At 74.7% G+C, this 47,759-nt stretch carries 53 protein-coding genes; 22 read left to right on the top strand and 31 right to left on the bottom strand.

What is annotated here, in order from left to right; genetic code table 11:
- Positions 1-90 precede the first annotated feature (90 nt).
- The 5 genes from ABD994_RS24705 to ABD994_RS24685 all read right to left on the bottom strand — a co-directional run bounded on the left by ABD994_RS24705 (position 91) and on the right by ABD994_RS24685 (position 4,286).
- Entirely contained in the window at positions 91-480 is a 390-nt protein-coding gene (locus ABD994_RS24705; protein ID WP_345421776.1) for a DUF6542 domain-containing protein, read from the bottom strand.
- 14 nt (positions 481-494) lie between these two features.
- Entirely contained in the window at positions 495-761 is a 267-nt protein-coding gene (gene tatA, locus ABD994_RS24700) for a Sec-independent protein translocase subunit TatA (protein WP_345421774.1), read from the bottom strand.
- Positions 746-1,555, bottom strand: a complete 810-nt coding sequence (locus tag ABD994_RS24695) for a type 1 glutamine amidotransferase (RefSeq protein ID WP_345421771.1) — start codon at positions 1,553-1,555, stop codon at positions 746-748. The genes tatA and ABD994_RS24695 overlap by 16 nt, the downstream gene beginning before the upstream one ends.
- The gene (locus ABD994_RS24690) at positions 1,552-2,913 is read right to left on the bottom strand and encodes a MurT ligase domain-containing protein (RefSeq protein ID WP_345421768.1); all 1,362 of its coding nucleotides are present in this window, start codon (positions 2,911-2,913) and stop codon (positions 1,552-1,554) included. The genes ABD994_RS24695 and ABD994_RS24690 overlap by 4 nt, the downstream gene beginning before the upstream one ends.
- Before the next feature lie 113 nt (positions 2,914-3,026).
- A complete protein-coding gene (locus tag ABD994_RS24685; protein ID WP_345421765.1) occupies positions 3,027-4,286 on the bottom strand; it encodes a HAMP domain-containing sensor histidine kinase in 1,260 nt (419 codons plus the stop codon).
- Positions 4,287-4,329: 43 nt separating this feature from the next.
- Between ABD994_RS24685 and ABD994_RS24680 the strand changes: the two genes are divergently transcribed.
- Both ABD994_RS24680 and ABD994_RS24675 read left to right on the top strand, forming a co-directional pair.
- The gene (locus tag ABD994_RS24680; RefSeq protein WP_345421762.1) at positions 4,330-5,013 is read left to right on the top strand and encodes a response regulator transcription factor; all 684 of its coding nucleotides are present in this window, start codon (positions 4,330-4,332) and stop codon (positions 5,011-5,013) included.
- A 36-nt stretch (positions 5,014-5,049) separates the two neighbouring features.
- The gene (locus ABD994_RS24675; RefSeq protein ID WP_345421759.1) at positions 5,050-5,829 is read left to right on the top strand and encodes a hypothetical protein; all 780 of its coding nucleotides are present in this window, start codon (positions 5,050-5,052) and stop codon (positions 5,827-5,829) included.
- A gap of 18 nt (positions 5,830-5,847) precedes the next feature.
- On the opposite strand, the gene ftsW is transcribed toward ABD994_RS24675, so the two are convergent.
- Complete coding sequence (gene ftsW, locus ABD994_RS24670) at positions 5,848-7,080, bottom strand: putative lipid II flippase FtsW (RefSeq protein ID WP_345421756.1); 1,233 nt, start codon at positions 7,078-7,080, stop codon at positions 5,848-5,850.
- A gap of 192 nt (positions 7,081-7,272) precedes the next feature.
- On the opposite strand from ftsW, the gene ABD994_RS24665 reads away from it, so the two are divergent.
- On the top strand, positions 7,273-8,685 hold the full coding sequence (locus tag ABD994_RS24665) for an FtsW/RodA/SpoVE family cell cycle protein (RefSeq protein WP_345421753.1): 1,413 nt from the start codon (positions 7,273-7,275) through the stop codon (positions 8,683-8,685).
- Here the strand turns inward: ABD994_RS24665 and ABD994_RS24660 are convergent.
- The gene (locus ABD994_RS24660) at positions 8,682-9,674 is read right to left on the bottom strand and encodes a LacI family DNA-binding transcriptional regulator (RefSeq protein WP_345421750.1); all 993 of its coding nucleotides are present in this window, start codon (positions 9,672-9,674) and stop codon (positions 8,682-8,684) included. The genes ABD994_RS24665 and ABD994_RS24660 overlap by 4 nt on opposite strands.
- Before the next feature lie 225 nt (positions 9,675-9,899).
- Between ABD994_RS24660 and ABD994_RS24655 the strand changes: the two genes are divergently transcribed.
- Genes ABD994_RS24655 through ABD994_RS24640 form a run of 4 tightly spaced genes read left to right on the top strand, consistent with a single transcriptional unit; the run spans position 9,900 to position 14,276 of the window.
- Complete coding sequence (locus tag ABD994_RS24655) at positions 9,900-11,285, top strand: ABC transporter substrate-binding protein (protein WP_345421747.1); 1,386 nt, start codon at positions 9,900-9,902, stop codon at positions 11,283-11,285.
- A gap of 52 nt (positions 11,286-11,337) precedes the next feature.
- A complete protein-coding gene (locus tag ABD994_RS24650; RefSeq protein ID WP_425550120.1) occupies positions 11,338-12,282 on the top strand; it encodes a carbohydrate ABC transporter permease in 945 nt (314 codons plus the stop codon).
- On the top strand, positions 12,282-13,166 hold the full coding sequence (locus ABD994_RS24645; RefSeq protein ID WP_345421744.1) for a carbohydrate ABC transporter permease: 885 nt from the start codon (positions 12,282-12,284) through the stop codon (positions 13,164-13,166). Before ABD994_RS24650 ends, ABD994_RS24645 begins: the two co-directional genes overlap by 1 nt.
- Before the next feature lie 18 nt (positions 13,167-13,184).
- Positions 13,185-14,276 (top strand): ABC transporter ATP-binding protein, encoded by a 1,092-nt coding sequence (locus tag ABD994_RS24640; protein ID WP_345421741.1) that lies wholly within the window; start codon positions 13,185-13,187, stop codon positions 14,274-14,276.
- Here ABD994_RS24640 and ABD994_RS24635 read toward each other — a convergent pair.
- The gene (locus tag ABD994_RS24635) at positions 14,273-15,445 is read right to left on the bottom strand and encodes an FAD-dependent monooxygenase (RefSeq protein ID WP_345421740.1); all 1,173 of its coding nucleotides are present in this window, start codon (positions 15,443-15,445) and stop codon (positions 14,273-14,275) included. The genes ABD994_RS24640 and ABD994_RS24635 overlap by 4 nt on opposite strands.
- Before the next feature lie 75 nt (positions 15,446-15,520).
- Here ABD994_RS24635 and ABD994_RS24630 point away from each other — a divergent pair, with 75 nt between their 5' ends.
- The 3 genes from ABD994_RS24630 (at position 15,521) to ABD994_RS24620 (ending at position 18,094) form a co-directional block, all read left to right on the top strand.
- Positions 15,521-16,420 (top strand): GntR family transcriptional regulator, encoded by a 900-nt coding sequence (locus ABD994_RS24630; protein ID WP_345421738.1) that lies wholly within the window; start codon positions 15,521-15,523, stop codon positions 16,418-16,420.
- The gene (locus ABD994_RS24625; protein WP_345421735.1) at positions 16,417-16,713 is read left to right on the top strand and encodes a Dabb family protein; all 297 of its coding nucleotides are present in this window, start codon (positions 16,417-16,419) and stop codon (positions 16,711-16,713) included. The genes ABD994_RS24630 and ABD994_RS24625 overlap by 4 nt, the downstream gene beginning before the upstream one ends.
- Before the next feature lie 214 nt (positions 16,714-16,927).
- Positions 16,928-18,094 carry a macrolide family glycosyltransferase gene (locus tag ABD994_RS24620; protein ID WP_345421732.1) on the top strand — a complete coding sequence of 389 codons (1,167 nt, stop codon included), beginning with the start codon at positions 16,928-16,930 and terminating at the stop codon, positions 18,092-18,094.
- Positions 18,095-18,100: 6 nt separating this feature from the next.
- Here ABD994_RS24620 and ABD994_RS24615 read toward each other — a convergent pair whose 3' ends face one another.
- From ABD994_RS24615 to ABD994_RS24600, 4 genes are all read right to left on the bottom strand, one after another.
- Positions 18,101-18,487 carry a VOC family protein gene (locus ABD994_RS24615; RefSeq protein ID WP_345421729.1) on the bottom strand — a complete coding sequence of 129 codons (387 nt, stop codon included), beginning with the start codon at positions 18,485-18,487 and terminating at the stop codon, positions 18,101-18,103.
- A 99-nt stretch (positions 18,488-18,586) separates the two neighbouring features.
- Positions 18,587-19,561, bottom strand: a complete 975-nt coding sequence (locus ABD994_RS24610) for an aldo/keto reductase (protein ID WP_345421726.1) — start codon at positions 19,559-19,561, stop codon at positions 18,587-18,589.
- A gap of 34 nt (positions 19,562-19,595) precedes the next feature.
- Positions 19,596-20,024: a CBS domain-containing protein gene (locus ABD994_RS24605; protein WP_345421724.1), complete on the bottom strand. Its 429-nt coding sequence runs from the start codon at positions 20,022-20,024 to the stop codon at positions 19,596-19,598.
- 75 nt (positions 20,025-20,099) lie between these two features.
- The gene (locus tag ABD994_RS24600) at positions 20,100-21,203 is read right to left on the bottom strand and encodes an MFS transporter (RefSeq protein ID WP_345421722.1); all 1,104 of its coding nucleotides are present in this window, start codon (positions 21,201-21,203) and stop codon (positions 20,100-20,102) included.
- 160 nt (positions 21,204-21,363) lie between these two features.
- On the opposite strand from ABD994_RS24600, the gene ABD994_RS24595 reads away from it, so the two are divergent.
- From ABD994_RS24595 to ABD994_RS24585, 3 genes are all read left to right on the top strand, one after another.
- A complete protein-coding gene (locus ABD994_RS24595) occupies positions 21,364-22,005 on the top strand; it encodes a class I SAM-dependent DNA methyltransferase (protein WP_345421720.1) in 642 nt (213 codons plus the stop codon).
- A 17-nt stretch (positions 22,006-22,022) separates the two neighbouring features.
- On the top strand, positions 22,023-24,002 hold the full coding sequence (locus tag ABD994_RS24590) for an acetoacetate--CoA ligase (RefSeq protein WP_345421717.1): 1,980 nt from the start codon (positions 22,023-22,025) through the stop codon (positions 24,000-24,002).
- 138 nt (positions 24,003-24,140) lie between these two features.
- A complete protein-coding gene (locus ABD994_RS24585) occupies positions 24,141-25,019 on the top strand; it encodes a hypothetical protein (RefSeq protein WP_345421714.1) in 879 nt (292 codons plus the stop codon).
- Here the strand turns inward: ABD994_RS24585 and ABD994_RS24580 are convergent.
- The 11 genes from ABD994_RS24580 to ABD994_RS24530 all read right to left on the bottom strand — a co-directional run bounded on the left by ABD994_RS24580 (position 25,016) and on the right by ABD994_RS24530 (position 33,655).
- A complete protein-coding gene (locus ABD994_RS24580) occupies positions 25,016-25,639 on the bottom strand; it encodes a hypothetical protein (RefSeq protein WP_345421711.1) in 624 nt (207 codons plus the stop codon). The genes ABD994_RS24585 and ABD994_RS24580 overlap by 4 nt on opposite strands.
- A gap of 264 nt (positions 25,640-25,903) precedes the next feature.
- On the bottom strand, positions 25,904-26,557 hold the full coding sequence (locus ABD994_RS24575) for a CoA transferase subunit B (RefSeq protein ID WP_345421708.1): 654 nt from the start codon (positions 26,555-26,557) through the stop codon (positions 25,904-25,906).
- Positions 26,554-27,345: a CoA transferase subunit A gene (locus tag ABD994_RS24570; protein ID WP_345421705.1), complete on the bottom strand. Its 792-nt coding sequence runs from the start codon at positions 27,343-27,345 to the stop codon at positions 26,554-26,556. Before ABD994_RS24570 ends, ABD994_RS24575 begins: the two co-directional genes overlap by 4 nt.
- Entirely contained in the window at positions 27,342-28,106 is a 765-nt protein-coding gene (pcaD, locus tag ABD994_RS24565; protein WP_345421702.1) for a 3-oxoadipate enol-lactonase, read from the bottom strand. Before pcaD ends, ABD994_RS24570 begins: the two co-directional genes overlap by 4 nt.
- 51 nt (positions 28,107-28,157) lie before the next feature.
- Positions 28,158-28,439: a muconolactone Delta-isomerase gene (gene catC, locus ABD994_RS24560; RefSeq protein WP_345421699.1), complete on the bottom strand. Its 282-nt coding sequence runs from the start codon at positions 28,437-28,439 to the stop codon at positions 28,158-28,160.
- Positions 28,440-28,452: 13 nt separating this feature from the next.
- Positions 28,453-29,553 carry a mandelate racemase/muconate lactonizing enzyme family protein gene (locus ABD994_RS24555; RefSeq protein ID WP_345421696.1) on the bottom strand — a complete coding sequence of 367 codons (1,101 nt, stop codon included), beginning with the start codon at positions 29,551-29,553 and terminating at the stop codon, positions 28,453-28,455.
- Positions 29,550-30,491, bottom strand: coding sequence for a LysR family transcriptional regulator (locus ABD994_RS24550; protein WP_345421692.1), 942 nt, complete (start codon positions 30,489-30,491; stop codon positions 29,550-29,552). The genes ABD994_RS24555 and ABD994_RS24550 overlap by 4 nt, the downstream gene beginning before the upstream one ends.
- Complete coding sequence (locus ABD994_RS24545; protein ID WP_345421689.1) at positions 30,491-31,363, bottom strand: dioxygenase family protein; 873 nt, start codon at positions 31,361-31,363, stop codon at positions 30,491-30,493. Before ABD994_RS24545 ends, ABD994_RS24550 begins: the two co-directional genes overlap by 1 nt.
- Complete coding sequence (locus ABD994_RS24540) at positions 31,360-32,577, bottom strand: FAD-dependent monooxygenase (RefSeq protein WP_345421686.1); 1,218 nt, start codon at positions 32,575-32,577, stop codon at positions 31,360-31,362. Before ABD994_RS24540 ends, ABD994_RS24545 begins: the two co-directional genes overlap by 4 nt.
- Positions 32,574-33,299, bottom strand: a complete 726-nt coding sequence (locus ABD994_RS24535; RefSeq protein WP_345421683.1) for an alpha/beta fold hydrolase — start codon at positions 33,297-33,299, stop codon at positions 32,574-32,576. Before ABD994_RS24535 ends, ABD994_RS24540 begins: the two co-directional genes overlap by 4 nt.
- Positions 33,300-33,445: 146 nt before the next feature.
- Complete coding sequence (locus tag ABD994_RS24530) at positions 33,446-33,655, bottom strand: hypothetical protein (RefSeq protein WP_345421680.1); 210 nt, start codon at positions 33,653-33,655, stop codon at positions 33,446-33,448.
- 7 nt (positions 33,656-33,662) lie between these two features.
- On the opposite strand from ABD994_RS24530, the gene ABD994_RS24525 reads away from it, so the two are divergent.
- The gene (locus ABD994_RS24525) at positions 33,663-34,646 is read left to right on the top strand and encodes a methionine synthase (protein ID WP_345421677.1); all 984 of its coding nucleotides are present in this window, start codon (positions 33,663-33,665) and stop codon (positions 34,644-34,646) included.
- On the opposite strand, the gene ABD994_RS24520 is transcribed toward ABD994_RS24525, so the two are convergent.
- Entirely contained in the window at positions 34,627-35,214 is a 588-nt protein-coding gene (locus ABD994_RS24520; protein WP_345421674.1) for a TetR/AcrR family transcriptional regulator, read from the bottom strand. The genes ABD994_RS24525 and ABD994_RS24520 overlap by 20 nt on opposite strands.
- A gap of 101 nt (positions 35,215-35,315) precedes the next feature.
- Between ABD994_RS24520 and ABD994_RS24515 the strand changes: the two genes are divergently transcribed.
- Entirely contained in the window at positions 35,316-35,801 is a 486-nt protein-coding gene (locus ABD994_RS24515) for a flavin reductase family protein (protein WP_345421671.1), read from the top strand.
- A complete protein-coding gene (locus ABD994_RS24510) occupies positions 35,798-37,003 on the top strand; it encodes a CaiB/BaiF CoA transferase family protein (protein ID WP_345421666.1) in 1,206 nt (401 codons plus the stop codon). Before ABD994_RS24515 ends, ABD994_RS24510 begins: the two co-directional genes overlap by 4 nt.
- Positions 37,004-37,016: 13 nt before the next feature.
- On the opposite strand, the gene ABD994_RS24505 is transcribed toward ABD994_RS24510, so the two are convergent.
- On the bottom strand, positions 37,017-37,451 hold the full coding sequence (locus tag ABD994_RS24505) for an SRPBCC family protein (RefSeq protein WP_345421663.1): 435 nt from the start codon (positions 37,449-37,451) through the stop codon (positions 37,017-37,019).
- 57 nt (positions 37,452-37,508) lie between these two features.
- Here ABD994_RS24505 and ABD994_RS24500 point away from each other — a divergent pair, with 57 nt between their 5' ends.
- Together ABD994_RS24500 and ABD994_RS24495 are read left to right on the top strand one after the other, a co-directional pair.
- A complete protein-coding gene (locus ABD994_RS24500; protein WP_345421660.1) occupies positions 37,509-37,886 on the top strand; it encodes a DUF3253 domain-containing protein in 378 nt (125 codons plus the stop codon).
- Between the two features lie 21 nt (positions 37,887-37,907).
- Positions 37,908-38,978: an alpha/beta hydrolase gene (locus ABD994_RS24495; RefSeq protein WP_345421657.1), complete on the top strand. Its 1,071-nt coding sequence runs from the start codon at positions 37,908-37,910 to the stop codon at positions 38,976-38,978.
- A 39-nt stretch (positions 38,979-39,017) separates the two neighbouring features.
- On the opposite strand, the gene ABD994_RS24490 is transcribed toward ABD994_RS24495, so the two are convergent.
- Positions 39,018-40,010, bottom strand: a complete 993-nt coding sequence (locus tag ABD994_RS24490) for an aldo/keto reductase (RefSeq protein WP_345421654.1) — start codon at positions 40,008-40,010, stop codon at positions 39,018-39,020.
- 78 nt (positions 40,011-40,088) lie between these two features.
- On the opposite strand from ABD994_RS24490, the gene ABD994_RS24485 reads away from it, so the two are divergent.
- A complete protein-coding gene (locus ABD994_RS24485; protein WP_345421651.1) occupies positions 40,089-40,550 on the top strand; it encodes a hypothetical protein in 462 nt (153 codons plus the stop codon).
- Here ABD994_RS24485 and ABD994_RS24480 read toward each other — a convergent pair whose 3' ends face one another.
- Complete coding sequence (locus ABD994_RS24480) at positions 40,551-40,997, bottom strand: cupin domain-containing protein (RefSeq protein ID WP_345421648.1); 447 nt, start codon at positions 40,995-40,997, stop codon at positions 40,551-40,553.
- 13 nt (positions 40,998-41,010) lie between these two features.
- On the bottom strand, positions 41,011-41,472 hold the full coding sequence (locus ABD994_RS24475) for a hypothetical protein (RefSeq protein ID WP_345421644.1): 462 nt from the start codon (positions 41,470-41,472) through the stop codon (positions 41,011-41,013).
- A 23-nt stretch (positions 41,473-41,495) separates the two neighbouring features.
- Between ABD994_RS24475 and ABD994_RS24470 the strand changes: the two genes are divergently transcribed.
- Positions 41,496-42,029 carry a MarR family winged helix-turn-helix transcriptional regulator gene (locus ABD994_RS24470; RefSeq protein WP_345421641.1) on the top strand — a complete coding sequence of 178 codons (534 nt, stop codon included), beginning with the start codon at positions 41,496-41,498 and terminating at the stop codon, positions 42,027-42,029.
- Here the strand turns inward: ABD994_RS24470 and ABD994_RS24465 are convergent.
- From ABD994_RS24465 to ABD994_RS24455, 3 genes are all read right to left on the bottom strand, one after another.
- Positions 42,005-43,648, bottom strand: a complete 1,644-nt coding sequence (locus ABD994_RS24465; RefSeq protein ID WP_345421638.1) for an FAD-binding dehydrogenase — start codon at positions 43,646-43,648, stop codon at positions 42,005-42,007. The two genes, ABD994_RS24470 and ABD994_RS24465, sit on opposite strands and share 25 nt — an antisense overlap.
- Before the next feature lie 22 nt (positions 43,649-43,670).
- A complete protein-coding gene (locus ABD994_RS24460) occupies positions 43,671-44,054 on the bottom strand; it encodes a transglycosylase family protein (RefSeq protein ID WP_345421635.1) in 384 nt (127 codons plus the stop codon).
- A gap of 182 nt (positions 44,055-44,236) precedes the next feature.
- Positions 44,237-45,121: an SAM-dependent methyltransferase gene (locus tag ABD994_RS24455; RefSeq protein ID WP_345421632.1), complete on the bottom strand. Its 885-nt coding sequence runs from the start codon at positions 45,119-45,121 to the stop codon at positions 44,237-44,239.
- A 329-nt stretch (positions 45,122-45,450) separates the two neighbouring features.
- On the opposite strand from ABD994_RS24455, the gene ABD994_RS24450 reads away from it, so the two are divergent.
- Both ABD994_RS24450 and ABD994_RS24445 read left to right on the top strand, forming a co-directional pair.
- On the top strand, positions 45,451-46,596 hold the full coding sequence (locus tag ABD994_RS24450; protein WP_345421628.1) for a glycosyltransferase family 4 protein: 1,146 nt from the start codon (positions 45,451-45,453) through the stop codon (positions 46,594-46,596).
- A 135-nt stretch (positions 46,597-46,731) separates the two neighbouring features.
- A complete protein-coding gene (locus ABD994_RS24445) occupies positions 46,732-47,622 on the top strand; it encodes a GNAT family N-acetyltransferase (RefSeq protein ID WP_345421625.1) in 891 nt (296 codons plus the stop codon).
- Positions 47,623-47,759: the final 137 nt, after the last annotated feature.

Raw genomic sequence — 47,759 nt, 5'->3', positions numbered from 1 at the left:
GGGGTGGCGGCGCCCCCAGCGGCCCGCCGCGGCCCTCCGGGGCGGGGCCCGCGGGGCGCATCCGGAAGCCCCCGGGCCGGTCCCGCGCCGTCACCGGGCACCCCGGGGGGACCGGCGGCGCCGGCGCGCGAGCGCGAGCAGCAGGCAGGCCGCCGTCGCGGCGAGCATCCACCAGAACAGGCGGGCCAGCGGGGCGAGGACGGTGAGGAGGAACAGCGTGCTGCTCGCGGTCCGGCCGGCGAGCACCGCGGCCAGCACGATCCCGAGCGCCGCCGTCACCGCGGGGGCGAGCCCCGCGACGGCCGCCGACCGGGGCCGCACCATCGCGACCGCGAGCAGGCACACCGCCAGGTAGGCGAGGGGGAAGGCCACGCCGAGCAGGCCCGCGCGGTCCTCCAGGAGGCGGGCGAGCAGGCCGGTCGCCACGACCGCCACGACGCCGACGACGGGCCAGGAGAAGCCGGGGCCGACCGCGAACACGTCCGGTCGTGCGCTCAGGAGGACCTCGACGGCCGTGAGGCGTCCGCCGGGTCGGCGGGAGCGGTGGTGTCGGTGCCGGCCGCGGGGGCGGCCGGGGCGCGGTGGTCCGCCGGCTCGAGGCCGCCGTCCGGCGGGCGCTGGGCGGCCGCCATCTCGGCCCGGAAGATGCGCAGTGACTGCCCGAGGCCGCGCGCGGCGTCGGGCAGCTTCTTGGCGCCGAACAGCAGCACCAGGACACCGATGATGATCAGCCAGTGGGTGGGGCTCAGCGCGCCGGACACGGCGACGTCCCTTCGGGTCGGTGGGTCCCGGTTCCCCGGCCGTCCCCGTGGGGCACGCGGGTGCGGCGCAGGGCGGCGAGGTCGGGGACCCGGTCGGGGTCGAGATCGGGCAGGGCGTGGCCGACGACCCGGGCGAGCAGGTGGTCGGCGAGGGCGGGGTTGCGGGCGAGGACGGGGCCGTGGAGGTAGGTCGCGACCACCCCCGGCCGGGCCCGGACCACGTCGTCCGGGAGCGGGGCGGGGGACACCGCTCCCTCGGCGGTGCCGGCGGGGTCGTTGCCGTGGCCGTGCTCGACCTCGCCCAGTGGCGCGACGTCGGCGCCGAGGACCGTCGCGCCGCCGTGGTTGACGAAGCCGGTGAGCACGCCGACGCCGGGCAGTCGGCAGCGGACGAGCGTCTCGCCGACGGCGCGGCCGGGAGCGGCCCAGGTGGTGAGGTCGAGGGCGCCGAGGCCCGGGTGCTCGTGGCCGTCGCGGTCGGTCATGCTGCGGCCCAGGAGCTGCAGGCCCGCGCAGACCCCGAGGGTGACCGCCGTCGTGGTCATCGCGGTCGGCAGCCACGGGTGGCGGGCGAGCCAGCGCGCGGCGAAGTACTGGGCGGTGTCCTCGCCGCCGCCGAGCAGGTAGAGGTCGCAGCCGCGGGGCGGGGCGTCGTCGGCGGTCACGGTGACGACCTCGGCCGGGATGCCGCGCCACTGCAGGCGCCGGGCGAGGACGACCGCGTTGCCGGCGTCGGAGTAGGTCCCGAGGACGTCGGGCAGCAGCAGCCCGATCGACACCGCGGGCGCGCTCACGCGGCACCCGCCCGCTCGGCCCGCGCGAGCTCCGCCCGCAGCGCCGAGAACGCGGTGTAGGTGGCCAGGACGTCCACCTCCCCGGCGGGCAGCCGCGCCAGGGCCGCGAGGGGATCGGCCCCGGTGAGGTGGTCGACGCCGCCGTAGCTCAGCCGCACCCCGAGGTCGGCGGCGCGGTCACCGGCGACGGCGACGGGCCGTCCCTCGAGCGGTGCGACGTCCAGGTCCCAGAGCCACGAGACGTCGCGGCCGTCGGCCTCGCGGTCGTTGACGACGACGAGCACCGGGCGCCCGGGGTCGAGCAGGTCGAGGGCGGCGAGCCAGCCCGCCGGGTTCTTGACGAGCACGAGCCGCACCCGGTGGCGCCCGATCCGGCTGAGGCGGTAGCGCCCGGCCACCTCGCGCACCGTCGCCACGCCCGCGGCCGCCCGCTCGGGGTCGACGCCCAGCGTCACGGCCGTGGCGAGCGCGACCACCGCGTTGGCGACGTTGACCCGGCCGGGCAGGCCGGTCCGCACCGGCACCGTCGCCTCCTCGCCGGCCTCCCCGGCGACCGCGCGGTGGGCCAGGGCGCGCATCGGGGCGCGGTGCTCCCACCACCACGCGGGCCGCGGCCGGGCCAGCCCGCACGGGGCGCACGACCACCCGACCCGCGTCGGGGTCGCGACGGCGAGACCGCCGCCGGCCGCGGACACCTCGGCGCCGCCGTCCTCCCGGGCCAGGAGCTCCCCGCACCGCGGGCAGGACGCGGTGTCGCGGCACCACCCCGCGCCGGCGGCCACCCACACCGGGGAGCGGGCGGTGCCGGCGGCCCAGACGGTGAGCGGGTCGTCGGCGTTGGCCACGGTCGTCGTCGTGGGGTGCGCGTCGAGGACCCGGCGCACGTCCGCCGCGGTGCGCCGGACCTCCGAGACGCGGTCGAGCTGGTCGCGGGTGAGGTTGAGCAGCACGACCGCCGCGGGCCGGGTCGCGCCGGCGACCTCGGCGAGGTGCAGCTCGTCGACCTCCAGCACCGCCCACGGCGCGTGCCGCCGGGCCGCCAGGGCCGTCACCGCCCCGTCGGCCATGTTCGAGCCGCTGGCGTTGTGGGCCACCGCACCCGCGCCGGCCAGGGCCCCCGCGAGCAGGTGGCTGGTGGTGGTCTTGCCGTTCGTGCCCGAGACCAGCACGACCGTCCGGCCCCGGGCGAGCCAGGCCAGCGCCCCCGGGTCCAGCGCCAGCGCGACCCGCCCGACGATCACCGACCCGCCGCCCAGCCCGGTGAGCCGGGACAACCCACCGGCGACGCGGCCGGCGGCCACCGCCGCGCGGGACCACCCGCCCCGCCCGCCGTCCGAGGCCGTCCTCGGCTGGCGCACCCAGCGCGGGAGCGGGATCCCGCGTCGTCCCCGACCTCGCGGCCCCGACCGGGTCGGGGCGGCCCACGTGTCCTGCACCCCCTCCATGAACCACGCCGCGTGCTAACGGATGGCTAAGCGGGGTCCGGCGAGGATGCGGGCAGCAGCAGCGTGAACGTCGTGGGCTCCGGGGTGCGCAGCCGCAGCCGCCCGCCCTCGGCCTCGGCGAGGCGCCGGGCCAGGGCGAGACCGATGCCGTGACCGCCCCCGGGAGCGTCGGCGGTCTCCCCGCGCCGCCCGAACAGGGCGGCCTCCGGCAGGGTGAGCGCGCCCTCATCGGCCACGTCGACGGCGACGGCGGTGCCCGCCCGGCGCACCGTGACCTCGACCGTCCCGGTCCCGTGGGTCGCGGCGTTCTCGAGCAGCACCGCGAGGATCTGGCGCAGGGCCGCCGGGGACACGCCCGCGCGCAGCCCGGTCTCCTCGCACACGACCTCGGCGTGGCCGTCGACCACGTCGCGGACGACGGCCGCGACGTCCACCGGGGCCGCGGCCGGGCGGTGCCCGCGGGCCAGCCGGAGCAGGTCCTCCACGGTGCGGTCCAGCCGGTCGGTGGTCGCGAGCGCGCCGGCGAGACCGTCCCCGTCCCGTCGGGACGCGAGGTCCTCGAGCTGCAGGCGCAGCGCCGCGAGGGGCGTCCGCAGCTGGTGGGAGGCCTCGGCGGAGAACGCGCGCTCCCGCGCCACCAGCTCGGAGAGCCGGGCCGCGGTCGCCGCCTGCGCCTGCCCGAGGGCGTCGATCTCGGGGATGCCGGTGGTGCGCGCCCGCACCGTGAAGTCGCCGTCGCCGAGGCGCTCGGCCGCCGCGACGAGCTCCTCGAGCGGCGCGGCCATGCGGCGGGCCGACCGGCGGGCGACCGCCCACGTCGCCAGCACCGCGGCCGCCGCGAGCGCGACCATGACCGCCACCGTCAGCGCGGACTCCTCGCGGGCGCGGGTGTCCGGGCGGGACGCACGGAGCACACCGGTCTGGCGGTCGTCGGCGACGACCGGCACGGCGACGAGGAAGTCGCCGCCGGCCGTGCCCTGCTCGACCCCGCCGGTCAGCGCCCGCGCCAGCCCGCCGTCCAGGCGCGACGGCCCGTCCCCCGCGACGCGGTCGCCGCGCAGGTCGTAGACGCCCAGCGTGGTCTCCGGGCCGATCGGGCCGATCACCGTGGCCGGGCTCCCGGGACCGACGACCGTCGCGGCCGCCGCGGCCTGGGCGTCACCCTCGAGGTCGGCGCGCTCGGACGTCACGTAGTACCGGCCGGCGCCCACGGCGAACGGGACGGCGAAGACCGCGATCGCCAGCACGGCGGCGACCACGACGAGACGGACGATCCGAGAGCGCACGGCGACCAGCGGGGTGAGGAGGGAGGGTCCTACCGTGGCACGGATGGCGACGCTGCTGCTCGTCGAGGACGACCGCACGATCGGATCGCTCGTCGGCCACCGCCTGCGCGACGAGGGCCACGACGTCACCTGGGTCCTCACCGGCGCGGAGGCCCTCGATGCCGCGTTGCGGACGAGCCCGGAGCTCGTGCTGCTGGACCTCGGCCTGCCCGATCTCGACGGCATCGAGGTCTGCCGCCGGCTGCGCGTCTTCCTGCCCGAGGCCGTCCTCGTCGTGGTGACCGCCAGGGACGAGGAGATGGACGTCGTCGAGGGCCTCGAGGCGGGCGCGGACGACTACCTGACCAAGCCCCTGCGGTTCACCGAGCTCGTCGCGCGCGTCCGGGCCCACCTGCGCCGTGTCGAAGGGCGCGACGGCTCGGGTGCCCGGCTGGTGGTCGGCGGCCTCACGATGGACCTCGCCGCCCGGCGCGCCGAGCTCGACGGGCACGACCTCGTCCTGCGGGCCAAGGAGTTCGACCTGCTCGCCCGCCTCGCGCAGGAGCCCGGCGTCGTCGTGCGCCGGGAGGCGCTGATGTCCGACGTGTGGGACGAGCACTGGTCGGGGTCCACCAAGACCCTCGACGTCCACATCGTCGCCCTGCGCCGCAAGCTGGTGGCCCTCTCGGAGCGCGCGCCGGTGATCGAGACGGTGCGGGGTCACGGGTACCGCCTCGAGCCCGCTTGACCGCGGGCACACGCCGGCCGCCCTCTCATCCCCGGCGTGGGGAGACGCCCGTTCGCCGTCGTGGCGGTGCTGGCTGTGCTGGCGCTCGCCGGCTGCGCGTCCGGTCCGGCGGGCCCCCCGGCGCCGGTGGCCGCGGCGTCCTGCCCGTGGACCGCGCCCCCGGTCGACGATCCGGCCCACCCCGCCGACGTGTGCGGGGTGGCGTCGGTCGACCTCGCCGCCCCGCTCGCCCGGCACGCCGACCTGCTCCCGGTGACCGTCGAGCTCTCCACCGACCGCGCCCTGACCTGCGTCGCGGGCACGCCGGGCTGCGCGGTGGAGGACGACCGCCGCTTCGTGGCCGCCCCCGCCCCGGACCCCCGGGCCGACCCCTCCCGGACCCGCGCGCTGCTCACGATCGACTGGGCCGACGACCAGGTCCGGCTGCACGTGCCGCCGCACTGCCACCTGCGCGGTGGGCCGGCGGCGACCGTCCAGGACTGCGCGGCGGTGCCGCGTGACGGCGTCCGGTTCGCGGTCACGAGCGTCCCCGGCGCGTCGACCCCGTGGCGCTTCCACGTCGCGCTGGCCCTGCCGGGCGACCCCGGCGGCGCTCCGGTGGCCCCGGTCGACCACGGCTGGGACCTGTCGCTGGACCCGGCCGCCGCGACGCTGCGGCTCACCGGGGACGGCACCGGCACCCCGGCGCTCGCCCTGCTCACCGTCGGCGGCGTGCGCTGCGCCGTCCGCGGGGCGGCACCGCCGACCTCGGTCGGGGCACCCCCCGCGCCCGCTCCCCACGACGACTGCACGGCCGACGTCCCGGCCAACCCCTGACGCCCTCCGGTGACCGGCTCACCGCCGGCGGCCCCGCAGCCACCGTCGCCCCGGCGACCGTCCCGCCAGCGCGGCGCGCGCCGCGGGCTCGCGCCGCGCCGCGGCGGCCAGGATCCCCAGGCAGGCGAGCGTGACCACGACCGAGCTGCCGCCCGAGGACAGCAGCGGCAGCGTGATGCCGGTGACCGGCAGCAGGCCCAGGACGTACCCCACGTTGATCATGGCCTGGGACACGAGGAACGCGGTCAGGGTGGCCACCACGATCCGGGTCCACGGGTCGTCCGAGCGGCTCGCGATGCGCAGCCCGGCGTAGCCGAGCACCCCGTAGAGCGCGAGCACGGCCACGGAGCCGACCATGCCCAGCTGCTCGCCGAGCACCGCGAACACGAAGTCGTTGGACGCGTTGGGCAGGTAGTTCCACTGCGCGGTGCCCTGCCCCAGACCGGTGCCCAGGAGCCCGCCGTCGCCGAGGGAGTAGAGCGCCTCGCGGGCCTGGTAGCCGGGCCCGAGCGGGTCGACGGTGTCCGGCGACAGGAACGACGTCAGCCGCTGCATCCGGTAGCTCGCGCCCACCGCGAGCACCGCCACCGAGGCCACCGCTCCCGCCCCGAGCCCGGCGATCAGGCGCATCGGCACCGGGGCGAACCACAGCAGCGAGAAGAGGATCACGACGATGCCGATCGCCGAGCCCAGGTCGGGCTGCAGCACCACGAGCCCCGCGACCAGCAGCGCCACCGGGACCAGGGGCAGCAGGGCTCGCCAGTGCTCGGCGGCGCGGCGGCGGGCGACGAGCACGTGGGCGCCCCAGAGCACCAGCGCGAGCTTGGCCGGCTCCGAGGGCTGCAGCGAGACGCCGGCCAGGACGAACCACTTGCGGGCGCCCGCCACCGACGAGCCCAGGCCCGGGACCAGCACCGCGGCGAGACCCACCAGGCACGCCAGCAGCAGCCACGGGCTCCACGCCCGCCACCGCTCCGGCGCCACCCGCATCGCGCCGGCGAAGGCGATCGCCCCCAGGGCGCAGTAGACGACCTGGTGCTCGAAGACGCCGTACGGGTTCCCCGTCGCCGTCAGGGAGTCGATCGACGACGCCGAGAGCACGATGACCAGCCCGAGCCCGGTCAGCACCGCGGACAGCCCGACGACGAGGTGGAACGACGTCAGCGGCCGGGCGAGCACGCCGCGCACCGCCCGGCGGAGGGCGAGCAGCCGGCGGCCCACCGCGCCGACGCTCTCGGAGGTGACACTCACCCGATCAGGCTGGCACCGGCCCGGTCCCGTCCCCGGCCGTCGCGGGCTGCGCGTCCCGGCCGCTTGCGGGCTCCCGAGGGCGCTACCGGACCTTCCGGGCACGGCCCGCAGGCCCGTGACCAGCGCGGACGGTTAAGGGAGGGCAAATCCACGCTCACGGCCCCGACACCGCGCCCCGCCGAGCCTGGCCCGGTGACGGACCGCGTCGGGACATCCGCGGCCGCGGCGCGCGGCCAGGAGCTCGTCCTGCTCGTGGCGGCCGCCGCGATCACCACGGCGGCCCTGGCCGAGGTGGAGCTCGACCAGCAGCACGCCCTCACCGCCGTGCTCGGCTACCTCGGCCTGGCCTACCTCGTGGCGCTCGGGTGCGCCCACCTGGCGGTCCGCCGCTGGGCGTCCCACGCCGACCCCCTGCTGCTGCCGTGCGCGGCGCTGCTGACCGGGCTCGGGCTGGTGATGATCCACCGGCTCGACCTGGCGGCGGCCGCGGCCGCCGCCGCGCATGGCGACCCCGCCCCGGCGCCGGACGCGGTCCGCCAGCTGGCGTGGGTCGCGGGCTCCGTGGTGCTGCTGGTGGTCGTGGTGTGGCGCCTGCGGGAGCACCGGGTGCTGGCCCGCTACGGCTACCTGACGGGGCTGGCCGGGCTCGTGCTACTCGTGCTGCCGGGCCTGCTGCCGGCGAGCATCTCGGAGGTCAACGGGGCGAAGCTGTGGATCCGCGTGGGCCCGGTGTCGTTGCAACCCGGGGAGTTCGCCAAGCTCGCGGTGATCGTCTTCGCGGCCGCCCTGCTGGTCGAGAAGCGTGAGCTGTTCACCACGGTGGGACGGCGCGTCGCCCACATGGAGCTGCCGCGGCCCCGGGACCTCGCGCCGTTGCTGATCGCCTGGCTGACCGCGGTCGGCGTGCTCGCCCTCGAGAAGGAGCTCGGCGCCTCGCTGCTGTTCTTCGGGGTCGTCCTGGCGATGATCTACGTCGCGACCGGGCGGGTCTCGTGGGTCCTGCTCGGGCTCGGGTTCTTCGCCGTCAGCAGCGTCGTGGCCTACCACCTGTTCGCCCACGTCCAGGTGCGGGTCCACGTGTGGAGCGACCCGTTCGCGGACTTCGCGGACACCGGCTACCAGCTCTCGCAGGGCCTGTTCGGGCTGGCGACGGGCGGGCTGGGCGGGAGCGGCCTGGGCGCCGGCAGGCCGGACCTCGTGCCGCTTGCCGACACCGACTTCATCGTCGCCGGTCTCGGCGAGGAGCTCGGGCTGCTGGGCCTGGGCGCGGTGCTCGTGGTGTACCTGCTGCTGATCAGCCGCGGCCTGCGCGCCGCGCTGGCCGCCCGCGACCCGTTCACCACCCTGCTCGCCGCCGGGCTGTCCTGCTCGCTTGCCCTGCAGGTGTTCATCGTCGTCGGTGGGGTCACCGACCTCATCCCCGAGACCGGGCTGACCGCTCCCTTCCTGTCCTACGGCGGGTCGTCGCTGCTGGCCAACTACATCCTGGTCGCGCTCCTGCTGCGCATCTCCCACGCGACGCGGCGCCCGCCCGAGCCGCGGCCGGCCCGCCCGGCCGTCCCCCTCGCCCGCGCGGCCACGCAGGTGGGGCTCCACCCGGTCTAGCAGCCGCACGACTCGCGGACGACCAGCCGCGGGGCGAGCCGGCGCGTCGTCGGCGGCGCCTCCGGCTCGGCGATCCGCGCGAGCAGCAGCCGCACCGCCGTCGCGGCGATCTCGTCGAACGGCTGGGCCACGACCGTCAGCCGCGGGGAGAACAGGTCGGCCCAGGCGAAGTCGTCGAACGCGGCGAGGGCGACGTCGCAGGGCACCACCAGCCCGGCGTCGCGCAGCGCCTGCATGACGCCGATGGTCATGCTGTTGTTGCCGACGACGATCGCGGTCGGCGGGTCGTCGAGCGCGAGCAGGCGGTGCGCGGCCCGGCGGGCGGGCAGGGTGGCCGACTCGCCGCCCACCTCGAGGGCCGGGTCGACGGGCAGCCCGCGGGCACGCAGGGCGTCGCGGTGCCCGTCGCGGCGCTCGCCGGTGGTGGCGAGCCCGTCGAGCCCGGCGACCAGCCCGATCCGCGTGTGCCCGTGGTCGGCCAGGTGCCCGGTCAGCGCCGCCGTGGCCTCCCGGTTCTCCGAGCCCACCTGGTCGTGGCCGGCGTCGATGAGCCGGTCGAGGAGCACCGTGGGCACGCCGTGCTGCGCGAGGTAGGCGAGGGCGGCCTGAGGGCGGGCGGAGGGGGCGAGCACGACGCCGTCGACGCGGTGGTGGTGCAGCCGGGTGACGACGGTCAGCTCGTAGTCCGGGTCCTCGTGCGGGTCGACCAGCAGCAGCGTGTAGCCCGCCGCGGCGGCCGCCGACTCCGCGGCGGAGAGCAGCTCGCCGAAGTACGGGTTGGAGATCGCGGAGAGGACCAGGCCCATCGTCGTGGTGCGCGCGGTCGCGAGGGAGCGGGCGACGGTGTTCGGGGTGTAGTGCGTCGCCGCGATCGCGGAGAGCACCAGCTCACGGGTGCGGGCCCGCACCGGGCGCGTGCCGTTGAGGACGTGCGAGACCGTCGCGGTGGAGACACCGGCGACGCGCGCGACATCGGCCATCGTGACCATGTGCGGCCTCCGTCCTCCGGCGGCTCCGCATCGGCGATCGGCCGCCCCTCCGGGCAAGTTGTACCCGGTGCGCGGTCCGTGCGCTCGCAGGTTCATCTGACGCGGTTAAGCGCTTGCTTCTCACGGAGCGGAGCTTTACGGTCACGCCACCGTCAGTGGCGCAGGTCACGGTCGCGGCGGCGCGGGATCCGGGCACGGAGCGGCGACACGGGGCGGGGAGGCGCGATGCGCGGCGCGGCGCGGCGGCGGTGGCAGCGACGGGGCCGGGCCCCGGCGGTCCTCGGGGCGGTCCTCGCGAGCCTGGCCCTGCTGGCCGGCTGCTCGGGTGCCGGCGCGCTCGGCTCGGCCGAGGGCGTCGAGACCGTCACCGTGGCGATCGTGTCCAACCCGCAGATGGAGGACGCGATCTCGCTCGCGCCCGAGTTCGAGAGGGAGAACCCGGGCATCCGGCTGCGGTTCGTCTCGCTCTCGGAGAACGAGGCCCGCGCCAAGATCACGGCGTCGGTGGCCACCGGCGGCGGCGAGTTCGACGTCGTCATGGTCTCGAACTACGAGACCCCGCAGTGGGCGCAGAACGGGTGGCTCACCAACCTCGAGCCCTACATGGCCGGGACGCCGGGCTACGACCGCGCCGACTTCATCCCGACGGTGCGCGACTCGTTGTCGTTCCAGGGCGCCATGTACTCGGTGCCGTTCTACGGCGAGTCGTCGTTCCTCATGTACCGCAAGGACCTCTTCGAGCAGGCCGGCATCCAGATGCCCGCCCAGCCGACGTGGCCGCAGATCGCCGAGTTCGCGGCGCGCCTCGACCAGGGCGAGGGCCGCCAGCGCGGCATCTGCCTGCGCGGCAAGCCGGGCTGGGGCGAGGTGATGGCCCCGCTCGACACCGTCATCAACACCTTCGGCGGCCGCTGGTACGACCCGCAGTGGCGGGCCCAGCTCACCTCGCCCGAGGTGCGCAACGCCGTCCAGTTCTACGTCGACCTCGTCCGCCAGCACGGCCAGCCCGGCGCCTCGCAGTCCGGCTTCTCCGAGTGCGCGACGCAGTTCGGCCAGGGCCAGGTGGCCATGTGGTACGACGCGACGTCGGCCGCGGGCACCGTCGAGGACCCGACGGAGTCGACGGTCGCCGGCCGCATCGGCTACGCGCCGGCGCCCGTCGTCGCCACCCCGTCGTCCGGCTGGCTGTACACCTGGTCGCTCGGCATCCCCCAGACCTCCCCGCGCAAGGACGCCGCGTGGCGGTTCATGTCCTGGATGACGAGCAAGCAGTACATCCAGCGCGCCGGCAACGACCCCGGCATCGGGTGGACGTCGGTGCCGCCGGGGTCGCGCCAGTCGACCTACCAGATCCCGCAGTACCAGCAGGTGGCGAACGCGTACGCGCCGCTGATCCTTCAGGGGCTGCAGCGGGCCAACCAGGAGCAGCCGACGGTGCAGCCGGTGCCGTACCAGGGCGTGCAGTTCGTCCGCATCCCCGAGTTCCAGGACCTGGGCACCCGCGTCAGCCAGCAGATCAGCGCGGCCATCGCCGGGCAGATCACGGTCGACGAGGCCCTGGAGCAGTCGCAGAACTACGCGGAGACGGTGGGGGAGAGCTACCAGCGATGACCACCAGCGACACGAAGCAGTCAGCTCAGCACGCCGATAGGGGAGCTGGCGCATGACGACGACGACGGAACGTCCCACCGCCGCACCGGAGAACACCGGCGGCGCAGCGATGATCGACCGGGCGGAGGGGTGGCGGCGCCGCGGCCCGCTGCTCCCGGCGCTGGTCTTCACGATCATCGTCACGCAGATCCCGTTCATCCTGACGCTCTACTACTCGCTGCAGTCCTGGAACCTGGTCCGGCCCGGGTCGCAGGAGTTCGTCTGGTTCTCGAACTACGGCGACGTCTTCACCGACAGCCAGTTCCGGACGGTCGCGCTCAACACCGTGATCATGACGCTCGGCTCGGTACTGATCGCCGTGGTGCTCGGCCTGCTGCTGGCGCTGCTGCTCAACCGGCAGTTCGTCGGGCGCGGCGTGGTGCGCACGCTGCTCATCACGCCGTTCCTCATCACGCCGGTCGCGGCGGCGCTGTTGTGGAAGACGGTGCTGCTCGACCCGACGCTGGGTCTGATCAACTTCGTGCTGACGCCGTTCGGCGGGTCGGGCACGGAGTGGATCAGCCAGTACCCGCTGGCCTCGGTGATGGCCGCGCTGATCTGGCAGTGGACGCCGTTCATGATGCTGCTGCTGCTCGCGGGCCTGCAGAGCATGCCGACCGACCAGCTGGAGGCGGCCCGGGTCGACGGGGCGAGCGCCTGGTCGACGTTCCGGGAGCTGACGCTGCCGCACCTGCGCCGGTTCATCGAGCTGGGCGTCGTGCTCGGCACGATCTACCTGGTCAACATCTTCGACCAGGTCTACATGATGACCCAGGGCGGACCGGGCGTGGCCAGCGCGAACCTGCCGTTCTACATCTACCAGCGGGCGTTCCTGGGCTTCGACATCGGGCAGTCGGCGGCGATGGGCGTGGTCGTCGTGATCCTGACGCTGATCGCGGCGAACTTCGCCCTGCGCCTGATCTTCAAGTCGTTCAGTGGAGAGCAGGAGGCGGCCTGATGGCGGTCACGACGGACACCGAGGAACGGGCGCCGGAGACCGCCGGGGGCGCGACCGAGCCGCGTCGCCAGAAGCGCAGCGCCGCCAACGTCTGGCTGGGCGTCATCGCCTGGATCGTGGGGATCGCGTTCTTCTTCCCGGTCTTCTGGATGGTGCTGACCTCGTTCAAGCAGGAGACCGACGCCTACACCACGACGCCGAAGATCATCTTCGAGCCGACGCTGGAGCAGTACGAGGGCGTCTTCTCCGCCGGCGTCGGGCCGTACCTGGTCAACTCCGTGATCGCCACGGTGTTCTCCACCCTGTTCGTGCTGCTGCTGGGGATCCCGGCCGCGTTCGCGGTCTCGCTGCGCCCGGTGAAGAAGACGCAGGACGTCCTGTTCTTCTTCATCTCCACCAAGATGCTGCCGGTCGTCGCGGTCATCGTGCCGATCTACGTCGTGGTCAACCAGATCGGCATGCTCGACAACATCTGGACCCTGGTCATCCTCTACACCGGGATGAACCTGCCGATCGCGGTGTGGATGATGCGGTCGTTCTTCCTGGAGGTCCCCGGCGAGCTGCTCGAGCAGGCGAGCATCGACGGCGCCCCGCTGTGGCGCACGCTGCGCGAGATCGTGCTGCCGATCATCTCGCCGGGCATCTTCGCCACGGCGCTGATCTGCGTGATCTTCGCGTGGAACGAGTTCTTCTTCGCGGTCAACCTGACCGCGGCCAACGCCGGCACCATGCCGGTCTTCCTGGTCGGGTTCATCACCTCGGAGGGCCTCTACTGGGCCCAGCTCTCCGCGGCGGCGACCCTGGCCGCGCTGCCGGTGATCATCGCCGGGTGGGTGGCGCAGAACAAACTGGTGCAGGGCCTGTCGTTCGGCGCGGTCAAGTAGGCAAGGGGAGTCGCAGAGATGGCTGAAGTGGTGTTCGACAAGGCCTCGCGCATCTACACCCCCGGTGCGAAGCCGGCCGTCGACAGCCTGGACCTGACCATCGCCGACGGCGACCTCGTCGTGCTCGTCGGCCCGTCGGGCTCGGGGAAGTCGACGGCGCTGCGGATGCTGGCCGGGCTGGAGCCGATCGACGCGGGCTCGGTGCGCATCGACGGGCGCGACGTCGTCGACGTCCCGTCGAAGGACCGCGACATCGCGATGGTGTTCCAAAACTACGCGCTCTACCCGTCGAAGACGGTCGCGGAGAACATGGCCTTCCCGCTGAAGATGCGCGGGATGGAGAAGGAGGAGCGGGGCCGGCGCGTCCGCCAGGCCGCCGACATGCTCGGGCTCACCGAGTACCTCGACCGCAAGCCCAAGGCGCTCTCCGGCGGCCAGCGCCAGCGCGTCGCGATGGGGCGGGCGATCGTCCGCGAGCCCCAGGTGTTCCTCATGGACGAGCCGCTGTCCAACCTCGACGCCAAGATGCGCGTGCAGACCCGCGCGCAGATCGCCGAGATGCAGAACCGCCTCGAGGTGTCGACGGTCTACGTCACCCACGACCAGGTCGAGGCGATGACGATGGGCGACAAGGTCGCGGTGCTCGCCGACGGCCAGCTCCAGCAGTACGCGACGCCGCCGGAGCTCTACGACCGCCCGATCAACTCCTTCGTCGCCGGCTTCATCGGCTCGCCGGCGATGAACCTGCTGGAGCTGCCCCGCTCGGCCAGCGGGGTCACGCTCGGCGGGGTCGAGATCCCGCTGCCCCGCGACGTCTCGGACGCCGCGGGCTCGCGGGACCGGCTGACCGTGGGCATCCGCCCCGAGGACTGGGTGCTCGAGAGCACCGACGCGGACGCCGGCTCGGTGGTCAAGGCCGTCGTGGACGTCGTCGAGGAGCTCGGCAGCGAGTCCTACCTCTACGCCCACCTCGCCGACGACACGTCGACCTCGATCGTCGTGCGTGGCCCGGGCCGGGTGCAGGTGCGCTTCGGCGACCCGATCGCCGTGCGCCCGAACCCGGACGCGCTGCACGTCTTCGACGTCGAGACGGGCCGGCGGCTGCCCTAGACGTACTCGGGCAGGTCGATGGCGGTGGCCGCCGACGCCACCCAGTGCGCATCGAAGCCCTCGACGGCCTCCTGCGCGCCGGTGAGCTCGCGGGTCCGCTCGGCGTTGACCAGTGCCAACTGCTGGTTGGCGTCGACGAACGAGCGCATCCGCGCCTCGTAGGCCGCGAACGCGGCGGCGTGGTCGCCGGCGGCGCGGTCGAGCTCGCCGGCGAGCACGTAGGCGCCGACCATCGCGAGGCTCGTGCCCTGACCGGAGACGGCCGTGGCGCAGTAGGCGGCGTCGCCGACCAGCGCGACCCGTCCGCGGGACCACGACGTCATCCGGATCTGCGTCATGGGCGTCAGGTAGAAGTCGTCGGCGCCGGCCATGCCCGCGAGGATCTCGGGGATGCACCAGCCGCCGCCGGCGAACGCCTCGGTGACCAGGCGGCGCTGCCCGGCGAGGTCGCGGTGGTGGTACGTGACGGGGCGGCCGGGCGGGTCCGCCCAGCCCATCACTGCCCGGACCTCGGCGTTCTGCCGCGCGGTGTACAGCCCGACCATCGCGTCCGGCCGCTGGAGGAACACCTGCCAGCGGTCGAGGCCGAAGGTGTTGGGCAGGGTGAACACGGCGATGTGCTGGCCCAGCGGGTAGAGCCGGCCGGCCCCGTCGCCGTCCTCGTCCGGGCCGAACGCGAGGCGCCGCACCCCGGAGAACTGGCCGTCGGCACCGACGACGAGGTCGACGTCGCGGCGGGCGCCGCTCGCGAGCTCGACGCGGACCCGCTCGCCGGTGTCGTCGAGCGCGACGACCCGGTCGCCGTAGAGGTGCTCGACGTCCTCGGTCGCGCGTCCGAGGACGTCGACGAGGTCGTCGCGCAGGATCTCCACGTCCGGGCCGTCGACCGGGCCGCCGGTGAGCGTCAGGTCGGTGGTGCTCATCAGCTCGGTGCCGTCCTCGTCGACGACGGACATGCCCCGCATGTCGGTGCGCGCGGCGCGCAGCTCGTCGGCGATGCCCATGCGTTCGGCGACCGTGAGCGCCGGCCCGCGGACATCGACCGCCTGGCCGCCGCGTCGCGGGGCCGGCGCGGCCTCCACGACCACGGGGACGAACCCGTGCCGGCGCAGCCAGTACGCGGTCGTCGCCCCCGCCACCCCGCCGCCGGACACCAGGACCTCGGTCATCGTCTCTCCTCGCCCTGTCTCGATACGGTGTACGAGCAGGAACGGTGCCGGTCAGGGCGACGCGGGGAGGGAGCTGTGCCGGGACAGTCAGCACAGGGCGAGCTGCCGTCGGACCGCGTGGTCGCCGCGCTGCGCGCGCGCATCGTCGACGGCGGGCTCGCGCCGGGCGACCGGGTGCCCTCGACGCGCGCCCTGGCCGTCGAGCACGGGGTGGCGCTGTCGACCGCGGCCCGGGCGCTGACGCTGCTGCGCGACGCCGGCTGGGTGCGCACCGTCCCGCGGGTCGGGTCGGTCGTCGCCGACCCCCGGGGCGGCGAGCCGGTGCGGCCCCGGCGGGGCGGCACGCCGACGCGCGAGGACGTCGCGGCCGTCGCGGTCGAGCTCGCCGATGTCGACGGGCTCGTGACGCTGTCGATGCGGCGGGTCGCGGCGGCGTTCGGGGTGCCGACCATGTCGCTGTACCGGATCGTGCGCGGCAAGGACGACCTCGTCGTCGGGATGATCGACACCGTGTTCGCGTCGGCTGCGCTGCCGGCGGGCACCGGCCCCGCGCGGGCGCGGCTCGAGGCGCTCGCGCGGCGCCAGTGGCGCCTGCACCGGCGCCACCCGTGGCTCGCCCGCGCCCTGTCGCTGAGCCGACCCCAGGCCTCGCCCGCGTTGCTGCGGTTCGCCGAGGCGGAGCTCGCGGCGCTGGAGGCCGTCGTCGACGACCCGATCACCCGCTTCGACCTGCACATCGCGATCACGAGCTTCGTGCGCGGCATGGCGGTCGAGCTCGCCGCCGAGCTCGACGCGGAGGCCGACACCGGGATCGACGCCGACACCTGGGCCGGCCAGGACACGACGCTGCACGAGCACCTCCGCCGCCACGGCGGGCCCGCGCTGCGCCGTGTCGGCGACTACCCCTTCGACCTGCAGCGCATCTTCGACACGGGGCTGCGCGCGCTGCTCGACGGCGTCACCATCTCCTCGTGATCCGCAACGTGGTGGTGGGCCGGGTGCGCGCGGGCGTCCCGGCCGAGCAGGTGGAGGCGGCGATCCAGGCCCTGCGCGACCTGACCGTCGAGGGCGTCGCGTTCCGCCTCGTCGGCGGGCAGGACCGCGGCCTGCGCGACGGCAACGCGCACTTCGCGCTGACCGCCGACTTCGTCGACGACGAGGCCTACCGGGTCTACGACGCCGATCCGGAGCACAACCGCATCCGCCGCGAGCTCTTCGCCCCGATCTCGGAGTCGATCGAACGCATCCAGTTCGCCCTGCCCGACTGAGGTGATGTCAGCGGTGCGGCCCCGCTGACGTCCAGTGTCCGTAGCGCCACTCCGTCGCGTCGGGAAATCGGTCGCCCGCGCGACGTGTCGGCCCTAGCGTGCCCGCCGTGCTCCTGGTCCAGCTCCACCTCTGACGAGCCCGTGACGGCGCCGCCGGACCCCGTCCGGCGGTGCTGACCGCTGCCCTCGTCCACCCCGCTCACGGAGCACCCCCATGGCCCACGTCCTCGTGGTCGGCGCCGGCGCGCACGGCCACACCCGCCCCCACCTGCCCGTCGTCGCGGAGCTCGTCGCCCGCGGCCACCGGGTCACCTACGCGATCCCGGCCCCCTTCGCCGCGATGGTCGCGGCGACCGGCGCGACGCCGCTGGTCCACACGTCCGTCCTGCCCGACCAGGACCGCGGCGAGCAGTGGCCGACCGACCCCGTCGCGGGCACCGCGCTCTTCGTCGACGAGGCGCAGCACGCGCTGCCGCAGATCGCCGACGCGCTGGCCGGCGACGTCCCCGACGTCGCGCTGCACGACATCGGCGGCTACCCGGCGATCGTCCTGGCCCGGCGCTGGGGCATCCCGGTCGTCCAGCTCTCGCCCGCGCTCGTGGCCTGGGACGGTTACGAGACCGACCTCGCCGACGACCTCGCCTTCCGCGACACCCCGGGCTACCGGGCCTACCTCGACCGCTTCGCGTCCTGGTTGCGAGGGTTCGGGATCGACGACGACCCCGAGCGGTTCGTCGGACGGCCGCGACGCTCGATCGTCGAGATCCCGCGGGTGCTGCAGCCCTGCGCGGGCCGCGTCGACCCGGACGTCTACACGTTCGTCGGGCCCGACCTGGCCCGGCGGGCGGCCGAGGAGGACTGGCCCGCGCCGGAGCGGCCGCTGGTCCTCGTGTCGTTCGGCTCCGCGTACCACGACCACCCCGCCCTCTTCCGCGCCTGCGCGGACGCGTTCGCGCCGCTGGGGTGGGAGGTCGTGCTGGCCGTGGGCCCGCACGTGGATCCCGCGGCGCTGGGGGAGCTGCCGGCGCACGTCACCGCCCACCGGTGGGTGCCGCAGCTCGGGGTGCTCGGCCGGGCGAGCGCGTTCGTCACCCACGCCGGGATGGGCGGCTGCGCCGAGGGGCTCTGGCACGGCGTCCCGATGATCGCGATCCCGCAGGCGGTCGACCAGTTCGGCAACGCCGCGATGCTCGAGGCCGCGGGGGTGGCCCGGGCGGTCTCTGCCGAGGACGCGACGCCGGAGGTGCTGCGCGAGGCGCTGCTGGCGGTGACGTCGTCGGCGGAGGTCGGTCACCGCCTGGCGGAGGAACGGGCGGTCCTGCGGAACGCGGGCGGTGCGTCCGCGGCCGCCGACCTGGTCGAGGCGGAGCTCCGGCGGTGAGACCCGCTACGGCACCTGGACGACGGCGAGGTGGTTGCCGTCGGGGTCGCGCATCATGAACAGCGTCGGGGCGCCCGGGCCCTCCATCACGTCGTCGACGTCGACGCCGGCCTCGCGCAGGCGCGCGTGCTCGGCCCGCACGTCGGGCGTCTCGACGCCGATGCCCCCGCCGCCCGGCTGCCCGCCCATCGGCGGGTTGAGCGCGAGCCGGGCCGTCGAGCCCGGCGGGGCGACCTCGACCCAGCGGTTCTCGCCGTTCTCCCCGAATCGGGTGTCGCCCCGCAGCTCCCACCCGAGCTTGTCGGTGTAGAAGGCGATGGCGGCGTCCTGGTCGGCCACGCTGAACATGGCGACGCCGAGGTTCGTGACGGTGGTGGCGGTGGACGCGGTCATCGGGACTCCTCCGGAGGACGGACAGAACCCGACGTAGCGTAGTGGGATCAGGTGATCCTTCGCCAGGACTACGTCGGGTGTCCGTCCGGCTCCGTCGCGCTACGCCACGCCCTCCGGGGAGGCGCCGGTGACCTGGACGCCGTCGGCGGTGATCTTCTCGATCTCGGCGAGGTCGTCGCTGCTCAGTCGCACGTCGACCGCGGCGAGCGAGCGCTCGATGTTCTTGTCCGAGCGGGCGCCGACGATCGCGACGTCGATGCCGTCCTGGGCGAGCACCCACGCGATGGCGAGCTGCGAGACCTCGCAGCCCTTGTCGGCAGCGAACTCCTCGAGCCGCTCGACGACCGCGAGGTTCTGCCGGAACTTCTCGCCCCGGAACGCCGACGCCTGCGAGCGCCAGTCGGAGTCCTCGAACGTCGTGTTCTCGTCCATCGTCCCGGTGAGCAGGCCCGAGCCCAGCGGGCTGTAGACGAGCGTGCCGATGTCGTGCTGGCGCACGTAGGGCAGCACGCCGTCCTCGATGTGGCGGCGGAACAGGTGGTACGGCGGCTGGAGGGTCTCCACCGGACGTCGACGGTCGAACGCCGCCATCTGGTCCTGGTCGAAGTTCGACACCCCGACATGGCGGATCTTGCCCTCGTCGACGAGCTCCTGCAGGTAGCCCGCGGTGTCCTCGAACGGCGTCTGCTCGTCGGGCCAGTGGATCTGGTAGAGGTCGATGTGGTCGATCTTCATCGCCGTGAGCGACGACTCGACCCCCGAGCGCAGGTACTCGCGCCGGGAGTCGCGCGGCCGGTCGGTGCCGGGGTTGATGCCGCCCTTGGTGGCGATCACGACGGAGTCGCGGTCGCGGTCGAGCTCGGAACGCAGCGCGTTGGCCAGCACCTCCTCGGACTGCCCGAACCCGTACGCCTGGGCGGTGTCGAAGAAGTTCACACCCAGGTCCAGCGCGTGGCGGATGGCCCTCTGCGCCTGGTCGGCGTCGTACGAACCCCACTCGCCCGAGACCTGCCAGGTGCCGAACGCGATCCGCGACACCTGCAGCTCGGTCTTGCCCAGCCTCGTCATCTCCATGCGGGCCGCGTACCCGCGGTCCGGGGCGGTCGAACTAGCCCGAGATGTAGGCCTCCAGCTGGTCGCGGTGCTCCTCGAGCTGGTCGATCCGGCTCTTGACGACGTCGCCGATGCTGACGATCCCCGTCAGCTTCCCGTCGCCGTCCACCACGGGGACATGCCGGATGCGCCGCTCGGTCATGGTCCGGCTGAGCGCCTGGACGTCCTCGTGCGCGCGGCAGGTGGCGACGACCGTCGTCATGATGTCCGCGACCGGTGCGGCGAGGAGGTCGGCGCCGCGCTCGTGGAGGTGCCGCACCACGTCGCGCTCGGAGACGATGCCGGCCAGCCGGTCGCCCTCGCAGACGACGGCGGCCCCGACGTTGCGCTCGGCCAGCACCGCCAGCAGGTCGGTGATCGGGGCCTCGGGAGGGACCGTCAGCACCGAGGTCCCCTTGCGAGCGAGCACGTCCGCGATGCGCATGGCCGTTCCCTTCGTCGGGTTCACAGCTGCGACGAATATGGCAGGGACCGTCCGGGTTCGACCAGACCCGCAGGGTCACCGTCGGCCCACGAACGGGCCCAGGATCAGCAGCGGGACGGCGAGCGCGGCGAGGAGCACCGGCAGGGAGACGGCCACCGAGCCGGCGCCGACCACGGCCAGGACGCCGAGCGCGACGGCCTCGGCGCCGAGCCCCGACACCGAGGTCACCGTGGCGCGGGCCTCGCCGTCGACGGCATCCTGCACCCGGGTCTCGACCACCACGAGCACCAGCTGGAGCACGCCCCAGCCGAGCGCGATCGCGGCGAAGCCGGGTCCGAGCGGCAGCAGGGCCCCGGCGCCCACCGCGACCGCCGCGCCCGCGAGGAGACCGCCGACCACCGCGCCGCGGGCCCGGGCGACCCGGCCGGCGAGCGCCACGCACGCCGTCTCCGCGACGCCCACCCCGGCCAGCACGAGAGCGGTCGTCGCGGGCGCGGCTCCCCGGTCGGCGGCGAGCAGGGGGAGGTACTCGTCGAACGCCATGAGCCCGGTGAGCAGGGCGGTGACCAGGACCGCACGCCGCAGCAGGGCGGTGCGGGACACCTCGGCGAGGCCGTCCTGCAGGGTGGTCCACCAGTCCGTGAGGGTGTCGCGGACCGACGACCGCGGGGGTCGGGGGCGCGGCTCCTCCGGCAGCGTCAGCGCCAGCGCGGCGCCGGCGAGGCAGGCGCCGGTGCCGACGAGCCCGGGCAGCACGTAGCCCCCGGCCTCGACGAGCGGGGCGGCGAGCAGCGTCGCGACGAGCGTGGAGGCGAGGTAGCCGGACCGGGCGCGACCCATGAGCGTCGCGTACCGGTCGGTGGCGTCCCGGGCGGCCAGGGCGTCGTAGACGAGGGCCTCGAGCGTGCCCGAGCCGAGGGCGATGCCGATGCCCCACACCACGAACCCGACCGCGAAGGCCGGCGCCGACGGGGCCAGCACCCAGAGCGCGAAGGCGGCGCCCGACAGGACGCCCGACAGCGCGAGCATCCGGCGCCGCGACGTCACGTCCGCCCAGGCGCCGGAGGGCACCTCGAGGACGAGCGTCGTCACCGACCAGAGGGCGAACAGCGCCGAGATCGCGGCGTCGGAGAGGCCGTGGTCGGCGAAGAGCAGGGCGTAGAGCGGGTAGAGCGGCACGCATTGGCCGAGCGCCTCGACGGCGACGACCCGGGTACCGAACCCGCGCGGGACCCGAGGATCAGGCGATCAATGTCGACGGAACGCGTTCTGCACGTGCTCAGCCTAGGTGAGCAGTTGCGGCCCTTATAGGGTCGTTTTCTACTCACGTGGGAGGGCCATGAGCGAGCACTCGACCCCGACCGGCGGCAGCACCTACATCGAGCGGGCGTACGGGCTGCACGGCCCCGACGACGCGCGGGCGCTCTACGACGAGTGGGCGAAGGACTACGACCACGACCTCGCCGACGCCAGCCAGGGCTACGTCGCCCCCGGTCTCGCCGCCGACACCGTGGTGCGGGAGGCGGGGCCCGACGTCACCGTGCTGGACGCGGGCTGCGGGACTGGCCTGGTCGGCGCGGAGCTCGCGCGCCGCGGCGTGCGGGTGATCGACGGCGTCGACGTCTCGCCCGGCATGCTCGAGCAGGCCCGGGCCACCGGCGCCTACCGCTCCCTGGAGCCGGTCGACCTCACCCGGGCGCTGCCGATGGACGGCGACGCCTACGACGTCGTCGTCTGCGTCGGCACGCTGACCCACGGACACGTCGGGCCGGCGGCGCTCGCGGAGTTCGTGCGCGTCACCCGTCCCGAGGGCTGGGTCGTCGCCACGGTGCTGGACGACGTCTGGGAGTCCGGCGGGTTCCGCGCCGAGGTCGACCGTCTCGTCGACGCGGGTGCGGCCCAGCTCGTCTCGGCCGACCTCACGCCCTACCGCGCCGGCGTCGGGGTGGAGGCGCGGATGCTGGTGCTCACGGCCCGCTGACAGATAGAACGGGGGGCATGACCGACGACGCCCCCGAGATCCTCTGGCGACCCGACGAGACGACGGTGCAGCAGGCGCGGATCACCGCGTTCGCGGAGCGGGCGGCGCGCGAGCACGGCGTCACCGTGGACACCTACGAGCAGTTGTGGCGCTGGTCGACCGAGGACCTGCCGGCCTTCTGGGGCACCATCGTCGACCACCTCGGGGTGCGCTTCCACGAGCAGCCCCGCGAGGTCCTCGGGTCGGCGGAGATGCCGGGCGCGAGCTGGTTCCCGGGCGCGACGCTGAACTACGCCGAGCACGCCCTGTGGCCCCGCGAGGGCGGCGGGGACGACGACGTCGCGATCGTCGCGGTGCGCGAGGACGGCCGGCGGGTGACGCGGACGTTCGGCGAGCTGCGCGCCGACGTCGGGCGCGCGCGGGCGGGGCTCCTCGAGCTCGGCGTCGGCTTCGGCGACCGCGTCGTCGCGCTCGCGCCCAACACCGTCGAGACCCTCGTCGCGTTCCTCGCCGCCGCCTCGCTGGGCGCGATGTGGTCGTCCTGCTCGCCGGACTTCGGGCCGCGCGCAGTGGTCGACCGCTTCGCGCAGATCGAGCCGTCGGTGCTGGTGGTGGTCGACGGCTACCTCTACAACGGCAAGTCCTACGACATCCGGGGCACGGTGGCCGAGCTGCGCGAGCAGCTGCCGACGCTGCGGGCGACCGTCGCCATCGACTACGTCACCGAGGGCGCCTGGGACGGGCAGGACGACGTCGTCGGCTGGGCGGCGTTCACCGACCACGACGGCGCGGAGCCTGCGGTCGACCCGGTGTCGTTCGACCACCCGCTGTGGATCCTCTACTCGTCGGGCACGACGGGCCTGCCCAAGGGCATCGTGCACTCGCATGGCGGCATCGTCGTCGAGCACCTCAAATCGCTGGCCCTGCAGCACGACCTGGGTCCCGAGGACCGTTTCACGTGGTTCACCACCACCGGCTGGATGATGTGGAACCTGCTCATCTCGGGCCTGCTGGTGGGCTCGACGGTGGTCGCGTTCGACGGCAGCCCGGGCCACCCCGACCTCGACGTGCTCTGGAAAATGGCCGCCGACGAGGGCGTGACGGTGTTCGGGACGTCGGCGTCGTTCGTGCAGTCCTGCCTCAAGGCCGGGCTGGTGCCGAAGGACGGGTTCGACCTCTCGGCCGTCCGCAGCATCGGCTCCACCGGGTCGCCGCTCTCGCCCGAGGGCTTCGACTGGATCCGCGACGCCGTCGGTGCCGACATCCAGATCGCCTCGGTCTCCGGCGGCACCGACGTGTGCGCCGCGTTCGTCGGCGTCTCGCCGTGGGTGCCGGTGTGGCGTGGGGAGATCTCCTGCCGGGCGCTGGGGGCCGCGGTCGAGGCGTTCGACCCGCAGGGCGAGCCGGTGGTGGACGAGGTCGGCGAGCTGGTCATCACCCGGCCCATGCCGTCGATGCCGGTGATGCTGTGGAACGACCCCGAGGGCAGCCGCATGCGCGAGTCCTACTTCGAGGACTTCCCCGGCACCTGGCGCCACGGCGACTGGATCCGCATCACCCCGCGCGGCTCGCTGGTGATCCGCGGGCGCAGCGACTCGACGCTCAACCGCGGCGGTGTGCGGATGGGCACCGCGGAGTTCTACGAGGTCGTCGAGTCGTTCGACGAGGTGCTCGACTCGCTGGTCATCGACACCTCGGGCCTCGAGGGCGCCCGCGACGGCGGCGAGCTGCTGTGCTTCCTGGTGCTCGCCGAGGGCGTCACCTTCGAGTCGGTGGAGGGCGACCTCAAGAAGGCCCTGCGCAGCCAGCTCTCCCCGCGCCACGTGCCCGACCGGTTCCTCGTCGTCGACGACATCCCGCGCACGCTCAACGGCAAGAAGTCCGAGGTGCCGGTCAAGCGCATCCTCGCCGGCACCCCGGTGGAGAAGGCCGTCAGCAAGGACGCCCTGCGCAACCCGGAGGCGCTCGAGACGGTGGTGGCGCGGGCACGCGATTGACCGGCTGTCCGGGTCCCCGTGGTGCGGTCCGGCCGGTAGGGCAAGGTCGACGGCGCCGGGGCGACAGCCGCCCGTCGGCGCCACGGGGAGGCCATGGACCGATCATGCGCACGACGGCCGCTCTACATTTTGCTTCTCGTGCTCCTGCTGGCCATCGTGGTGTCGGACTGGCCGACCGGCGTCCTCTCCGACTTCTGGGCCGGCCACGCAATGCTGACGAACATCGTCTCTTCGCTCGTCTTCGTGGTGCTCGGCGCGACTCTCGTGGAGCGCTGGCTCTCTCGTCAGGAGAACCGGCGTGCCGAGATCATCACGGCGACGGCGCTCGGCGCCATGGCCAACGTGCCCTGCGCCTACCAGAACGCCTTGTGGTTCCTGCTCAACGGCCAGGCCGTGCACGTCGACGTCGACTTCCGTGTCACTGACGCCGAGCAAGCCGTCGTGGCCGGCATCCTCGCCTCGCACGGCTTCGACGTCGTCGCGCAGACCGACGTGGCGCGAGGTGGGGCGGTGCCGCCAGAGGATGTCGCACGGCTGGCCGTCCTCCTGCAGGACCGCCAGTGGGTCCTCACCGCCCACGACCTTCTCCTGCGCACCAACCAGACCGCCAGGCTGATCCTCGCACGGTGGGCCCAGCTGATGATCGCCTCGAAGGAGACCACGCGGTCACTCAGGCAGGTCACCGACCTGATCGACGACATTGACGAGATACGGATGTCGATGAACCCGATCAACAAGCACGACCGGCTCGCGACCCACGCCGACCGGGAGCTGTTCGTGCGCCGGTGGCGCGCGGGCTTCGTCAACGCCGCCGTGCTCTATGAGGACTTCGGGCTCACCGTGGGCTGGCAGGACTTCACCCGGTGGTCGCCCGAGCTGACCCAGCCCGAGGACCGGGCGCTGATGGAGGCCCGGGGCCTCGGTCGGCGAGCGCGCAGCGCGACGGGTCGCGTGTACACCACTGACGCTCCCCCGGACCTCACGCTGCCCGCCACGCCGGAGCAGCCCACGGGCTAGGCGCGGACGGGGACGACCTCGGAGAGCGTGACGGTCGCCCCGAGGACGTCTCCGGCGTCGCCGCGCCGCGAGGAGACGAGGACGTCGAAGTCGCGCGGGCGGTCCGGCGCGGGGCACGGCACCTCGAGGCGCGCCGGAGCGGGGAGGTCGCCGCGCAGGGCGCTGCGGATCGCGGCGGCGACCTCGGCGCTACGCGGGTCGCCGGCCTCGTCGCAGAGTGCGAGGTAGGACCACCCGACCCCGCAGCTCGCCGGATCGCCGCCGTTGGCCACGCAGAAGTCGTCCCACGCCCGGTTGACCCAGACGATCGTGCCCGTGGGGTCCAGCAGCGCGGTCTCCACGGGCCGGTGGACGGGCTCGGGGGTCGCTCCGCGGAGGACGGCGCGGGTGTCCCGCACCGCCGCGTCGAGCTCGTCGGCCTCGGACCGCAGCGCCCCACGGACCTCCGGCTCGGACAGGGCCGCCCGGGCGAGCAGCCGGAGCGCCACGCGCTCGACGCGGTCGAGCGAGGCGTCGGCGAGCGCCGCCGCCGCGCGCTCACCGACGGCCAGGCGCGGCACCCGCAGGAGGGCGCGCGCCGTGCCCGCGGGGATCGGGGAGAGGTCGTTGTCGGTGATCACCGGAGTGTCACCGTCCCGGAACGTGGTGGCGTCATCGGCACCTCTGGTCGGGCCGTCGATCGGGTGGTGGCGGGGAATGCGGGACTATTTCCCGCCACGGCGGCACCGGGCAATGCCGTGACGACTCGGTATTCGTCGAATGTGTAGCGATTTCGCGCAGGGGATACTCATCGCTGCTGCTCAGCGGCGGTGCCGGCGCCCTCGTCGACAAACGTTGTCTGCCGAAGAATGGTGGTTCCGCGCCGCCTGCCGATGAATGGGGATTCAGGCGACCTCGGCGAGGTCCGCGGCGTCGGTCAGGGGCGCGTCGGTCTGGTCGCGCACCTCGTCGCCCGTGACGCCGGGGGCGAGCTCGCGCAGCACGAAGCCGCAGGGCGTCACGTCGACGACGGCGAGGTCGGTGATCACCCGGGAGACCACCCCGCGGCCGGTCAGGGGCAGCGAGCAGGACTCGACGAGCTTGGCCGCGCCCTTCTTCGTCACGTGCTCCATGACGACCAGCACCCGGCGGGCGCCGTGGACGAGGTCCATCGCCCCGCCCATGCCCTTGACCATCGCACCCGGGACGGCCCAGTTGGCGATGTCGCCGTTGACCGCGACCTGCATCGCCCCGAGTACGGCGATGTCGACCTTGCCGCCGCGGATCATGCCGAACGAGAGCGCCGAGTCGAAGAACGAGGCGCCCTCGCGGACGGTCACGGTCTCCTTGCCGGCGTTGATGAGGTCGGGGTCGACCTCGTCCTCGGTCGGATAAGGGCCGACGCCGAGCAGACCGTTCTCCGAGTGCAGCAGCACGTCGACGCCGTCGGGCAGGTGGTTGGGGATGAGCGTCGGGAGCCCGATGCCGAGGTTGACGTAGGAGCCGTTGGTCAGCTCCCGCGCGGCGCGGGCGGCCATCTGCTCGCGGGTGAGGCTCACGTGTTCTCCTGCCCAGGAGTCGAACTCAGGGTCCGCTTCTCGATGTGCTTGTTCGCCACCTGCTCGGCGGTCAGCTCGACCACGCGGTGGACGAAGATGCCGGGCAGGTGGACGTCGTCGGGGTCGATCTCGCCGGGCTCGACGAGCTCCTCGACCTCCGCGATCGTCGTGCGCCCGGCCATCGCCGCGAGCGGGTTGAAGTTCCGCGCGGAGCGGTGGAACACGAGGTTGCCGTGCCGGTCGCCCTTCGCCGCGCGGACCAGGCCGAAGTCGCAGACCAGCGAGCGCTCCAGGACGAACGGCTTCCGCTCGCCGTCCACCTCGAACTCGCGCACCTCCTTCGGCGGCGAGGTCACCGCGACCGAACCGTCCGTCGCGTAGCGCCACGGCATGGCGCCGTCGGCGACCCACGTCCCGACCCCGGCAGGGGTGTAGAACGCCGGCACGCCCGAGCCGGCGGCGCGCAGCCGCTCGGCCAGGGTGCCCTGCGGGGTCAGCTCGAGCTCGAGCTCGCCGGCCAGGTACTGGCGGCCGAACTCCTTGTTCTCGCCGATGTAGGACGCGACGACCCGCGCGATGCGGTGCTGCTCGAGCAGCACGCCCAGGCCCCAGCCGTCGGTGCCGCAGTTGTTCGAGGCGACGTGCAGGTCGGTCGCCGAGCCGCGCGACAGCGCGTCGATCAGCACGATCGGCACCCCGGACAGCCCGAACCCGCCGACCGCCAGCGACGCCCCGTCACCGATGTCGGCGACGGCCTCGTCGGCCGACCCCACCGTCTTGTCGATCATGATGATCCCTTCGCGTGCTCGCGCAGCAACGGCGTCACGACCTCGGGCCGCTGGTAGGAGGCCAGGTGCGCCGCGCCGGTGACCGACTCGAGGCGCGCGCCGGGGATGCCGTCGGCGAGCTGCTGCTGGCACTCCGGCGGCGTCGCCGGGTCGTCGACGCCGCTGACGACGAGCGTCGGGGGGCGGATGCCGCCGAGGTCGTCGACCGCGTCCCAGCCGGCGACGGCCTCGCAGCAGGACGCGTAGCCCTCGTCCGGCGTCGAGGCGATCATGTCGCGCATCCGGCGCACGGCGTCGGGCTGCGCGTCGCCGAAGTCGTCGGTGAACCAGCGGGCGACGACGGCGTCGGCGATCGTCCCGACACCGTCGGCGCGGACGGTCGTCGCGCGCTCGCGGAAGGCGTCGCCGTTGGGGAAGCGCGCCGCGGTGCACAGCAGGGCGAGGCTGCTCGCGCGCTCCGGGGCGTGCAGGCCGATCCACTGGGCGATCGCGCCGCCCAGCGAGACGCCGGCGAACGCGGCGCGCTCGACCCCGAGGTCGTCGAGGGTCTCGAGGACGTCGCGGGCGAGGTCCTCGACGGTATACGGCCCGTCCGGGACCGGGGAGCCACCGTGGCCCCGGGTGTCGAGCGAGATCACCCGGAACTCGTCGGCCAGCTCCCGGCGCTGCGGTGCCCACATGTCGACCGTGCTGCCCAGCGAGCAGAGCAGGACCAGCGGCGGCGCGTCGTCGGGACCGTCGGAGACGTGGTGCAGCTTCACGCCCTCACCGTGCCCGGCGACGGCGCCCGGTGAACCCCGGACTTCCGCTCATCAGGACTCGAGCTTCGAGGGGTGCACGGTCAGCGCCGTGACCTCGACCTGCATGTACGGGAACAGCGGCAGGCTCGTCAGCAGCTGGTGGAGCTCGTCGCCCGACTCGACGTCGAAGCGGCTGTAGTTGGCGTACTGCCCGACCACGCGCCACAGCTCGGGCCACTTGCCGGCGCGCTGGATCTCGTGCGCGCGGGCCTTCTCGCGGGCGCGGAGGTCGTCGGCGACGTCCTGCGGCATGTCGTGGGGGAGGCGGACGTCCATGCGGACGAGGAACTGCACGAGGTGCTCCCGTCTAGGTGTCGGTGCGGTAGTGGGCGAGCTTGTCGGGGTCGATGGTGACGCCGAGGCCGGGCGCCTGCCGGGCGGCGGCGCGGCCGTCGGCGATGACCGGGGGCTCGGCGAGGACGTCGTCGGCCATGAGCAGGAAGTTCGTGACCTCGACGGGGTGGCGGGCCAGCGCCCGCTGCCCGCAGGCCAGGGCGGTGGAGGCGACGGTGCCGAGCATGCCGTCGATCTGGTTTCCGACCATCGTGGTGACGCCGAGGCCCTCGCAGAGCCCGACGATCTTCGCCGAGTCGGTGAACCCCGTCCGCGCGACCTTGACGCTGATGGCCTGGGCGTCGCCGTCGAGCAGCGAGCGGGCGACGCCGCCGAGGGTGATCGTCGACTCGTCGCCGACCACCGGGATCGGGCTGGCCGCGACGATCCGTCGGCGACCGAGGACGTCGTCGGCCGGGTTGGGCTCCTCGAGCATGGTGACGTGGTGCTCGGCGAGGCGGCGGGCGGCGATGATCGCGGTGTCGGCGTCCCAGCCGCGGTTGGCGTCGGCGTAGAGCTCCACGGCGTCGCCGAGCTCGCGGCGCAGCTCGCGGACCGCGGCCATGTCGTGGGCCAGGTCGCGCCCGACCTTCACCTTGAACGCCTCGACCCCGTAGGTGTCCCGGAACTCGACGGCGTCGGCGACCATCTCCGCCGGCGTGCCCAGCCCGATCATGTGCGCGGCTGCGACGTCGTCGGCGGCGTGCCCGAGCAGCACGTGCACCGGCTGCCCGCAAGCCTGCCCGACGAGGTCCCAGAGCGCGACGTCGACCGCGCCCTTGACGGCGTTGTTGGCGACGGTGCGGCCCAGGTCGGCGCGGATGCGCTCGCGGGCGAACGGGTCGGCGCCGACGAGCACGGGAGCGAACAGGTCGCGCACGGCGGCGACGATCGAGCTCGCGGTCTCGCCGTAGGTGTAGGGGCGCGGTGGGGCCTCGCCGTGCCCGACCAGGCCGTCGTCGGTGGTGATCCGCACCAGGACGTGGTCGGCGGCGGTGACCCGGCCGCTGGCGAACGCGAACGGCCGGCGGTAGGGCACGGCGAGCGGGATCGCCTCGACCCGGGTGATCTTCACGCGATGTCCTCGTCGATCTCGGAGCGGCACAGGACCCGCAGGGCCCGGGCCAGGGCGGGGGAGGCGTCGTCACGGCGCCAGGCCAGCGCGACGTCGGTGGTCACCGGTCCGGCGTCGACCTCGACGTAGCGCACGCCCGCGACGGCCACGGCGAGCACCGAGGACGGCAGCAGCGCCACCCCGACGCCGGCGGCGACGAGCGCGAGCACGATCGACGTCTGGTCGGCCGAGTGCGTGGCGCGCGGGCTGAACCCGGCGGCCCGGCACGCGCGCGCCGCGGCCTCGCCGACCACCGATCCCGGCGGGGCGTAGACGACGAAGTCCTCGTCGGCGAGGTCCGCGAGCGCGAGCCGGGTGGAGCGAGGGCGTCCTTCGCTGCCCCCGACGGCGTCAGGGAGTCCCTCGCTCCCGAGGGGGTGGGCGTCCGGGACCGCGAGCACGAGCCGCTCGCGGGCCAGCACGTGCGTCGCGATCGCCGGGTCGGCCACGGGCGGGCGCAGGACGGCGAGGTCGATGCGGTGGTCGGCCAGCGCCGCCGCCAGGCCGGGCGTGAGCAGCTCGGTGGTGAACGTCAGCGCCATGCCGGGGAGCTCGGCGGCGAGCCGGCGGACGAGGTCCGGGACGTGCCGGTAGGTCGCGAGCCCCGTCGCGCCGACGCGCAGCTGCCCGAGCGCGCCGGCCGCGACGTGGGCCACCTGGTCGCGGGCCGCGTCCACCGAGGCGAGGATCCGCACGGCCTCGCCGAGCAGGGCCTCGCCGGCCGCGGTGAGGTCGACCCGCCGCGTGGTGCGCTCGAACAGCGGCGCGCCAAGCTGCGCCTCCAGCTGCCGGATGGCCTGGGACAGCGGCGACTGGGCGATGTGCAGCCGCTCGGCCGCCCGCCCGAAGTGCCGCGTCTCGGCCACCGCGACGAAGTAGCGCAGCTGGCGCGTCTCCATCAGCTCTCGGGTTCGAGCACGAAGTCGCGGTCCGAACGCACCTCGTCGCCGTTGCCGGTGGGCTGCGGGTCGAGGGTGAGCTCGGGCTTGTCGGCGGAGGCGACGTCGTTGCCGAGGTAGGGGTCGCCGGTGAAGAACAGCTGGCTGGTCAGGGTGCGGTGCCCGGGCGCGGCGACCAGCAGGTGGATGTGCGCGGGGCGCCACGGGCTCCAGCCGGCGGCCTGGGTCATCTGCCCGGTCGGGCCGTCGAGCGGGATCGTGTAGGGCGCGGGCTTGCGGGTGTGGATCTCGAAGCGGCCCTGGTCGTCGCAGCGCACGACGCCGCGCAGGTTGCCGGCCGGCGGCGTCGCCGCGAAGCCGGAGTACCAGCCCTCGTCGTCGGTGTGCCAGATGTCGACGGTGGCGCCGGCCAGCGGGGTGCCGTCGGTCGAGGTCACCTGCCCGGCCAGGACCATCGGCGTGCCCGGCTCGTCGTCGCGCATCGGCAGCGTCGCCGGTGAGTCCAGCTGCACCTGCCCGTCGAGCCAGAACGGGCCCAGGATCGTGCCGACCGAGCCCTGCTGGGTCGCCGCGGCCACCTTCTCCACCTCGAACTCGAGGTAGACGTCGAGGAACAGCGGCCACTCGCCGGTGTCGGAGACCGCGATCAGCCACTGCTTGAACGCGTCGAACTCCTCGTAGGTGACCTCGTTGTCCCGGATCGCGGCGCGGATGCCCTCGAGCGCGGCCCCGACGACCGTCGCCACCCGCTGCTGGTCGACCCCGCCGGACGCGGTGCCGCGCTGGTTGGAGGCGCCGGAGCGGGCGATCTCGGTGGCGTGCGCACCGGCGGTGACGGCGTCACTGACGGGCTGGTTCTCGGTGGTGGTCATGCGGAGGCCCTCTCGGGGGTGGTGGGAGACGGAGCGGAGCGGAGCTCGACCCGTCGAGTGGCGGCGTCGTGGTCGTGGACCCAGGCGTTGTCGGGCAGGTAGCCCGCGAAGCGCTTGTCGCGCTCGGCGAGCCGCGGGTGGTCGTCGGCGAGGTGCAGCAGCGTCCCGGTGTCCCAGGCGCTGGCGGCGACCGCGCGGGTGCGGGCCCGGCGCTCGCGGGGGTAGGCGGCGAGCGCGGCGGCGGGGTCGCCCGCGGTGAGCAGGCGGGCGAGCACGACGGCGTCCTCGATCGCCTGGTTCGCGCCCTGGCCGTGGTGGGGCAGCATCGCGTGGCAGGCGTCGCCGAGCAGCGCGGTGCGCCCGCGGGTCCAGCGGGTCAGCGGCTCCTGGGCGAGCAGCGGCCAGCGCGCGCTCTGCGGCACCGCGGCGAGCATCTCGCGCACGGCCGGGTGCCAGCCGGCGAAGCCCGCGAGCAGCTCGCCCGCCGGGGCCTCGCGCTGGGCGCCCTCCCAGCGCTCGGGTCCGCAGAGGACGGCGAGGAAGTTGACGGTGTCGTCGTCGCGGCCCAGCGCGTAGTGCAGCAGGTGCGCCCCGGGCCCGGCCCAGAACTGGATGGCGTGCGGGTCGGGCAGGCTCGGCAGCGCGTCGACCGGCACGAGGCCCCGGAAGCCGCTGGTGCCGGAGTAGGTCGGGCCCGTGCCCGGCCCGGCGACGGCGTCGCGGACGATCGACCGGACCCCGTCCGCCCCGACGAGGACGTCGCCGGTGACGGTCCGGCCGTCGTCGAGGGTGATCGACCCGGCCTCGGCGTCAACGGCCGTGACGCCGTGCCCGAGGTGCAGCCGGTCGGCCCCCGCGGCGTCGGCGAACGCGGCGGCGAGCGTCTGCTGCAGGTCGACGCGGTGCACGCCCCAGTAGGGCGCGCCGTAGCGGGCGCGGTAGGCCTCGCCGCCCGGGTGCGCGGCGATCCGGACCCCGGTGCGGCCGTCGCGGTAGATCAGCTCGGTGGGCTGCGTGGACACGGCGTCGAGCGCCTCGCCGACGCCGAGGCGGTACAGGTGCCGCGACCCGTTGGCCGACAGCGCGACGGCGGCCCCGACCTCGCGCAGCTCCTCGGCGCGCTCGTAGAGGTCGACGGTGACGCCCGCGCGGGCCAGCGCGGTGCCCAGCGTCAGGCCCCCGATGCCGGCGCCGACGACGACGACGCGGGTCATGCCGCGCCGACCGCGAGGATCGCCTCGGCGAGCTCGTCGGGCCGGGTGAAGTTGGCCTCGTGGCTGCCGGGGGTCTCGACGACCACCGGGTCGGCCAGCCGCCCGGGGAACCGGTCCCAGCCCCACTCGCCGGGCGGCAGGGCGACGTCGTCGCTCGTGCGGATGTAGGCGGTGGGGACGTCGAGGGCGAAGAACGGCTTCTGGTTCGGCGCCTCGGTGAAGGTCGCGAACGGCTGCGGCGCCATCTGCGCGTGGGTGAGGGCCTGGACCTCCGGCGTCGCGTCCTGGATGAACGCCGAGGACCAGACCTCGAACGGCATCGCGATCGTGTCGTCGACGCTGGCGGCGGCGAGCCCGGAGAACAGCTCGCGGTACGCCGGGGGCACCGCGTCCATGAGCGACTCGCCGTCGTGCGGAACGAAGGCGCTCCAGAAGACGGTGCGGCGCAGCCGGTCGGCGAGCCGCGGGGCCGCGCCGCACGTGACGTAGCCGCCCCAGCTGTGCGCGACCAGGGTGACGTCGCGCAGGTCCTGCTGCTCGACCAGCCCGACGACGGCGTCGACGGTGTCGGTGAGGGTGACCCCGCGCGGGTCGTCGTCGATGCCGAGGCCGGGCAGCGTCGGCGCCAGCACCCGGTGGCCCGCGGCCCGCAGCCGCGTCGCGACCGGCCGCCAGCTCCAGCCGCCGTGCCATGCCCCGGTGACGAGGACGAACGTCTCCATGTCGCTGCCTCCCGCTCGTCGGTGAACGTCGACGGCGAGCGTGACACGAGCCATCCCGGACGAGAAAGAGTCGAATCCAGAACGATCGAGATGTGCTGCATCTGAGTCCGCCGGCGGTTGACCGGTCCGCTGCCGCGGGCCAGTCTTCACCTGAACCCGTCGGTACAGGAAATGGAGACGCCGTGAGCGACGCCGCCCACCGGATCCGCACCACCCACGTCGGGAGCCTCCCCCGGCCGATGGCCCTGCTGGACCTGCTCGCCGCACGACAGCAGGGGCGAGACGTGGACGACGCGACGCTCGTGGCCGCCACCCGGACCGCCGTCGCCGACGTCGTGGCCGCGCAGCGCGAGCACGGGGTCGATGTGGTCACCGACGGCGAGATGGGCAAGCTCGGCTTTCTTCAGCTACGTCACCGAGCGCCTCGGCGGGCTCGAGCGCCGCCACGGCGCCGAGACCGTCTACAGCTTCGCCGCCGAGCAGCAGGCGTTCCCGGAGTACTACGAGCGCTACTTCGCCGAGGCGATGATGGGCGGCACCGTGGGCACCATCGAGCCCGTCGTGTGCACCGGGCCGCTGGTCTACCGGGGGCAGGAGGCGCTGCGGCGGGACCTGGAGAACCTCGCGGCGGCGGTCGGGGACGACCGCGCGGACGCCTTCGTCCCGTCGATCGCGCCCAGCGGCGTCGGCGTCAACGAGTACTACGCCTCCGAGGAGGAGTACTTCTTCGCGGTCGCCGACGCGATGAACACCGAGTACCGCGCGATCGTCGACGCCGGGTTCCTGTTGCAGGTCGACGACCCGTTCCTCACCGAGATCTACAGCTTCCACCAGTACGACGCGTCGACCCGGGAGCGCCGCGGCCGGATGTACGTCGAGGCGATCAACCACGCCCTGCGCGGCATCCCGGCGGAGAAGGTCCGGTTCCACACCTGCTACTCGATCAACGAGGGGCCGCGTGTCTTCGACGTCCCGCTCGCCGACGTCGTCGACCTCGTGCTCGCCGTCGACGCCCGCTACTACTCGTTCGAGGCCGGGAACCCGCGCCACGAGCACGAGTACCACCTGTGGGAGACCGTGGCGCTCCCCGACGACAAGGTGCTGGTCCCGGGCGTGATCACGCACGCGAGCAACATCGTCGAACACCCGGAGCTGATCGCCGAGCGCCTCGAGCGGTTCGCGCGGCTGGTCGGCCCGGAGCGGGTGATGGCCGGGGCCGACTGCGGGTTCTCCTCGCAGGCCACCTACCGCCCGGAGGTGGATCCGCGCGTGATGTGGGCGAAGTTCGACGCGCTGGCCGAGGGGGCGCGGCTGGCGTCCGGGCGCCTCAGCGTCGGAGCCCGCTGAGCGCGAGGTCGACGACGGCGCCCGGCCAGCCGGGGGCGCTCGTGTCGCGGCCGGCGAGGTGGTCGGCGTAGAGGGCACCGACGACGAGGCTGGTGGCGGCCTCGACGTCGAGGTCGGCGCGCAGCTCGCCGCGCGCGACCCCGGCGCTTAGGACCGCCGCGAACAGCGCCCGCCGGGGCAGCAGCGTCGCCTCCCGGACGATCCCGAGGAGCTCCCCGGAGCCGGGCTCGTCGGCCAGGCACGTGCCGAGGATGCTCATCGCCCCGACCTCGACGTACTGCTCGCGCATCGCCTCGAGCAGGGCGACCAGGTCGGCGCGGACGTCGCCGACCGGCTCGGGCACCCGCCCCAGCCGCAGGTGGGCCAGCGCCGCGCCGATCAGCTCGTTCTTGCCGCGCCAGCGCGTGTAGACGGTGACCTTGGAGACCCCCGCCGCCGTCGCGACCTTGTCCATCGACGTCCCGGCGACGCCGTCGGTAGCCAGCAGCCGCACCGTCGCGTCCAGCACGGCGGTGTCCTTGGAGCGGTCGCGGGGACGTCCCCGTCCGCGGCGCTCGGTGTCCGGCACCCGGCGAGGGTACGGGCGGGCGCGCGTGCGCCCGGGCGAACGGGGGACATACGGTTCTCACCGAGCGGGGCGCGACCGCGCCGTGCGGGGAGGCAGGCGAGATGACCGAGGGCACGGACGCCTCGACGATGCGGCAGGTGCTGGGGCACTTCCCCAGCGGCGTCACCATCGTCACCGGCACGACCCCCGAGGGGCCCGCCGGCTTCACGTGTCAGTCCTTCTCCTCGCTCTCCCTCGACCCACCGCTGGTGCTCGTGCTGCCGGGCCGGTCCTCGTCGAGCTGGCCGAAGATCGAGGCCACCGGCCGGTTCGTGGTCAACGTGCTCTCCGCCGAGCAGGAGCAGCTCTCCGCGACGTTCGCGGTCTCGGGCGGCGACAAGTTCGCCGGCGTCGGGTGGCGCACCTCCGGGCTCGGCTCCCCGATCCTCGACGGGGCGACCGCGTGGATCGACTGCACGCTGCACGCGGTCCACGACGGCGGAGACCACCTCATCGTCGTCGGTGCGGTGCACGACCTCGGCGCGCCCGGCGACCCGCCGCTGGTGTTCCACCGCGGGGGCTACGTGCGCACGGCGGTGGCCGAGTGACCGCAGCGACCGGCCCGCTGGCCGACGTGCGGGTGCTGGAGCTGGGCACGATCGTCGCCGGGCCGTTCGCCGGGCGGCTCCTGGCCGACTACGGCGCCGACGTCGTGAAGATCGAGCCGCCGGGCGGCCAGGACCCGATGCGCGACTGGGGCCAGGAGTCCTACAAGGGCCACCGGCTGTGGTGGACCGTGCACGCCCGCAACAAGCGCTGCATCACCCTCGACCTGCGCTCCGAGCGCGGCCAGGAGGTGTTCCTGCGCCTCGTCGAGGGTGCCGACGTCGTCGTCGAGAACTTCCGTCCGGGCACGCTCGAGCGCTGGAACCTCGGCTGGGACCGCCTGCGCGCGGTCAACCCGCGGCTGGTGCTCGCGCGGGTGTCCGGGTACGGGCAGACCGGCCCGTACGCGGACAAGCCGGGCTACGCGTCGGTGGCCGAGGCGCTATCGGGGCTGCGCTACATCAACGGCTACCCGGGGGAGGCGCCGCCGCGGCAGGCCATCTCGCTGGGCGACTCGCTGGCCGGCATGGTCGCGGTGCAGGGCGTGCTCGCGGCGCTGCACCACCGCTCGGTGACCGGCGTGGGCCAGGTCGTGGACGTCGCCCTGACCGAGGCGTGCCTGTCCGTGCTCGAGTCGATCATCCCGGAGTACGACAAGCTCGGCCGCGTGCGCCAGCCCGGCGGCACGAAGCTGGAGGGCATCGCGCCGTCGAACGTCTACCGGACGGCCGACCAGCTCTGGCTGGTGGTCGCGGCCAACCAGGACACGGTGTTCCGCCGGCTGTGCGGGGCCATGGGGCGCCCCGAGCTCGCCGACGACCCGCGCTACGCCGACCACTACGCCCGCGGGGAGAACCAGGACGAGCTCGACGGGATCGTCGGCGACTGGGTCGGCTCGCTGCCCGCCTCCGACGTCCGGCGGATCCTCGACGAGGCCGGCGTCATCTGCGGGCCGATCAACACCGCGGCCGAGGTCGTCGCCGACCCGCAGTTCCGGGCGCGGGGCATGCTCGCGCCGCACCACGACGAGCGCTTCGACGAGGACGTCCTCGGGCCGGGCGTGGTGCCGCTGTTCTCGGAGACGCCGGGCGAGGTCCGCTGGGCCGGCCCGCCGGTGCCGGGTCACCACAACGCGGAGGTCTACGCGGAGCTGGGCCTGTCGGCCGACGAGGTCGCGGCGCTGGCGGAGGAGAAGGTGGTCTGAGGGGCCCGCGGCGTCAGCCCTCGGCGTCCTTCTTGATCGACTGCAGGTTCTTCTCGGCGCTGGAGCCCATCGCGCGGTCGAGCCCCCAGCGCGGGACGCCCTTGACGGTGACCTCCATCGTCGAGGCCATCTCGAGCCGCGTCGTCCCGTCGCCCTCGTCGTGGGCGGTGTAGGTGATCGTGCTCTCCTTGATGAGGCGCGCTTCCACGCAGGTCAGCGTCACCGTGTTCTCGCCGTAGGTGACCTCGTAGGTGGAGTCGGTGGTGAAGCTCAGAGCGCCCAGGGTGACGACGATGCGCGTCGGCCGCCCCTGGTCGTCGTGGGCCTGGACCTTCGCCGACTTGGCCTCGTTGGCCCAGCGGTCGGTGTTCTCGAGGTCGGAGATCACCTCGATGACCCGCGGGACGGGGGCGTCGATGGTCACCTCGCGGACAACCGGCTTGCTCACGTCTCCCCTCTACCCCCCGGGAGGGCGGGGCACCCGCGCGCGGGGTAACCCCACGTCGTGACGGACGGGACGGCCGAGAAGACGTGCGCGGGCTGCGGGCGGCGGATGACGCGGCGCAAGCGCTGGGCGCGGTCCTTCGACGAGGTGCGCTGGTGCAGCGACGCCTGCCGGCGGCGCGGGCTGCGTGACGTCGACCACGACCTCGAGGCGGCGATCGGCGACCTGCTCGACCACCGCCGTCACGGCGCGACGATCTGCCCGTCGGAGGCGGCACGCCGGGTCGACCCCGAGGGCTGGCGCGACCTGATGGAGGACGCCCGCCGCGCCGCGCGGCGGCTCGTCGCCGCCGGTTCGGTGGAGATCACCCAGAAGGGCCGCGTCGTCGACCCGTCGACGGCGAAGGGGCCGATCCGGCTACGACGTCCGGGCCCCTGATCGGCCTAGGCTCGCCGGGTGATGTTCGGTGCCCTCCGGCGCGCCCTGCGCGCCATCGTCGCGCTGCCCCGCCCCGTCCGCCGGCTCATCGCCGGGCCCCCGGTCCATCGCGACGGGCAGACCCTCGACCTCGACGTCCAGGTCGTCATCCGCCTGCTCGGCCTCGTCGCCGGCGGCGAGGAGCCGCCGCTGGAGGAACAGCGGGTCGCCACCGACCGCGCGGCGGGCCTGGCGTGGTCGTCGACACCCGGGGTCACGTCGGTGCCGATGGACATCCCCGTGGCGGCGGGTCCGGCCCGCGAGGAGCCCGGCACGCTCGCCGCCCGGCTCTACACACCGGCCGAGGTCGCCGACCGGGACGCGCCGCTGCTCGTGCACTTCCACGGCGGCGGGTTCGCGCTGGGGAGCCTGGTCTCGAGCGAGCCGCTGTGCCGCGTGCTCGCCCACCAGGCGGCCGTGCGCGTCCTGTCCGTGGAGTACCGGCTGGCGCCCGAGCACCCCTTCCCGGCCGGGCTGGCCGACGCGGCCTCGGCGCTGCACCACGTCCTGACCCACCGCGAGGACTTCGGGGCCACGGCGGTGGCCACGGGCGGCGACTCGGCGGGCGCGAATCTCGCCCTCACAGCCGCCCACCAGCTGACCCGGCGACGCGGCGAGTCGCCGGCCTTCGTGCTGGCGATGTACCCGGTCACCGACGCCGGCCGGGCCGGCGGGTCGCGGGAGCTCTTCGCCGAGGGCTTCGGGCTGCGCACCGTCGACATCGAGGTGTTCGAGCGCTACTACCTGCCCGACGGCATCGAGCCGATCCGCCCGACGGGGCTGCTCGAGGTCGACGACCTCGCGATCATGCCGCCCTGCTACGTCTCGACGGCCGGGTTCGACCCGCTGCGCGACGAGGGCGAGGAGCTCGTCGCGGCGCTGCGCGACGCCGGGGTCCCGGTCGCGTTCCGCCGCTTCCCGGGGCTGGTGCACGGCTACGCGGGCCTGGCCGGCGTCGTCCCCACGGCCCGCGACGCGATCCTCGACGCCGCCTCGTCCCTGCGCGCCGGGGTCGCGCTGACGACCCGCGAGGACGCCCCCCATCGTGCGTGATCTTCTGAGCTATAGCGCAGAAGATCACGCACGTGGGGGTCAGTGGTTCAGCATCCGCATGGCGGCGGCGGGGTAGCGGTCGCCGGCGGCGACGCCGGCCGGGGCCACCTCCTCGATGGCCTCGAGCTCGTCGCGGGTGAGCGTCACGTCCGCGGCGCCGACGTTCTCCTCGAGGTACCGGCGACGCTTCGTGCCCGGGATCGGGACGATATCGTCCCCCTGCGCCAGCACCCACGCGAGCGCCAGCTGGGTCGGCGTGACGCCCTTGCGCTCGGCCAGCGCGTTCACCTCGTCGAGGACCCGCAGGTTCGCCTCGAGCGCCTCGCCCCGGAACCGCGGCGAGTTGCGGCGCCAGTCGCCCTCGGGCAGGTCCTCGGTGCGGCGGATGGTGCCGGACAGGAAGCCGCGCCCGATCGGGCTGTAGGGCACGAACCCGATGCCGAGCTCGCGGCAGGTGGCGAGCACGTCGTTGTCCTCCACGTCGCGGGTGAACAGCGAGTACTCGGTCTGCACCGCGCTCATCGGGGCGGCGGCGTGCGCGCGGCGGATGGTGTCGGGCGCGGCCTCGGAGATGCCGAGGTAGCGCACCTTGCCGGCCGCCACGAGCTCGCCCATCGCGCCCCAGGTCTCCTCGATCGGGACGTCGGGGTCGACGCGGTGCTGGTAGTAGAGGTCGACGTGGTCGGTGCCGAGGCGCCGCAGCGAGCCGTCGATCTGGCCGCGGAGGTAGTCCGGGCGCCCGTTGACGCGGCCGGTGCCCTTGCCGTCCTCGCCGATCTCGTTGCCGAACTTGGTCGCGATCACGACCTCGTCGCGCCGACCGGCGAGCACGGAGCCGAGCAGTTCCTCGTTGGTGTGCGGGCCGTACATGTCGGCGGTGTCGAGGAACGTGACCCCGAGCTCGAGCGCGCGCTCGATCGTCGCGCGCGACTCGGTGTCGTCCTGGCCGCCGTAGGCGAAGGTCATGCCCATGCAGCCCAGGCCCAGCGCGGACACGCGCAGGCCCTGGCTGCCGAGAGTGCGTTGCTCCATGGCCGCGGGCTGCCCCGGCGCAGGGTGCCCTGAACGTGTCGCGCGCGCCCGCCCCGCCGGCGCGCGGCGGGTGGCACGGTGACCGGTGTGCGCGTGCTGCTGACGACGCTGGTCGCGGTCCTGCTGGCGGTCCTGGTGGGGCTGGGTGCGGGGACGGCCGCGGCCGACCCGGGCCTGGTGATCGGGGGCGACGGCGCCCCGGTGGCGCCGGGCGCCACCGTGCCCGCGCAGATGGGCTGCGAGGACCCCGCGACGACGCCCGCCGCCGGCCCCGGCGTGGCCGGCAGCGCGTGGGTACGCGACCCCGAGGGTCACCAGCCGTGGTCGGTGTCGTCGACGCTGACCGTCGCGCCCGACGCCGAACCCGGGCCCGTGACCGTCACCGCCACCTGCGGCGGCCGCCCCCTGACCGCGACGCTCACCGTCGCCGGCTCGGGCATCGGCCCGTGGCGGATCGTCGGCGCCGCGGTCGTGCTGCTGCTGATCGTCGCGGCGATGGTGCTGCTCCAGCGCCGCCGCCGCCGCACGACGACCGGCTGATCACAGCCGCGCCAGCAGCCGCCAGAGCACACGCTGCGGCGCGTCGGGCAGCCCGGCGACGGTGAACGAGAAGTCGTGCTCGGCGTTGATCCGGGCGAGCTCGCGCAGCGGGGGCCGGCCCGTCGGGGCCATGGCCCGCAGCTGGGCCTGCAGCGGCCCGGCCGGGCGCTCGACGGTGCGCAGCCGGGTCGGCTCGTCGCCGGGGTTGGCGAACGCGTGCGTCACCCCCGGCGGGACGCTCACCGTCTCGCCCGGCACCACCAGCCGGCGCTCCCGGCCGAGACGCACCACCAGCAGCCCGGACTCGACGGTGAACACCTCGGTTTCGCGACGGTGCCGGTGCGCCGGCGGGCCCGCGTGGTGCGGCGGCAGCACCGCGGAGAAGACGAAGTCCGGGCCGGACGACTCGACGTCGATCACCTGGCCGTCGTCGAAGGCGATGGTCATGCGGGGCACCCGGTCACGGCTGCTCCCTCCTCGGCGGCGGCCAGGACAGGGCGACGAGCGCGACCAGCGCCAGGCCCGCCGATACGGCGTGTGCGGTCTCCCACCGGTCACGCAGGACGCTCCACTCCGGCGGCAGCGTGGCGAGCGTCCACAGCGCGACCTGCGCGTTGACCGGCGCGTTGCCGACGGCGTAGGCCACGAGCGTGCCGGCGAACCCGACCGTGCCGAGCACGAACGGCCAGCGCGTGCGGGCCAGGACCCCGCCGGTCCCCGCCGCCAGCAGGCCGACGACCTCCGCGACGCCGCCCGCGATCCCGAAGCCCCCGTAGAACGTGTGCTGCACCGCGAGCCACGTCGCGCCGTCGAGGGCGCTCGCGCCCGGGCGCTCGAGCACGTGGGCGAGCGTCAGTCCCGCGACCAGCCCGGCGCAGACGGTCGCGACCGCCCGCAGCGTCGGCACCCATCGCGTCGTCACCCACCGCACCGTAGCATCGACACATGACGCGGTCATGTGTTCCGGCGCGGACCGCCAACCTGCTCGGTGCCCTCGCGCTGGCCACCGCGGACCGCGTCGATCGCGCCGCGCAGGACGCCGGCGGCCGGTCGGGCACCGAGACCGCCGCGCTGGTGGTGCTGACGACGGTGCTGGCCGGCGGCTCGCAGGAGGCACTGCGCCGCGTCCTGGCCCTGACGCAGACCGGCACGACCCGACTGGTCACGCGGCTCGTGGACGCCGGGCTCGTGGACCGCCGCGACGGTCCCGACGGGCGGACCCGGGCGCTCGTGCCCACCGCGCGCGGGCGGGAGATCGCCACCGGGGCGCTCGCGGCGCGGGCGGCGGTGCTCGCCGGGGTCCTCGGCCGGCTCGACGACGCCGAGCAGGAGCAGGCCGCCGTCCTGCTGGAGAAGCTGCTGGCCGGACTGGTCGACGCGCCGGACGCGCCGGGACGGATCTGCCGGCTCTGCGAGCCCGACGTCTGCGGACACCCCGACCGCTGCCCGGTGACTCAGGCCAGCGCGCGGCCGACCTGACGTCCGGAGAACAGGCAGCCGCCCAGGAACGTCCCCTCCAGCGAGCGGTAGCCGTGCACCCCGCCCCCACCGAAGCCCGCCGCCTCGCCCGCGGCGTGGAGGCCCGGGAACACCGAGCCGTCGGGGCGCAGGACGCGGCCGTCGAGGTCGGTCCAGAGCCCGCCGAGGGTCTTGCGGGTCAGGATGTGCAGCTTCACCGCGACCAGCGGCCCGGCGGCGGGGTCGAGGATCCGGTGGGGCGGGGCGACGCGGACCAGGCGGTCGCCGAGGTAGGCCCGCGCCGCGCGGACGGCGGCGAGCTGGCCGTCCTTGCCGTAGGCGTTGGCCAGCTCGGCGTCGCGGGCCAGGACCTCGCGCTCGATGCCGCCCTTGTCCAGCAGCGGCGTCGGGGTCAGCGCGTTCATGCGGTCGACGAGGTCGCCCAGGGTGTCGGCCTGCACGAAGTCCTCGCCGTCGCGCTGGAAGGCCGCGACCGGCTCGGTGGGCCCCGGCCGCGCGCGCTGCAGCGTGAGCCGGATGTCGCGGCCGGTGAAGTCCGGGTTCTGCTCGGAGCCCGAGAGCGCGAACTCCTTCTCGAGGATCCGCTGGGTGAGCACGAACCACGTGTGGTCGTGCCCGGTGCGGCGGATGTGCTCGAGCGTGGCGAGCGTGTCGTAGCCCGGCCACAGCGGCGGGGGCAGGCGGCGGCCCTCGGCGTCGAACCACAGCGACGAGGGCCCGGGCAGGATGCGGATGCCGTGCAGCGGCCAGATCGGGGAGTGGTTGGTGATCCCCTCGGTGTAGTGCCACATCCGGTCGCGGTTGACGACGCGCGCGCCCGCGTCCTCGCTGATGCCGATCATGCGGCCGTCGACGTGCGCGGGGACGCCGGAGATCATCTCCTGCGGCGGCGCCCCCAGACGTTCCGGCCAGGCCCGCCGGACGGCATCGTGGTCGCCGCCGATGCCGCCGGAGGTGACGACGACGTTCTCCGCGGCGAGCGTGAACGACCCGACCGCGGTGCGCGAGCTCGGCTCGCCGCGCCCGGCGTCGGAGGGCTCGAGCACGGAGCCCGACACGCCGGTGACGGCACCGGCGGTGACCTCGAGCGCGTCGACGCGGTGACGGTGGCGGACCTCGACGCGCCCGGCGTGCACCGCCTCCTGCACGCGGCGCAGGAACGGCTCGAGGATGCCCGGGCCGGTGCCCCAGACGATGTGGAAGCGGGGCACGGAGTTGCCGTGGCCGGTGGCCGACGCCCCGCCGCGCTCGGCCCAGCCCACGACCGGGAAGAAGCGCACGCCCATCGCGTGCAGCCAGGCGCGCTTCTCGCCGGCGGCGAACTCGACGTAGGCGCGGGCCCACCGCCGGCCCCAGCGGTCCTCGTCGGGGCGGTCGAAGCCGGCGCTGGACGTCCAGTCCGACCAGGCGAGGTCGAACGAGTCGCGCACCCGCAGGCGGCGCTGCTCGGGGCTGTCGACGAGGAACAGGCCGCCGAACGACCAGTGCGCCTGCCCGCCGAGCGACGCCGGGGGCTCCTGGTCGAGCAGGACCACCCGGCGGCCGGCGTCGGCGAGCTCCGCGGTGGCCACGAGGCCGGCGAGGCCGGCCCCGACGACGATGACGTCGGCGTCGGTCATGGCGCCATCGTGTCAGGCGGTCCTACTGCAGGCCGAGCTTCTCCGAGCAGGTCGGCCAGGCGTTCCAGCCCTGCTCGTCCTGCACCTTCTTCGCCACGCGGATCTGCTCCTCGCGGCTCGCCTCGTCGGGGGAGGAGGCGTACTGGCGCCCGCCGAACTCCCGCCACGTCGAGTCGGTGAACTGCAGGCCGCCCTTGAAGCCGTTGCCGGTGTCGGCGTCCCAGTTCTGCGTGCTCTCGCACATCGCGAGGCGGTCCCAGGTCGCGTTCGAGTTCGGCGACACCGACGGGGCGGCCATGGCGGTGCCGGTGATCGCGAGCGGGCCGGTCACGGCCGCGGCGGCGACGATGCCGGCACGCAGCATCGGGCGGGTCGGGGCGGACGGCATGGCGTGGCGACCAGGCATGCGAGAGAGCTCCGGTTCGTTCGGGGTGCGGCCGGGGTGCTGGTCGACCCGGGAGTGGTGCTGGGGAGCGGGACGACCGGGGGACCGTAACCGAACCGAGACCTTTCGTGACAAGCCGTGACCGGGGACCGGACCATGTGTCGCGGTGAGTGGTCGCCCGGTCGCGTCGGGCGGCGAACGGCCTAACTGGCGCGCGCGGGGGTTGCTCCGAACGCCGCTCGGCGCTCGGGCACGAACCCGACCGCGGCGCGGTGCCCGCAGCAGGGCTCGCCGGGACGGCGCCGCGGCTCCGGGTGCCACTGCGCGGCGAAGACCAGGCCGGGGTCGACGAGCTCGACGTCGCCGAGGATCGCGTCGAGCTCGGCCGCCGAGCGCGGGGTCACCTCTCCGCCGGGGTAGGCGTGGCTCAGCGCGCGCAGCGCCCCGACGTCGACCCGCGGGTCGTCGCCCGACAGGTGCGACACCACCAGCGCGCTGCCCGGCACGACACCCGCGAGGTACCCGGCGACGACGCCGGCCGGGTCGTCCGCGTCGGGCACGTGGTGCAGCACCGAGCACATGAGCACGGCGACGGGCCGGTCGAGGTCGAGCACCTCGGTGACCGCCGGCGCGGCGAGCACGGCCTCGGGGTCGCGCAGGTCGGCCCGGCTGACCGAGACGCCCGCGCCCTCGCCGAGCAGGAGCTCGCCGTGGGTCACCGCTACCGGGTCGACGTCGACGTAGGCCACGCGAGCGTCGGGGACGATCCGCCGCGCGATCTCGTGGGTGTTGCCCATGGTGGGGATGCCCGAGCCGAGGTCGAGGAACTGGTCGATCCCCCGGCGCGCGAGAGAGGACACCGCGCGGCGCAGGAACGAGCGGTTCTCGCGGACGATCTCGACGACCAGGGGGACCGTCCGCACCATCTCCTGGGCGAGCACCCGGTCGACCGCCCCGTGCGACGTCCCGCCGAGCAGGTAGTCGTAGACCCGCGCCGAGCTCGGGCGGTCGAAGTCGTCGACGGCGTGGATCGGCCGGGAGCGGAACGGGCGGGTACGGGGGCGGGCGGCAGCCAGGTCCTCGGTCACGGCCCTCCTCCCCGTCGTCCGGTGTGTCCAGTAGCCGTCGACGCGGCGGCCGTGTCAACTCCGCCGTTCGCTCGACCATCGCAGTCGCCCCCAGCATTCCCACGTTGTGTGATCGACACGCGCGCTTCCACCGAGGAAACACGCCGTTCTCCCCGGCGTCGCAGCACCTGTGCTGACGGTCGGTGACATCTGGGGCAGGACGGTCACCGAGCGTCGGATCCCGGTCCCCGACCGACCGGCCCGCGCGTCCGCAGTGTTGGTGCGGTGTTGGGTCGGGCGACACGTCGTCGTCGGCCGTCGGGGCCCTCGGTCCGGGAACGGTGCCGACCGTGCGCGTCGCCGTCGTGACCGAGTCGTTCCTGCCCGCCGTCAACGGCGTCACCAACTCCGTGCTCCAGGTCGTCGCCCACCTGCAGCGCCGGGGCCACGCCGCCATGGTCATCGCGCCGGGCGCCGGTCCGGACGAGGTGCCGGGCGCCCCGCACGTGCCCGTGGTGCGGGTGCCGGCCGTCGACGTCCCGGGGGTGGGCTCGCTGCCGGTGGGGGTGCCGACGCCGGCGGTGCGCGCGGCGCTCGAGGAGTTCCGGCCCGACGTCGCCCACCTGGCGTCGCCGTTCGTGCTCGGCGCCCGGGCCCTCATCGTGGCCCGGCGCCTGGGTGTCCCGACGGTGGCCGTCTACCAGACCGACGTCGCGGGCTTCGCCTCGTCGTACGGCATCGGGCTCACCGCCCGGGCGGCGTGGCGCTGGATCCGGCGGATGCACTCCGGGGCCACCCGCACGCTGGCGCCGTCGCGCTGGGCCGTCGACGCCCTGCGCGAGCACGGCGTCCCCCGCGTCCACCGCTGGGGCCGGGGCGTCGACACGGCCCGGTTCCACCCCCGCCACCGCGACGACGCCCTGCGCGCCGAGCTCGCCCCCGACGGCGAGCTGCTCGTCGGCTACGTCGGGCGGCTCGCGCCGGAGAAGCAGGTGGAGCGCCTCGCCGCGCTGGAGGGCCTGCCCGGCGTGCGCGTGGTCGTCGTCGGCGACGGGCCGTCGCGGGCGCGGCTGGGCGAGCTGCTGCCCTCGGCGCGGTTCCTGGGCTTCCGGGGCGGCGACGAGCTGGCGCGCGCCTACGCGTCGTTCGACGCCTTCGTCCACACCGGCCCGCACGAGACGTTCTGCCAGGCCGTGCAGGAGGCCCAGGCGTCCGGGCTGCCGGTGCTCGCTCCCGACGCGGGCGGCGTCGCCGACCTCGTCGACCCCGGCCGCACCGGCTGGCTCTACGACCCGTCCTCGCCCGCGGCCGCCGGCCAGATCGCCGGCCGGATCACCGCGTGGCGCGACGACCCGGCCACGCGCCTGGCCGTGGGCGCCGCCGGGCGGCGGACCGTCGCGGACCGCACCTGGCCGTCGGTGTGCGAGGAGCTGCTCGGTCACTACGCCGCCGTCCTGCACGGCAGCGAGCCCCGCGAGGGCGCCCCGGCGGCCTGAGGTGCACTGCGCGCAGGTGAGCAGAAATCAGTGCTGGGGCCCTGCGTTGTGCTCACCGGCGAGTTCACTCGCACCACACCCGACCGTCACGCCGGGGTGGGTCGCCGGGCGATCTCGGCCCGTAGACACCGCCCCATGGCCACATCCCAGGTGCTGGCGCGGTCGAGCGCCCCCACCCCCGAGAGCCAGGACGAGCGGGCCGTCCCGCCGACCGGGGCCGTCCCCACCGCCGAGCCCATCGCCGAGCCCACCGCCGTCGCCGGGCGCTACAGCCTGCTGCTCACCCGGGACCCCGAGCACGTCGCCGCCGCCCAGCGGCTGCGCCACCGGGTGTTCGCCGGCGAGCAGGGCGCCCGCCCCGCCGCGTCCGACGCGATCGCCCTGGCGGCCGCCGCCGACGGCCGCGACGCCGACGCCTTCGACGCCCACTGCGACCACCTCGTCGTCCGCGAGGACGCCACCGGCGAGATCGTCGGTACCTACCGGATGCTCACCCCCGAGGGCGCCCGGGGCGCCGGGCGCCTCTACGCCGACACCGAGTTCGACCTCGCCGCCCTGGACGCCCTGCGCGGCGACGTCGTCGAGGTCGGCCGCTCCTGCGTGCACCCCGCGCACCGCCACGGCGTCGTGCTCTCGCTGGTCTGGGCCGGGATCGGCCGCTACATGACGCTGACCGGCCTGCGCTACGTGGTCGGCTGCGCGAGCGTCCCGCTCACCCCGGACGGCGCCCTGTCCGGCGGCGTGTGGTCGCTCGTCGCGTCCCGGCACCTCGCGCCGGCCGCCCGCCGCGTCCGGCCCTGGCGCGAGGCGCCGATCGCCGCGCACGACCCCGACGCGCCCGGCGCCGCCCGCGCGGCGCGCGCCGGCCTGCCGCCGCTGCTGCGCGGCTACCTGCGCCTCGGCGCCGAGATCGGCGGCGTGCCCGCGCTCGACCCCGACTTCGGCGTCGCCGACCTGTTCGTGCTGCTCGACCACCGCGCCATCGACCCCCGGTGGCGCCGCTACCTGTTCGGGGAGGACGGGTGACCCCCTGGTCCCCGACCTCGCCCTGCGCCCCGGGCTGCCTGCCGCGCCCCGAGCCCGCCCGCGGGGCGGCGCGCGTGCGCCGCACCCTGCGGCTGACGACGCGCACGGCCGCGCTCGCGGCCGTGCGCGTCGTCAGC

This window comes from Actinomycetospora chlora (assembly GCF_039542135.1).
Classification (GTDB): domain Bacteria; phylum Actinomycetota; class Actinomycetes; order Mycobacteriales; family Pseudonocardiaceae; genus Actinomycetospora; species Actinomycetospora chlora.
The sequence above is the reverse complement of the archived record's forward strand: the minus strand, read 5'-3'. Positions and strand labels throughout refer to the sequence as shown.

Excerpts from the sequence above, each read along its gene's own strand:
- ABD994_RS24465 (WP_345421638.1), bottom strand. The coding sequence starts at position 43,648 with ATGACCGACGCCGACGTCATCGTCGTCGGGGCCGGCCTCGCCGGCCTC.
- ABD994_RS24525 (WP_345421677.1), top strand. The coding sequence starts at position 33,663 with ATGTGGTCACCGACGGCGAGATGGGCAAGCTCGGCTTTCTTCAGCTAC.
- ABD994_RS24620 (WP_345421732.1), top strand. The coding sequence starts at position 16,928 with ATGGCCCACGTCCTCGTGGTCGGCGCCGGCGCGCACGGCCACACCCGC.
- ABD994_RS24535 (WP_345421683.1), bottom strand. The coding sequence starts at position 33,299 with ATGGAGACGTTCGTCCTCGTCACCGGGGCATGGCACGGCGGCTGGAGC.
- ABD994_RS24470 (WP_345421641.1), top strand. The coding sequence starts at position 41,496 with ATGACGCGGTCATGTGTTCCGGCGCGGACCGCCAACCTGCTCGGTGCC.
- ABD994_RS24610 (WP_345421726.1), bottom strand. The coding sequence starts at position 19,561 with ATGGAGATGACGAGGCTGGGCAAGACCGAGCTGCAGGTGTCGCGGATC.
- ABD994_RS24545 (WP_345421689.1), bottom strand. The coding sequence starts at position 31,363 with ATGACCACCACCGAGAACCAGCCCGTCAGTGACGCCGTCACCGCCGGT.
- ABD994_RS24635 (WP_345421740.1), bottom strand. The coding sequence starts at position 15,445 with ATGACCGAGGTCCTGGTGTCCGGCGGCGGGGTGGCGGGGGCGACGACC.
- ABD994_RS24590 (WP_345421717.1), top strand. The coding sequence starts at position 22,023 with ATGACCGACGACGCCCCCGAGATCCTCTGGCGACCCGACGAGACGACG.
- ABD994_RS24550 (WP_345421692.1), bottom strand. The coding sequence starts at position 30,491 with ATGGAGACGCGCCAGCTGCGCTACTTCGTCGCGGTGGCCGAGACGCGG.
- ABD994_RS24645 (WP_345421744.1), top strand. The coding sequence starts at position 12,282 with ATGGCGGTCACGACGGACACCGAGGAACGGGCGCCGGAGACCGCCGGG.
- ABD994_RS24655 (WP_345421747.1), top strand. The coding sequence starts at position 9,900 with ATGCGCGGCGCGGCGCGGCGGCGGTGGCAGCGACGGGGCCGGGCCCCG.
- ABD994_RS24660 (WP_345421750.1), bottom strand. The coding sequence starts at position 9,674 with ATGGTCACGATGGCCGATGTCGCGCGCGTCGCCGGTGTCTCCACCGCG.
- ABD994_RS24650 (WP_425550120.1), top strand. The coding sequence starts at position 11,338 with ATGACGACGACGACGGAACGTCCCACCGCCGCACCGGAGAACACCGGC.
- ABD994_RS24480 (WP_345421648.1), bottom strand. The coding sequence starts at position 40,997 with ATGACCATCGCCTTCGACGACGGCCAGGTGATCGACGTCGAGTCGTCC.
- ABD994_RS24640 (WP_345421741.1), top strand. The coding sequence starts at position 13,185 with ATGGCTGAAGTGGTGTTCGACAAGGCCTCGCGCATCTACACCCCCGGT.
- ABD994_RS24605 (WP_345421724.1), bottom strand. The coding sequence starts at position 20,024 with ATGCGCATCGCGGACGTGCTCGCTCGCAAGGGGACCTCGGTGCTGACG.
- ABD994_RS24540 (WP_345421686.1), bottom strand. The coding sequence starts at position 32,577 with ATGACCCGCGTCGTCGTCGTCGGCGCCGGCATCGGGGGCCTGACGCTG.
- ABD994_RS24515 (WP_345421671.1), top strand. The coding sequence starts at position 35,316 with ATGACCGAGGGCACGGACGCCTCGACGATGCGGCAGGTGCTGGGGCAC.
- ABD994_RS24495 (WP_345421657.1), top strand. The coding sequence starts at position 37,908 with ATGTTCGGTGCCCTCCGGCGCGCCCTGCGCGCCATCGTCGCGCTGCCC.
- ABD994_RS24595 (WP_345421720.1), top strand. The coding sequence starts at position 21,364 with ATGAGCGAGCACTCGACCCCGACCGGCGGCAGCACCTACATCGAGCGG.
- ABD994_RS24445 (WP_345421625.1), top strand. The coding sequence starts at position 46,732 with ATGGCCACATCCCAGGTGCTGGCGCGGTCGAGCGCCCCCACCCCCGAG.
- ABD994_RS24615 (WP_345421729.1), bottom strand. The coding sequence starts at position 18,487 with ATGACCGCGTCCACCGCCACCACCGTCACGAACCTCGGCGTCGCCATG.
- ABD994_RS24680 (WP_345421762.1), top strand. The coding sequence starts at position 4,330 with ATGGCGACGCTGCTGCTCGTCGAGGACGACCGCACGATCGGATCGCTC.
- ABD994_RS24460 (WP_345421635.1), bottom strand. The coding sequence starts at position 44,054 with ATGCCTGGTCGCCACGCCATGCCGTCCGCCCCGACCCGCCCGATGCTG.
- ABD994_RS24570 (WP_345421705.1), bottom strand. The coding sequence starts at position 27,345 with ATGATCGACAAGACGGTGGGGTCGGCCGACGAGGCCGTCGCCGACATC.
- ABD994_RS24490 (WP_345421654.1), bottom strand. The coding sequence starts at position 40,010 with ATGGAGCAACGCACTCTCGGCAGCCAGGGCCTGCGCGTGTCCGCGCTG.